Below are 40,596 nucleotides of genomic sequence, written 5' to 3'. Positions count from 1 at the left end.
CCTGGAGACCGGAAACGACAGCTTCCGCTTCAAAGCCAGTTCAGCCGCCGCAGCGCGCCAAAAGAAGGAGAACAATCACGCCTTGACCTCTGAATGACCCAAAAACCATAATCAAAGGTGGGTCAGTTCTCGATGGAAAACCTGGGTCACTTCTGGGTGGAAATTAACAGTCGTAGTAGCGTAGCGCGCAAATACAGGAGAACGGCGGTGACCCCATCTAGGACCAAGCCTGAAAGCAGCGCCTTGGTCCTTGTCAGGTGATTCGGTTCATCGCGCGGCGGTCAGGAGCCAGCTCCGCACATCCGCTGTCGGTTCAGGGTGGCGCGGCTTGCGCGGCGAAACCAGGTAGAAGTCCGAACCGACGCGCAATTCCGTCGCGAAGGGGCGCGCGAGGCGGCCTGCATCAATATCGTCCTGCACGAAGAACAGGCTCGCTAACGCCAGACCCTGACCGGCGACAGCCGCGTCAACGGCGAGCGATGTCTGGTTGAAGCGAATGTTCTTGGCTGAGGCGGTCACGCCACCCGGATAGGCTCGTTCGAGGAACTGTGGCCAGAAATTATGTGCGTCGTGTAGGAGCGCATAGCGCGTGAGATTGTCGTCCTCGTCGGGCGGACCGAGCTTTTCGAGGAGAAGCGGGCTGGCAACTGCGACGATCACCTGCTCGAACAGGAGTTCGGTGTTGAGGCCCGCCCCGAAGGGTGGCCGCCCATAGCGCACGGCGATGTCGACCGCATCCGTCTGGAAGCTGGAAAGCCGATCCGTGGCAAGGATACGAAGGTCTATATCCGGGTGTGTGGCGGTAAAATCTGGCAGGCGCGGGATCAGCCAGCGTGATGCGAAGGTCGGCGTGACGCTGATGGTCAGGTGCCTGGGTTCCGGCTTCAGCATTTCGGTCGCCTCGGCGATCAACTCGAACGCCCGGCGGATATTGGCAACGTAGCTGCGGCCCGCCTCCGTCAAGGCCAGCGTGCGTGGCTGGCGCTCAAACAGCTTCAGCCCGAGTTCGGCTTCCAGCCCGCGAATCTGCTGCGCGACCGCCCCTTGCGTGACGCCCAGCTCCTCGGCCGCGAGCCGGAAGTTGAGATGCCGCGTCACGACCTCGAATACGCGCAGGCCGTTGAGCGAGGGGAGTCGAGGGAAACCTTCCGGCATAGGATAGATTTTCTACAGAGTGATGGGAGTGGAACTGGTTCGTATCCCGTTTCAAAGGATGATACCAATCCATAGTGCCTCCGTATAGGCGGCTTCCACGATCAATTCTCTTTCAGAGGCCACGGATATGACAGTAGAAAAAATCGCAATCATCACGGCTGGCGGTAGTGGAATGGGCGCGGCTGCTGCGCGCCGGCTGGCGGCAGATGGGTTCAAGGTCGCGGTTCTCTCGTCCTCTGGCAAGGGTGAGGCACTGGCACAGGAACTCGGGGGCTTCGGCGTCACGGGCTCGAACCAGTCGAATGACGACTTGAAGCGCCTCGTCGACGGCACCCTTGAGCGTTGGGGACGTATCGACGTGCTGGTCAACAGCGCCGGCCACGGCCCGCGCAAGCAGATCCTCGAAATCACCGACGAGGACTGGCACGCAGGGTTCGACACCTATTTCCTGAACGTCGTGCGGCCGGCTCGGCTCGTCGCTCCGACCATGCAGAAGCATAAGGGCGGCGTCATTATCAACATCTCGACGGCCTGGGCCTTCGAGCCGAGTGCGATGTTCCCGACCTCGGCCGTTGCTCGTGCCGGGCTCGCATCTTTCACCAAGATCTTCGCCGATACCTATGCGGCCGACAACATCCGCATGAACAACGTGCTGCCCGGCTGGATCGACAGTCTCCCCGCGACCGAGGAGCGCCGCGACGGCGTGCCTTTGAAGCGTTACGGCACCTCCGAGGAAATCGCGGCGACGGTTGCCTTCCTCGCTTCCGATGGCGCGGCCTATATCACTGGCCAGAATATCCGGGTCGACGGCGGCGTCACCCGCGCCGTGTAAGCCCATGAAGAAAACCGCCTGGCTTGCCTTCTGCTTCCTCGGATTCATCTGGGGAAGCAATTTCATCTTCGTCAAATGGGCAGCGGAATACATCACGCCGGCTCAGATCACGCTGCTGCGCGTGGTCTTCGGCTTCCTCCCTGTTTTTCTGTTCGCGCTGTCTCGGGGCGAACTGCGATGGAGCCATGCCCGTCATGTGCATCATTTCGCGGTCATGGCGCTGGTGGCGACCGCGCTTTACTATTTCGCCTTCGCCAAGGGCACGGCCTTGCTGCCGTCGAGCATCGCCGGAATGCTGAGCGGGGCGATCCCGCTCTTCACCTTCGTCTGCGCTTTCCTTTTCCTGCGCGAGGAACGCATCACGGCGACAAAGGCGGTCGGCGTCGCCCTCGGCTTTCTCGGCGTGTTGCTGATCGCGCAGCCGTGGTCGGTCGGTGGCGACATCGAGATGGCAGGGGTCGCCTGGATGATCGCGGGCACCTTCAGCGTCGGTTGCTCCTTCGTCTATGCCAGAAAATTCGTCAGCCCGCTGAAGCTGCCAGCCGCCGCCTTGACGACCTACCAGATCGGCATCGCAATGCTTCTGCTGTTCATGGTGATCCCGGTCGAGGGGATTGGCGCGGTCTTCGCCGACGACCGGGCCTGGATCGGCCTTGTCATCGGTCTTGGCCTCTGCGGAACCGGCCTTGCCTATGTCGCCTATTATCACATCGTCGAAAACCTCGGTGCGCTGGCGGCTTCGAGCGTTACCTACATTCCTCCGGTCGTGGCCCTGGTGATCGGCGTCGTGTTCGTCGGCGAGGCGATCCAGCTGATCGGCTACCTGGCGATGTGCCTCATCCTCGCGGGGGTCGCTCTGCTTCAGTTCGGGTCGCGGAAGGTGGCACCGGAGGTCGAGCCAGATGCCGGTGTCGGCCTTGCTCCTGCCGGAAAAGCACCATGAAGCAGGCATTGCTCCATGATGTCTGGCTGGTGCTGGCCGATGCGGTCAAACAGCGAACGCCCTTTACGCTGATGCAACTCGCGACCGTCGGCGAGGACGGTGCGCCGAAGATCCGAACCATCGTGCTGCGCAGCTTCAACGAGGCATCTACGAGTCTGTCCTTCATCACCGACCTGCGTTCGCCCAAGGTTCGGGAGATCACGGCCAATCCGTGCGTATCGCTTGCCGGCTTCGACAATGAGAGGGTCGTTCAACTGCGCATCGACGGTCGGGCGGAGATCATCGAAGACGAGACGAGGCGGCGGGACTTCTGGAACGCGCTGCGCCCGCATACACATATCCTCTTTCGGTCGGCACTGCCGCCGGGGACAGTGCTGGCCTCGCCGAATGAAATGGAAACCGACGATAGCGATCCGGCGACCGCCTATGCGCGGTTCTGCCTGGTCGAGATCGTCATAAGCCATGTGGAACGATTGGATCTTTCCTCGGAGCCGCACAGGCGATGCAGCTTTAGGCAAGGGCTCCACGGCTGGGAAGGACGCTGGATCGTGCCCTAAGAACGGTTTTGCGATAGTTGTAGCGTTCGCCTCCGTCGCGCCATCGCCGCGAAAAAGCAGTTTACGGGATCGGCATTAATGCAAGCACTCCGCCTGACGATCTATTCGTCCGCTGCCGCTACATCCTCGGTAATCTCCTGCCGCAGCTTCGGTCCCTGTGCGAGGCGTCGGCCGAGCGCAGTGATGAACGCCTCGTATCGCTCGGCCGATTTGGCCTTTGCCGCCTTTGCCGCCGGCTCGGGCAAGGCTGGCGTCGTCATCAGCCAGAAACGAATGAATACCGCCAGGCTCTCGACGGCGATGCCGACATCACGCTCTACCCGCGTCATGCGGCGGTCGATCTGGTCGAGTCGCTTGGCGACGATCGCCTCGCGGCGCTCAGCATCATCCGGCGACACGAAGGATGCGATGGCAGCCTCGGCGATCATGGATTGCGACCGATCCCGGCGTGCGGCGAAGTCGGCCAGCGCCGCAGTGAGGTCTGGATCGAGATAGATCGTGACCTTTGATTTCTTCTTGCGTTGCATCATGGTCCTATAGGTCCATGCCGTCGTTCGGGTCCATGGCAACCTGCCGGGCAATCCCCTGGACCTGCCGGATCATCCGCCGGTTCTGGACAGCCTCCTCGTCGACATCATCGGGCGGGGCGAACTCAAACTCGTTCTCGATGGGCTTTTTCTTCTCCACCGGCTTCACCCGGCTGAGTTCTGGCTGCAAGCGGCGTTCGGATTCGGTCGTATCCTCGTCATCCGTCGTGGGGTTGTCCTCATCCACGGCGGCTTCCGGCCGCGCCGGGAGCGGAAGCGTGGTCCAGTCGTCGGGCCGGGCTCCCTCAGGGCGCTGCAATTCAGGTGGTGACAGAACACGCTCGCGAAACCGGGCGTCCTCGTAGTAGCGCGCCTTCGTCGCCCGGATCGGGGGGATGCCCGCCACCATGACGATCTCCTCATGCGGGGGAAGCTGCATGATCTCGCCCGGCGTCAGCAACTGGCGGGCGGTTTCCGAGCGCGAAACCATGAGGTGCCCGAGCCAGGGCGACAGCCGGTGCCCGGCGTAGTTCTTCATCGCCTTCATCTCGGTAGCAGTGCCGAGCGCGTCCGAGACTCGCTTGGCGGTGCGTTCGTCATTCGTCGCAAAGCTCACCCGCACATGGCAGTTGTCGAGGATAGAGTTGTTCGGGCCATAGGCTTTCTCGATCTGGTTCAGCGACTGCGCGATCAGGAAGCTCTTGAGACCATAGCCCGCCATGAAGGCCAGGGCCGTCTCGAAGAAGTCGAGCCTGCCCAACGCCGGAAACTCGTCGAGCATCAAGAGCAGCCGATGCCGCCCCGTGTTCGCCTGCAGATCCTCGGTCAGGCGGCGGCCGACCTGATTCAGCAGCAGTCGCATCAAGGGCTTGGTGCGGTTGATGTCGGAGGGCGGCACGACGAGGTAGAGCGTGGTCGGCTGATCGCCTCCCACAATGTCGCTGATGCGCCAGTCTGAGCGGCGCGTGACCTCGGCCACGACCGGATCTCGATAGAGGCCGAGAAACGACATCGCCGTCGACAACACGCCGGACCGCTCGTTCTCGGATTTGTTGCGCAGCTCCCGCGCGGCGCTGGCGATGACGGGGTGCGGTCCTGCGTCACCGAGATGCGCGGTTTCCATCATGGCGCGCAGGGTGGAATCCACCGGGCGCTTCGGATCGGAGAGGAATCGTGCCACGCCGGCGAGGGTCTTGTCGGGCTCCGCATAGAGGACATGAAGGATGGCGCCGACGAGGAGCGAATGGCTGGTTTTTTCCCAGTGATTCCTTTTGTCCAACGAGCCTTCGGGGTCGACGAGGATGTCGGCAATGTTCTGGACGTCGCGCACCTCCCACTCGCCGCGGCGCACCTCGAGCAGCGGATTGTAGGCCGAGGACTTTGGGTTGGTTGGGTCGAAGAGCAGCACGCGGCCATGGCGTGCCCGGAAACCCGAGGTAAGCTGCCAGTTCTCGCCCTTGATGTCGTGGACGATGGCCGAGCCGGGCCAGGTCAACAGCGTCGGCACCACCAGGCCGACGCCCTTGCCCGAACGTGTCGGGGCAAAGCACAGCACATGCTCCGGTCCATCATGGCGCAGATACTCGCGATCATACCGGCCAAGGACGACACCATCGGGATCGAGCAGGCCGGCCGCCTTCACCTCGGGTTTCTCCGCCCATCGCGCCGAGCCATAGGTGGCGACGTTCTTCGCCTCGCGCGCGCGCCAGACTGACATGCCGATGGCGACCGCGATGGCGATGAAGCCGCCCGAGGCCGCGATGATCCCGCCCTTGGCGAAGATCGGCGGCGCATAGGCTTCATAGAAATACCACCACCAGAAGAGTGCGGGCGGATAGTAGATCGGGGTGCCGAACAGCTCGAACCAGGGCGGCCCGAGTTGCGCCTGATAGGCAAGGCTCCAGGCGACATATTGGGTGGCGCCCCAGGTGGTGGCGAGGATGATGAGGAAGACGACGCTGATCTGTCCCCAGAGGATCTTGGTGGCGGACATGGGGTTGGTTCCTTTCCGATTGAGGTCAGAGGCCGAGGCCGCGCTTGCGCCCGAAGTCCCAATCGACACCGCCGTCGTCGCGGGCGATGCCGGAGACGTGACGGCCGATCTGCTTCTCAATGGAGGGCGACCAGGGCACGAGCTGGAAGCCGAGGCCATCGTCGATCATGGCGAAGCGGCCTGAGGCGAGCGCGAAGCGCTGGCGATAGGAGCCGGCGACATATTCGCCGCTGGCGGCGCGCTCGAAGGACATGCCGGTCTCGGCCGCGAGCTTCTCGCCGAGACTGTCGAGTTCGCGCCTGCGCAGCGTGTTCAATAGCCGGCGAGCGAAGACGACGCGCCCGCCTTGCCGCTCCGCGAGATCCTCGCCGATCAGATGCTCCGCCCGCTCGTCCAGTGCCTGACGGACCTCGGCGCCGAAGCCGCTATCCGAGAGAGGAACCGGCTCGCGGGCGATGGCCTGGCGGTCGAGCCAGGTCGCGCCCGAGGCCCCCACCTGCGCACCGAGATCAAGATCGGAGCGGACAGCGAGCGCGACGCGGCGCGCACCTTGCGCATCTTCATAGGCGCGCAACTCGACGATTGAGCCGGGCGGGCTGTCACCGGCGGCATCGAGATGAGGGAGCTTGATGTGGTGGGTGCGTCCGTCGACGCCATCGACGACGGCATAGGCCGTGCCCTTCAACTCGTCGTCAAGGCCGCGCTCGACCAGGCGGCCGATGACGGGAACGTCGAGGCTTTCGCCGGCGAGGACATAGCTGGCCGAGCCGCGTTCGATGCCGCGCGCGATCAGGGCACGGTGCATGCGCTTGATGATGTCGCCGCGCTCGCCGAGTTCGCGCAAGACCGTCTCGGCCTCGGGCTTGATGAACCATTGCGAATGGCCGATCTGCCCGGCGACGCCGAGGATTTCGAGGGTGCGCAGCCGCCCGACCTTCAGCGTATGGAACTCGTCCTGCGGTCGGCTGGCGAGCGGGGCAAGATCGACGATGCCGGATTTTCCCGCATCACGGACAAGCTGCCGGTCGAGCTGGGTCCAGCGTTCCGCCTCGATCTGGGCCTCTAGCGCACGGTGAATGTCGAGATCGGTGCGCGGCCCCAGCTCCTGGGTGATGAGATCGCGCGCCCGGTCCCGCATCCCCTCCTTGATGTAGTCGCGGGAGATCACGAGGTCCTGCCCATCGTCGCGAACACCGCGCACGATCAGATGGACATGCGGATGCGCGGTGTTCCAGTGATCGACCGCCACCCAGTCGAGGCGCGTCCCGAGATCCTTTTCCATCTGGCCGACAAGATCGCGCGTGAATGATCGGAGGTCGGAAATATCCGGCGCGTCGTCGGGCGAGACGATGAACCGGAAATGATGCCGGTCATCGCCGCACCGCTCCGCGAAGGCGCGACCATCGGCATCCTCCGTTCCCGGCCCGAACAGCCGTGCCTTCTCGCCATCTCGGGTCACGCCGTCACGGCGGAGATAATCGAGATGCGTTCCGAGCGGCGCGGACCATGCCATGTTGCGCACCACGCGCGCCTTGACGACGGCGCCGCGTGTGCGGGTGGTGATGAGACGATTGGCCTGGACGCTGGCGCGCTGGCCGCGCCCGAAGCGGGAGCGATTGCCGGAAGTCACGCGGCCGGATCGAGAGACGCCACCGCCGGCCTTCTTCGCGGCGGCGAGCGCCTGCGCGATGAAGGGCCGGGTCTGCTGAGCGCGGGTCGAGCGGATGCGCCCCGGCCTTATGCGGAACTCGTGTTCATCGGACATGACACAGCCCCGCACGGTGCAAGACAGTAAGGAAATTCAGGAGGATGGGCGCGAGGCGCACGGTGCGCGAATGCGCGGCACGGTGCGGAACGCGCCGAAAACATGAACAAAAACAACCGACCGACCGAGCCGCACCGTGCGCGCTTTTATCCTGCCATCTTCCGGTCGTGGTGCCTGCCGCCACCCCCCGCGCCCTCCATGACACGCCAGCGGTCGACAGGATGCGAAACCGCACGGAGCCGCTCATGGCTGGTCCTCACCGGCACTGCGAGCGACGAACAGCCCCTCCGGCTGCAAGGCCGTGAGCGTTTCCGGTGCTGCCGGGACGAATGAAGGGGCGTCGCGAGGCGTGGGGTCGGGTGAAGCCGGATCGGAAGCGGTAGCGCCGATTTCTCCCGCCACGAAGATCGCCGCCTCGCGCCAATCGAGCGGTGGAACAACCGACGAGCTGCCCCCCGACGGTCGCTCGCCGAGCAGGATCGGTGTCAGCGCGGCGACGTAGGCGCGTGTCTCGGCCGGAAGCGGACGAGCCGTCGCGCGGTATTCGTCGTAACGGCCGGGACCGGCATTGTAGGCCGCGAGCATCGCGGCCACATTGCCGTAGCGATCCCACATCTCGCGGAGATAGGCCGTGCCCGCGAGGATGTTGTCGCGCGGCTCGAAGGGGTCGCGGCCGAGAGCATGGCGGATGCGCAGATCCGCCCAGGTGTCGGGCATGACCTGCATCAGTCCCATCGCACCGGCGGACGAAATTGCGCGCACGTCGCCCGCGCTCTCAGTGCGCATCACGGCGATGATCCATGTCGTCGGGATGCCGAAGCGTTGCGAGGCTTCCGCAATGTGGGCGTCGTGCGGATGCGCGGCAACCACATGACCGGGCATCGCAGCTTGGGCTAGGACGGGCGGCGTGGTGATGGCTGAAACGAACAGGCCGGAAAGAAGAGAGAGGATGATGCGGCGGCGGACGCCGTATCTCCCGGAGGCGAGACGAATGCAGGAGATGAGCATGGTCATTCCTGCTCGTCGCGCTTCTTTTGGCGGGTCCAGTGCAAGCCCCAGTCGCGTCCGTCCTCGTCCGCCTGGAACAGGCGGGCGCGGATCGGCTGCTGGAAGACGGGATCGTCGAGCAGGACCGAAACGAACGGCCCGGCGCGTTCCCCGGAATGTTTCCAGCCCGCGCCGACTTCCGGTCCGTCCTCGTCGCCGAGGTGGATGCGGTAGGCGGGCGCATTCTCCGCCTCGGCGTTCTCTGCTGGAACGAAGGTCAACTCCGCGTCGAGCGTGAGGGTGCGGACATGCCCGGAATAGCCGGACGGGGTGCGGGTAAATTGGCCGATCTGTGCCATGGGAGGTTTCCTTTGCTATGCGGTGGAGAAGACGCGGGCCGTTCGCACGCCCCGCAGCGGACGCGCCGTCACCGCATCGGCGCGCGCCAGACAAAGCGGCCATCGCCGTCTTCGTCGGTGAAAAGCGGGATCGCGCGGCCGATCACCGCCGAGGCGGGGAACGGGCCGAAATAGCGGCCGTCGAGGCTGTCGCCGACGTCCGGGTTCATCAGGAAGACTTCGCCCTCGGCGATGACGCGGCAGCCCTGCCAGACCGGCAGGTCTCGGCCGAGGCTGTCGCGGTCGCGTGCTTCGCCGAGCGGAACACCATCGACGGCGATGGCGCGGCCGGCGCGGCAGACGCGCTGTCCGGGCAGGCCGATCACGCGCTTCAGAAGCGGCACGTCGCGCGCGACGTAGCCGCGGTCCACCATGTAGGACGCGAACGGCTCAGGTGGCATGACGGCGACCAGATCGGGCATCTCGATCCGATCAGCGGGCGCGACGGTGTAGAACCCGATCGGCACGCTGGCCGATGCGTTCCAGAGCAGCCTTGGCGCGGTCGGAACGAATCCGGCGATGGCGATCCCCAGCGTGGCCGCCGCCGTCACCATGACATAGCGAAAGCGCGTCATGGGGCGATCTCCCGGCGCCGGAGCCATGCCTGATGGCGCTCGGCGGTGTAAGGACGCGGCGCTTCGCCTGCGTTCATCCAGTGGGCGACATGCCGCCAGTGATCGGGATCGACCTGGGCGGGATCGACGCCAATGGCCTCGATCCCGTCGACATGGCGAAGGACGGCCTCAACCTTCGGCCAGCCTTCGATCTTCAGCAGGATTTCGCCGCCCGGACGGACGAAGGGCAGCGTCTGATAGGATTCGCCCGGCGCAACCGCGCGCAGGATGTCGAGGCGCGAAATGATCGTGCCGTGGTCGTTCGCCGCCCAGCGGACGAACGCGAACACCGAACCAGGACCGAAAGAAACGACGCGCCGGTTGCGGTCGAGGATCTGCGTTCCCGCCTCATGGCCGAACCTGATCCAGTATTCGGTCCTGCCCTCCACCCAGGTCAGTTCCACGCGGGTCAGATCGCCATCATGGGCATCGATACCGATCATGGGCGGTCTCCCGCTGTGTCGGGAAACTCGCGCGCAAGCAGGTCACGCAGCATGTCCGCGACGGTGGTGCCGCGCCCGAACGCGGCGATCTTGATCCGCCCGCGAAGCTCGGGCGTGATGTCGATCGTCAGCCGGGCGGAATGGGCGGCTGCGGCGCCATCGCGCGCTGGCCGTCCATCGCCAGCCTTGATCCAGCCATCGGGATCGGCTGGGCGCGTAGCGAAGCCGCGCTTGTCCGTGCCGGCCGTCATGACGGGGCTCCGTCATGGAACGGCAGCACGGTGGCGATGCGGGCGCGGGCGAGATCGGCCATGTCGGCGTCGATCTCGCAGCCGAGATAGCTCCGGCCGGAAAGCCGACAGGCTTCCCCGGCTGCGCCGGAACCGGCGAACCAGTCACCGACAAGTCCGCCTTCCGGGCAGCTCGTGCGGATCAGGATTTCCAGGAGCGCCGACGGTTTCTCGGTCGGATGGATGGCGCGGCCGTGGCAGTTGCGCAGGTAGATGACCGAGCGCATGAGGCGCGGTCCGCCGTCATGGCTAATGTAATGGCCGGCGTCGATCTGGCCGGTATGGGGTGGACGCTGCTTGCGCCGCACCGTGCGGGCCGTTGCGTCGGGCGTGGTCTGGACGTCGTTGTAGATGTCGCGCCAGGCGGTCTCTGCCGGATAGAACTGGACGGCCAGCTCATGCACCCGCTTGAAGCGATCATTGTGAAAGCCGGTGCCGTTCTGCTTCTCCCAGATCACCTCCTGCGCGATGCGCAGACCCGCATTGGCGAAGTGGTCGGCGGTCGCCATGAAGGAACGAAGTGAACCGAAAACCCAGAGCGAGCCGGTCGGCTTGAGGGCGGCGCGCGCCAGCGCGACCCAGCCCTCGACGCGCCGGTCCCAGGCGAGCGAGGTGTCGCCATAGGGCGGATCGGCGAGGATCATGTCGTAGGGAGCGTGCCAGGGCATTTCTTCGCGGCAGTCGCCGGTCAGGATGGTCATTGGCCGACCCTCCCGATGCCCAGCCGCGCAATCTCATCGGTGAGCGCTGCGACTTCACGCGCGGCAGGAGATTGGCGGTCGATCTCGCCTGCGAGACGACCTGACTGTGCAGCGTCGGCGAAGACGACGCGCTGCCCGACAGTGGTGGCAAGGACGGGCGGGTCGTGATCTGCAAGGCTTTCGGCCGTTTCGCGGGCGATGACGGTGCGCGCGCCGCAGCGGTTGAGCGCGAAGCGGGCGACGAGTTGGGGCCGATAGATGCGGGCCTCTGCGAGGAGGGCCAGCATTTCGGCCGAGGCCCAGCCATCGAGGGGCGACGGCTGCACCGGGATCAGCACCAGGTCGGCGGCGAGGAGCGCGGAGCGCATGAGGCTGGCGACACGCGGCGGTCCGTCGATGACGACGTGATCGACATCGCGGGCGATCTCCGGTGCCTCGCGGTGCAGTGTGTCCCGTGCGAGGCCGACGGTGCCGAACAGTCGAGGCAGGCCCTCGCGTGCGCGTTGCTGTGACCAGTCGAGCGCCGAACCCTGCGGGTCGGCATCGAGAAGTGTGACGCGCTTTCCGCCCTGCGCCAGTTCTCCGGCGAGATGCAGCGCCAGCGTGGTCTTGCCGACACCGCCCTTCTGGTTGAGGAGTGCGATGATCATTGGCCGCCTCCCGGCAAGTCGAGAGGAAGGCGGGGTGTGTCGGAACCTTCGGAAGCCTCGGTTCCGCCGGGCTGAGGGGCCGGCTGGGAAGCGCGTGGCGTGGCAGATGCGCCGTTCCTAGCGGCTCTGCTGAGGCTTCTGGCGGTGTCGCGGATGAGGTTTTCCACATCGCGCACGCGCTCTTCAAGGTTAGAGTCTTTGTTAGACTCTAAGTTAAGGGCGCGATTTTGCGAGTGGTCTTCGGGCGTTAAGCCCGATTTCGGTTCCCGATAGCACGAGCCTTGGGTTCCCGATAGCACGATAGTCCGGGTTCCCGATAGCACGAGGCCATTCACAGGTTTTCCACAGGCCGGTGTCGGCTCGAAGGCGAGCAGCATGCGCCCGCCGATCTCGGCTTCCAGAAAGAGCCGGTAGCCCGGCAAGGGCTGGCGTCGGATGATGTCGCGCAACTCAAAAGCGAAGCGTTTGAATGGCGACATGCTGCCGGACTTCTGATGGAGGTGGCGGAAGTCGAAGCGCCAACCCTCACGCTGGCGGCCGCCGTGCTTACGCACTAGGCGGTAGAGCCATCGGTCGAGTCCGCCGGTCAGGTCGAAATAGGTCCGGTCGATGGTCAGCACGAGCGCGTCGTCGAGGACGGCCTGATAGAACCAGTCCGGCACGATCATCTCGATACCATCGGGGCGGCCGTTGCGGTCGGTGCGCTCCTGCCATTCGTTGATCCAGGAGAAGCGATGCCGGCGGCCTTCAGCTGGTTGCCGGATCGAGGTGGAAATGGTGGTCGATTGCAGCCGGTCGAGTGCGGCCTTCAGGCGCTGGTAGTCGCGCAGCGACGTGCCGCGCCCGACATAGGTGAGGATTTCGTAAGGCGTGGCGGCCATCAGCCGGGACGTCCGAAGCCCGGTATCACGGGCTTCGACGATCTGGCTGGCGGCCCAGATCAGGATGTCCGCATCCCAGATCGTCGCCATGCCATGATCGGGGACCGCCTCGACCCGGATCGTCACATTGCCGGCGGCGAAGTCGATGGGCGCGACACGTTTTGACTTGCCGAGGGAGAAGAAGGGATAGGCCATGAGATCCTGCGCGTCTCGTGGCGCGAAGTCGCCGGGGAGCGCCCTGAACAGGTCGAGCTGCCCGCGCTCGGAAAGGGATCGACGTCGCGCCACCATGAAGGGAACTGGGTGCGATCAGCGGGCGGAGCGCCCGACCTGCGGGCCGGTCGGAAGGGCGTGGCGCTTGGCGGGCAGCACGGAGCCACGGGGATCGGAGGTGGAGGTTACCGCACCGCGCTCGGTCCAGGCTTCGAGATCGTCGATGGCATAGACAACCCGGCCGCCGAGCTTGCGATAGGCAGGGCCGGTCCCGTAGGTGCGGTGTTTTTCGAGCGTCCGGGCCGAAAGGCTGAGAAAATCCGCAGCCTCCTTGGTGCGCAGGAAGCGCGGCGGCAAAACGACGGGTTCATGTGGCATGATCGGGCCTCCGGGCTGTTGGGAACGGCCACTGCGAGTCAGCGGCGGGACAACGACCACGGTGGCGGAGGGAGGCCGGCGAGTTGCAGGGCGAAGTTGATGGGTATCGAAATCGCCCACCAGCCCAGGCGTCGAACTACGCTAGCGTTGGCGACGATGACGCAGGAGTTTTCGATAGCCGCCCGCGACCATGGAATGGGCGTCGCGCAGAAGCGCCTTGATCGTGTGGCGGGCCGAAGACGCCTGCCATTCATCGCGGTCGAGCGGCCCGATCTTCAGGATGACTTGCGCGATTTCCTGCTGTGTGGCGCCCGCCCTGTGTCCGTCAAAGGCGCGAAGCATCCGTCGCAGGCGTATGCGCTGCTGCCGGGTCAGCCGCGTATCGGGAGGAATGGCGCGGCCATGTAGGGCGGAGAGGAAGCGGCGGACGGCTTCGATCCGGTCGAAGCCGTCCAGGCCGAGCGGAACGATGGCGACGGCGATCCTGTCGTCGCCGGCCGTGCAGTCGAGGATCTGCAGATGCTGTCCGTTGCCAATATCGAGCCGGTAGTCCTCATCCGTAGGTTGCGAGCGAGGATGGGCGCGCCAGATCACGGTAGCTGCGAGACCGATTTGCTCGTCAAATTCCGATGGCGCGTTCGCCAGTATGACGACGCTCGTGTCCTCCTGCGGAAGCCATAATACCTTGGCGTCAGGTGGCGCAGCCAGCGGATCGACGGGGAAATCGGAGTCCCCACCGCTGCCGGATTCGTTCGGTCAGCGGTTCGGGATCTCCCTGGCCAGAGGCCGATGCCTCAAAATCAGCGTCATAGGCATCGTTGCGGCGGAGCCACTCCCAAGCCAGATCGGATGGCGTCAGCACATCCAGATGCTCGTAGTCTGCCGAAGAACGCCAGGTAGATGCGTTGGGTGTCATCGGAGCCTCCCACGTCACAGCTCAGGAAGTTGGAGAGACTCTACGATTCCCGTTCGGGTTGAATTGAGGAAGCTGGGTCGGGATCAACAGGTGATGCGTCCCGCGCATCGCTATGATGTTCGGTGCTGACTTTCGCGGACCAGTTCGCGATAGCCGCGCTCGGTCATCCAACGCGCTCGTGCGAGATGCGCGTCATGAACGCGGCGGCTACGCTCGGGATCACGCTCTGGATCGAGATTGAAGAGGATTCGAACCGCTTCGCGCCAGTCGGCGCCATCGCGCGCTGCGTCGAGCAGGCGCATATAGAGCTTCATGTGTTCTCGATCATATGGTGTCAGCGTTTGGCTGGACGGTGGTTCGTCAAGAAATGTCTGTGTCGCTTGTCCCATCAGTCGCTCACGATCGGATAACGTATTTGTTAACCATCTCCGGCGGGAGATAGCCATTCTTTTTATGGGCAACGGGTCAATGCGCAGGCCACGACGCTAACCCGGCGTCGGGCTCCGCTCGTGCAGGAGCAAGACGCCTTCGCCCTTATCCGTTGACAGGAAAACGATGCCGGCCGCTTCGAGAGCGCGGCGAACCTGATCGCGAGTCGTCTCGAACACCTCAAGCCCATTTTGGGATTCGAGGCGTTTGAGTGCGGTCAATGCGACCTGGGCCTTGTCAGCGAGCGTCTCCTGTGTCCAACCCAGCAACGCGCGTGCGGCCCGTGATTGGCGAGCGGTGATCATACATGATCACCTCCCACCGAGACCTGCACGCACTCCAGAACTACGACTATAATAGTCGCTCTGCCTTCAAATTCCACTCGAAATTCGGCTGGAATCGTCGTGATCAACCTCGCAGTGGCGGGATAGGCAGCCATCTGATTCGGTCGGACATACGACAGCGTATCGGCGCGGCCAGAATGGCCTGGCCCAGGGAGAGGAGGATGGGTTTGGGAAGGAGGGCGAGGGAACCGTCGCCTCCTTCCCATGGGAGGGTTCAAGGGAGGGGCTTCAGCCCTTCCCTTGGGGAGGATGTTTGAAGGAGGGGGCTTGCCCCTTCCTTCATGGGAGAGCGTTGAGAGGGGCGTGCCCCTTTCATCAGCCCTGCGGGCCGGTCGATCCGGCCGGCAGGGCTTTGACGACGAAGCAAAGACGAGAGGCGGCTTTCGCCGCCTCTCGTCGAAGGGTCAGTCGGTATCCGGTCCCCAGAGCGGATTGCTCTCCGGGTCCTCGATGTGCCCGTAGTCCGGTTCGAAACCGCGAACCACAGCCCCGATCTCGTGACCGCCGATGCTCGTGCGCCCCTGCGCAACGAGGATGCTCACCGCAGTCGGATCGGCCTCGATGGCCCAGATCGCGTCCTCCATATCGTCGTGGGGACCGAGGTTTTCGATGGGGATAACGTCGCCATCCTCGTCGTAGCCGCCGTGCAGATACATCGGCGCCTCGGCCAGACGCTTTGCGGCAAGCTCGGCATCGCGGATAAGCCCGAAAGCCTGCTTGCGATCGCGCCAGTATTCGGCGCTGCCCCCGTCGATACGGATGATCTTTTGTTCGGTCATGTCATGCTCCTTTCTCTCGCTGACGGGAGGGTCGGGCACCGTAGCCGCGAGGGGTCAGGGATCGCGCAGCGACCGCCAGCGGCGGCGAGCGGGGGAGCCGATTTTCTGACGATGCCCTTGGGTATCGGCTGAAAATTGGGGGGACCGTGAAGTCCTTGACGCCGGAGTGGCTGGTGCATGATCCGAAGTCAGAGAGAGAAGAGCCCGCGGCCCCGACTAGGGGCCGCGACAATATTCGGTGGAACCGAAGGGGAGGTTTGGAGGGGTTTCCCCTCCATGGGTGGGGGAGTTTGAGGGGGCGGGGCTTTGCCCTGCACCTTCATGGGGTGAGTTTGAGAGGGGCGGCTTGCCCCCCTTTCATAAGCCCTGCCGAGCGGTCGATCCGGTCGGTATGGCTATTACGACAGGGGAAAAGGTGGCGAGCGGCTTCCGCCGCCCGCCACCTCGCTATCGGTATCGGTATCGGAAGTTGCTGACCGGGCGCTCGTAGATCTCGGGGTCGAGTTGCCCCGCGCCATCGGGGCCAATGCTGGCATCGCAGAGATAGGTGGTGAAGCGGATACCTGTCTGGGCAGCGATCTGCCGGAGGATGGGACCAAGGCCGGACAGATGCTTGTCCTCGACGGTCATCCATTCCGGGATCGGGCCATTGCACCACATGGCCGCAACGGGGTGGTGGTATCCGCCGAAGTCCGGGTCACCATCGACGGCATCCAGCAGATGCCAAGGATAGAACCCCCGGCCGCCGGATTCGAGATCGCCCATGCAGTCGCCGAGGGTCTGTTCAAGGGACTCGCGCACCGTCGGATCGCTTTCGTTCCGTAGCCGCCGCTGGACCTTTGCGCCCTCGCGGCAAGTCTTGAGATGGCCGTTGAGGGCAAGAAGCAGCTTTTCATGGAGGGACTGCGAAAAGCGAGTGTCGCACCTGAAGTAGTTCTTGCGCACCCTGGTTCTGATGCGGCCAAGCTTTCTTGAGAGATTGAGGAAATCGAGATCAGACATTTGTTTCTCCTTTCGTTCTGACGGGAGGAGCCTGCACTGTTGCCGCGAGGGGTCAGGGATCGCGTAAGCCGACCGCCAGCGGCGGCGAGTGGTGGAGCCGATTTTCTGACGATGTTCTTGGGCGTCGGCTGAAAATTGGGGGACCGCGAAGTCCTTGACGCCGGAGTGGCTGGTGCATGATCCGAAGTCAGAGAGAGAGGAGCCCGCGGCCCCGACCAGGGGTCGCGACATTATTCAGCGCAACGCCAAAGGGGAGGTTTGGAGGGGTCTCCCCTCCATGGGTAGGGAGTTGGAGGGGGCGGGGCGTAGCCCTGCACCTTCATGGGGCGAGTTTGAGAGGGGCGGCTTGCCCCCTACTCATTCGGGGAGCATCGGACCAAAAAGTGGTTTCCTGTTTTTGGAAATGATCCGATTCTCCGGCAAGGAAATCGGAGCGCCGGGCGCGAAGGCGCATGGCGTTCCGGTGGGGAATCTTGCGCTGAGCCGGCGGGCGCGACCCACCGTAAACATGGAAGGCCCGGCGGCTTGCGCCGCCGGGCCTCTGGCTTCCCGCTCAGAACGGGATGTCATCGTCGTCGATGAACTTGCCGTCGTCGTTCTCGGTCTGCTTCGCCCGGCTCAGGAAATCGACGGTCTCGGCGATGATCTCGCAGCCGTAGCGGTCGTTGCCCTCCGCATCCTTCCACTTCGTGTAGTGGATGCGGCCGCGAACCAGAACCTTCATGCCCGTGTCGCAATACTGCTGGACCGTCTTGCCGAGGCCGTTGAAGCAGGTGATGCGGTGCCATTCCGTGTCCTGAACCCGATAGCCCTTCTCGTCACGGACCACGCGGCCTTCCGAGTATTTGGGGCGCGACGTGGCGAGGCTGAAGTGGGTGATCGAGGTGCCGCCCTGGGTGGTGCGGGTTTCGGGGGCCTGACCGATGTTGCCGGCGAGGATGACGATGTTCTGCATTGTAAGTCTCCGTTGCTCCTCGGAGGGACCATCCCTCCGACGAGACCCGGCCAAGGCCGTCGGGAGACTCCCGCAACTGCCGCCCTTGCGGCAGCTCGCCCCTAAGGCCCGGAGTGGGGCGGGCAGCCGCGCTCGCGCGGCAACACGGTCCGGAGCCGCCGGGGTTGCTGGTGGAAACCGAACGGACTTAGGGGATCAGTCAGTCGGAGGGATTGGTGCCTTCGAGAGCCAATCGGGGACGCGCAGCAGAACTGGCATCCCTGCCGGTAGCAGCAGCGTGCTGGCCCTTGGAACCCGTATCCATGCCACCGGGCATCCCGATCTAACCCACTTCCCCGTCATGTTCACGCCCCGCTGGAAGGCTGTGTGGCCCGTGACGAGAAGGGCTATCGGGTCTGGAGCGCGGAACCGGCATCGCATCACCTGCATCAATGGCACGAGGTCAGGTCCGGCAGTATTGCGGCAAGGGTTTGAAGGTGATTGCGGCTGTGTTCACGAAATGAAGTGGAAGGATGCGGCTGGCCATCGACTGCACGGCGTCAGCGGGATTCACGCCGATGACCGGCTTCCAGAGCCGGGCAAAGCAGGTCGAGAAAGACGGCAGCGTGACCGCGATGACATGATTTCCTATTCTGAGCAGGAAGCCCGGAGCCCGGTGGTCCAGCCGTCGGGTTTCCATGAGACTGCGGGATCGCGCGCGCCGGCTCAGCGCGAGAACACCGACTCGCCGAGCGCGTTCAGATTGATGATGGCCGAGACGCCGATGACCAGGCCGCCCACGCCGCCCAGAAGGTTGAGCGCGAGGGTCGAGTCTATGGCGTTCTTCGTGACGCCATAGACGAGCGCGTAGCCAGCTATGACGGCGGGCACCGCGAAGAGGGCAAGCGCGATGAGGCGAAGAACAGGGTTCTTGGCAAAGCCCAGGACCGCGATCACCAAGACGATGGACAGCAGGGCCGCACCGAGCGCAGCGAAACCGGACATCAGGACGCCGGCTCCCGCGCCCCACGCGTATTGCGCGGCAGTAATGGCCGACATGACGGGCAAAGCGTAGATCGCGAGATTGTAGGCGATCACGCAGGCCGTGATGGTCAAAGAGATGGCGAGCAGGATCAACGTCATGGAAACCTCCAGCGAACGGTTGAGGATCACGACAGGCTGCCGGGAGATGCGCTCCGCCTGCGACTATTCTGCTTCGCCGGTTCTACAAGGATGCTCCAATAGAGGCTCGACCTCGCTTCCTGTCAAGGTTTGGCGGCTGAAAGCCGCCGAACGGCGGCGCTTACGCGCCGCCGTCGAACTTCATGACCGGGATGCCGAGCTTGCGGGCCTTGTCGGCGAGATTCTCCTGAATCCCGGTGCCGGGGAAGACGAGGATGCCGACCGGCAGCACATCCAGCATCGCGTCGTTGCGCTTGAAGGGTGCGGCCTTGCCGTGCTTCGTCCAGTCGGGCCGGAAGGCGACCTGCGGCACCTTGCGGTGGTCTGCCCAGCGGGAGGCGATCAGTTCCGCGCCTTTCGGGGTGCCGCCGTGCAGCAAGACCATCTCCGGGTGCTTGGCATGGACCTGATCGAGCCGCCCCCAGATCAGCCGGTGATCGTTGAAACCGGCGCCGCCGGTCACGGCCACCTTGGGACCGGCAGGCAGCATCACCTCGGTCTCGGCGCGGCGTTTCGCGGCAAGGAAGTCGCGGCTGTCGATCATCGCGGCGGTCAGGTTGCGATGGTTGACCATCGAGCCGCTGCGCGGCCGCCAGGCGCTGCCGGTGTGGTGTTCGAAAGCCTCGGCGGCGAGATCGCGGAAGAGTTCCATGCTGTTGCGCCGTTCGATGAGGGTCTGTCCCTCTGCCGTGAGGCGTTCGAGTTCGACCGACTTCACCTCGCTGCCGTCCTGTTCCCGCTGCATCCGGCGCTGCGCCTGCTCGTTGTCGTCGAGATCGCGTTCCACCCGGCTGGCGGCGCGGTGAAAGAGATTGACCGTCCCCCAGAGCAGCTCTTCGAGATCGGGCTCTAAGCGGGTGTCGCCGAGCGTCGCGACGAGGGCGTCGAAGATGTCGGTGACGGCACTGGCGACGGTATTGCCTTCGGGCAGCGGCCTGGGATCGGGTTCGTCCTGGAAAGGACGCCAGCCGTAGAGCTGGAGTTCGGTGAGGGCGTGATCGGTCTGGGAGGAGGTGTGGACCGGCTCGTCGCCTGCGGAATAGGTTTCGTTCGTCATCGGGAGCGTCCTTTGTCTGGAGACCGCGCCCATCGCGGCCTTCGCAGGCGTCGACGCGCACGGGCGGGACGGGTTGGCAGCCCTCGCCCACTCCGCGAGGGCCTCGATGGCCGGGTTCGGACTATTTTGACTTTCGCGATGCAAAGGCGGGGCTCGTCCCCGCCGGCGGAAAATAGTCCGAAAGCGGCCATTGCCTGCCCGGCCCGTTTGTGCGCCGATCGCCCTCTCAGAAGGCCGTGGGTGCGGGCCTCTCCGACGAAGGATGCGCCTGCCGATGGCCAGCGAACGAAACCGGCAGGCGACGAGTTGGGCCGCGCCTCCGAGAACGATTACATCCTCACCGCTCCATGAAACGGCGGATGTCCTCGGGATGAAGCTGATCCTTCAGGGCCGCCCTGAGGGCATCGGCGCCACGGCGTCGCAGATCATCGTTGAAGTCGCCCTCGACCGGCGTGAGCGTGACCGCCTCGATCCCGAAGCTCGCTGCTCTGGAGGCGAGGCTGTCTCTTGCGCCGTCCCCGGCCGGGTCGCGATCGCGCAGGACATAGAGCCGGCGCAGGGACGGCGGGAACAGGATGGCAGCGAGGTGAGCGGCTGAAAGCGCCGCCAGCATCGGCATGTGGGGCAGAACCTGACGGGGCGACAGCACGGTCTCGATGCCCTCGCCGGCTACGAGAACCTCAGCGGCAGTGTCGAAGCGGACTGCGTGGCCGAGAAGGTCGCCCATCGCCCGCCGCGGTGTTTCGACAGGTGCCTTGCCGGAACCGTCCGGGGCGAGCCAGGTGCGATGCGCGCCGGTCTGGTGGCCGGAGAGATCGGTGACGGCGGCGACGAGTGCCGGCCTGATCTCGGTGGGCGAATGCTCATCGGGCCTGTAATAGCACCGGGGATGGTAGCGCAGCGCGGCGGTGCCCGAGAGGCGGGTGATCGCCCGCCCGCGCAGGTAGATCTCCGCAAGCGTGCCGCCGATCGGCTGCGCCATGGCGAAGAGGCGGCGAGACGCTTCAGGCGAACCGGACGCCACGCTGGACGTGCTGCCGGTCGGCGTCTTCGTCTTCTCCGGTTCGGGATGCGGGAGAGCGAGGAAACGGCGCGCTTCCTCGGCCACGTCCTTGAAGTCGACGAGGCCAAGCGATTGCCGGATGATGTCGAGCAGATCGCCATGCTCCCCAGTGGCCATGTCGGTCCACTTCCCCGCCGCGCCCTTGCCGGATTCAGGCCCGGTGAGGCGGACAAACATGGATCGCCCAGGCGTGTTTTGCACATCGCCGACCAGCCAGTATCGTCCGGCGCGCTGGCCGGACGACAGATAATGGCGGCAGACCGCCTCGGCCTCCCGACCGAGACGGATCGCCAGTTCCGAGACATCGTGACGGGGCATCATGCTGCCTCCCGCTCGCCGATGCGCTCGACCGGCCAGCGGTCGAGAACCTTGCCGAGAACGGCAGGGCCAGTCCCATCGACCGGAACGAACATGCGCAGCTTCCATGAGATGATTTCGTGGAAGAGGCCATAGGCCGAGAGGCGCTGACGCATCATGTCGGTAAAGCCGGAGAGTTCGATCCGGTTCGCGCCCATGACGCGGACCCGCCGAAGCTGAAGGCCCTCGGCGAGATCGAGGATCGTCCGACCTTCCATCAGCGCCGCAAAGGCATCATCCGGCGTGACCGATGCGGTTCCGGTCTTGGTCGCGTTCGCGGCCCAGGCTGGAGAGACCTTCCGGCCGATGATGCGCTCGCCGGCGTCAGACTGGAGCCGATAGACGCGGGTGGAGTCATTGGGCAACCGCTTCCAGATCGGCAGCAACAAGCCCGTGACCATATGCAGGGTGCTGTCGGCAAACTCCGGCACTTCTGCAACCTCGGCCTCCCAAGCCGATGCGAAGACGTCCCGGTCGGCCTCGACCCAATGGGTTTCGCCCATCATTCTGACCGGGACGTTATGGGCCTCCATCGGCCGGATCAGGCGGACGCGGCGCTCGATCTCGCCATCATCCAGCATGACGCTCGTGCTGGGGATCTGCACCGCCGCGCGACCCGAGCGCTCGTTGATCAGCAGCTTCGCACGCGGATCATCGAGTTCGGCCAAGGCGGCGTCGAGCGTCACCGGCCGGTTGCGCTTGCGTTCGGTGATAGTCAGCAGGCTGGTCTCGGCCCCGGTGCGCGGATGGGTGTAGATCACCTGCCGGTCCGCCACCACGAAGCTTTCGGCGCGCAGCGTCTCCAGTCCGGCATCATAGGTGCCCGAGGCGATGGCGCCCTCAATCCGCGCGGTCAGAAGCTGCTCGAAGGCGGTGAACAGCACGCCCTGAAGCTCAATGGTCAGGGCGAGCAAACGGTTGAGAAACGTGGTGATCGCCGGCAAATCATCCTTGATGCCGTTCGAGTCCATCAGCTTCAGCCCCGTTGCGGCCTCGAACCGCTCCAAGCTGCATCCCTCGACCTTGCCCCGCACCAGCAGGAGATAGAGCTGGCGCAGCGCGTCGCGGGCGTAGTGGCTCTCCAGATTGTCTTCCGGGCGGAACAGGCCCTGACCGCCGGTCTGGCGCTGGCCGCGCGTGATCGCACCCAAGGTGTCGAGGCGGCGGGCGATGGTCGAGAGAAATCGCTTCTCGGCTTTCACATTGGTCGAGATCGGCCGGAACAGCGGCGGTTGCGCCTGATTGGTGCGGTGCGTGCGGCCAAGCCCTTGGATGGCGGCATCGGCCTTCCAGCCCGCTTCGAGGAGATAGTGGACGCGCAGCCGGGTGTTCTTCGCCGAGAGTTCGGCGTGGTAGCTGCGCCCGGTGCCGCCGGCGTCGCTGAACACCAGCACACGCTTGCCATCATCCATGAACGCCTGGGTCTCGGCGAGATTGGCCGAACCGGCGCGATTCTCCACGACCAGCCGGTCGATGGTCACGCTGCGCTTGCGAACGATCCGGCGCGAGCGGCCAGTGACCTCGGCCACGGTGTCAGTGCCGAAATGCTGGATGATCTGGTCGAGCGCGCCGGGGACCGGCGGCAGGCTGGCGAGGCTTGCGATCATCTCGTCGCGCCGCGCCACGGCCTCCCGGCTTTCGACTGGCTGGCCGTCGCGATAGACCGGGCGAGACGACAGGTTGCCCTCCGAATCCGTGAACGGCTCGTAGAGCTGGACCGGGAAGGAATGGGCGAGGTAGTCGAGGACATATTCGCGCGGCGACAGGTCCATTTTCAGGTCGCCCCATTCCTCGGTGGGGATCTCGGCGAGCCTCCGTTCCATCAGCGCCTCGCCGGTCGAAACGATCTGGATGACGGAGGAATGGCCCGCCTCCAGATCGCTGGTGATCGAGCGGATCAGCGTCGGGGTTTTCATCGACGTGAGCAGGTGCCCGAAAAAGCGCTGCTTGGCGCTCTCGAAGGCCGAGCGGGCGGCGGATTTGGCCTGCCGGTTCAGCGTGCCGGAGCCGCCGTCGCCGCCGGTGATGTTGGCGGCCTGCATCGCGGCATCCAGGTTGTTGTGGATGATGGCGAAGGCATCGGCGTAGCTGTCGTAGATGCGGATCTGCTCCGGGGTCAGCTCATGGTCGAGCAGCTCGTATTCCACGCCTTTGAATGACAGCGAACGGGCGGTGTAGAGGCCGAGGGCGCGCAGGTCGCGGGCCAGCACCTCCATTGCCGCGACGCCACCGGCCTCGATCGCCTCGACGAATTCCGCCCTGGTCGAGAACGGGAAATCCTCGCCGCCCCAGAGGCCCAGGCGCTGCGCATAGGCGAGGTTGTGGACGGTGGTGGCGCCGGTGGCCGAGACATAGACGACGCGGGCCTGCGGCAGGGCATGCTGGAGGCGCAGCCCGGCGCGACCCTGCTGGCTGGCGGCGACATCACCGCGTTCTCCCTTGCCGCCGGCGGCGTTGGCCATGGCATGCGCCTCGTCGAAGATGATGACCCCATCGAAGTCGGAGCCCAACCATTCGACGATCTGTTTGACGCGCGAAACCCTTTCGCCGCGGTCGTCGGAGCGCAGCGTGGCATAGGTTAAAAATAGGACGCCTTCGCCCAGAGTGATCGGCTTGCCTTGTAGGAAGCGCGACAGCGGCGTGACCAGCAGCCGCTCCATGCCGAGGGCGCTCCAGTCCCTTTGTGCGTCCTCCAGCAGCTTGTCCGACTTCGATATCCAGACCGCCTTACGCCGCCCTTGCATCCAGTTGTCGAGGATGATGGCAGCGGATTCCCGGCCCTTGCCGACACCAGTGCCGTCGCCGACCATGAACCCTTGGCGGAAACGGATGGCACCCTCGGCCTCCTCCGGCGCGGCGGACAGGCTGTCGAGCGTGTCATCGACCGTCCAGGCCCCGGCGAGGAAGCCCGTATGGGCCTCGCCGGCATAGATCACGGTTTCCAGTTGCGCCTCGGACAGCTTGCCGAGAATGTCGGCTGGCAGCATCGGCCGGTAGCTCGGCTTCGGCGGCGCGATGCTCGCCATCGACGCCGATTGCACGAGCTGGGTCGGATGCGCCTGCGCGCCGGCGATGCGGATGGTCTGGAGACCGTATTCCTCATAGATCGCATCGGAGAGGCGGCCGTCTTCGGCCGGTGCCCAATCGACGGTCTCATAGGCGAGCGGCACCCCCTCCGGCTCGGCCAGCGGCGCGGCGGGCGCAGCCCTCGCCGTTCGGTTGACATAGCCGCGCACGGTGCGGGGGACGGCAGGCCGCGCGATCGGCACGGCAACGCCGGGATCGACCGGCAGCCGCGCGGGCAACTGATCCGCCAGCCAGCCCATCAGCGTCGCCACGTCCGGCGCGACTCCGATTGCTGTCGGAAACACCGCAGGGTCGTCGGCGGGCAGCTTGTCGATGACGGTCAGCCGGGTTGGGATCGTGGTGCCATGCTTGGCATAGACCGACCCATCGACTGCGGCGGAAAAGGTGACGCGGCCGCGCTCCTGCAGCCGGGTCCAGGAGGCGGTCCATGCCGGATTGTCGGCGGCGAAGCTCGCCCCGGTGATGGTCACAAGCCGCCCGCCGGGCGCAAGGCGCGCCAGCGCCGAGGCGACATGGCGGAAGGCGGCATCGGCCATGCGGCCCTCGACATTCACCATGACCGAGAACGGCGGGTTCATCAGCACGACGGTCGGGACCAGGCCGGGATCGAGGTGATCGTCGATCTGGGCGGCGTCGAAGCGGGTCACGGAGAGGGCCGGAAAGAGAGAGGAAAGCAGGCCGGCGCGCATCTCGGCGAGTTCGTTGAGGAGCAGCGTGCCGCCGGCGATCTCGGCCAGAATGGCGAGGAGCCCGGTGCCGGCCGAGGGCTCCAGCACCCGGTCGGCAGGAGTGATCGCCGCCGCCGTCACCGCCGCAAAGCCAAGCGGGATCGGGGTGGAGAACTGCTGGAAGGTCTGGGCTTCCTCCGACCGGCGTGTATGCGTCGGCAGGAGCCCGGCGATCTTGCCGAGCTGCGGCAGGATAGCCGCCGATGACCCGGCTCTGCGGAAAAGCGCAGCGCCGTATTTGCGCAGGAAGAGGACGGTCGCCGCCTCGCAGGCATCATAGGCGGTCTTCCAGTTCCAGGCGCCGGTGGCATCGGAAGCGCCGAAGGCCGCTTCCATGGCGCCGCGCAGGGTTGCGGCATCGACACGCTGACCGCGTTCGAGATGCGGCAGCAGGAAACCGGCAGCGGTGAAGGTGGAAGCAGCCGTCTCGGCGTCATGGTCGAGTGGAAGCGGCGCGGCGGCGGAGGCCGCCGCGGAAGCAGAGATCATGTTCATCGGAGATTCCTTGGGAGAGCGGAATAGGACCGAGCCGCACGGCGCTCTCTCTCGACCGCACCGGCTCAAATCCCTTCCGGTCGCTCTCTCCCTCTCAAGCCGTGGCGTAAGCAGGCATGAAACAAGCGCCCGGCCGAGAGGCGGAGCGCTTGTCGGGGTCAGCCAAAACGGCGTCCGGCTTTGGTGAAGGTATATTCGTTGGCGGTGATGGTCTCATCCACCGCCTCACCCGAGGAGAGGTAGTCGTATTCGCGCTCAAGCTGGCGGTAGAGCCAACGGGCCAGATCGCGCAGCGCCTCAATCACGATCTCCTCGGCATCGGCGGTCATGTCCTGATATGTCTGGCTGTCGCGTTCGACGGAAATCGCCATGCAATACTCATGGTAGTAGCGACCACGATGGCTGGCCTCGGCGCGAAGCTGGTAGAAATTGCGTCGCTGGATTGCCTGAAGGGCATCGGCGATACCGTGCAGGGCCGTATCCTGCGGTGCATGGGATCGAATCTCGGCCGAGGCGTTCTTCCCATAGGAGTAGAACCCTTCCCAACAAGCGCCATCGCCTTGTGACCAGAAGCCTGAGAAGAAGATGCGCGGCTCCCGCCGCGAGCCGCCGCCATACAGGCGCACGGTGCGGGTCTTGAAGCGGATGCCGAGGATTTCCGCGATCCGCTGGAAATCCTCATAGACCGCATCATACCAGTCGTAGTCGAACCCGCCTTCGCGATACCAGGCGCGGGCCTTGTCCTTCGCCGTGTCGGAAAGCTCGTCGAGCCGATAGACCGTGGTTTCGATGATCTCAGGCATAGGGATCACCTCCGTCCAGGACGATCTCCAGCCAGCTGCCGCTATAGATCCAGTCCACGGTCTCGCCGGTGGCGAGATCGAGGGCATGCGCGCCACCACCGAAGGCGTTGACCCTGGCTTGCGAGCAGGCGGTCGCATACTGGAAGCCCCAGAGGCCCGACAGGCCGAACGCGGCCGCGCAGCGTTTTACGAACTGGATCACATGCTCGGGATCGCCGGTCTCATCGTCGCGCATCCAGAGCTGGGTGCCGCCATGCTCAGGCTGGATCGACAGAATGAATCCTTCCGAGGGAGGGTCTTCGGCAGCGTTTTCCTCTGAAAGTGCGTTGTAGAGGTCGAGCGCGCGGGCGGCGTTTTCCGGGGTGCCTACGTCGAGCAGGCAGGAGAAATGGGTGAAATAGTTAGCCATGTCGGACTCCTGAAACGAGAAAGCCCGGCGCGCGGCCGGGCGAAGATGTGGAAGAAGGTGTCAGGCGGCCTGGGGCAGATGGAGAAGCTCCGCCGCGGTCTCGCGCCAGTAGGGATCGACCAGTCGGGCCTCGAGCAGGCTGGCGCGATAACGATGATCGCGGGCTGCGCTGTGATCGACCCGACCGGAGGCGGCGAAGGCCAGCCCGCGCAAGCGGCTGGCTTCGGTGATGATGCGGCGGGCCTCCACGTCGGAGACGACGGGCTGCTGCCAGAGGACGATTCCTGCCCGGATCTCGCCACCGAGAACCAGGCCGAGATCGCCGTCCTGAATGACGACGATACGCGGGTGAAAGCGCAGCGTGTCGTCCGCGCTGACACGAATGTCGCCGCGCGCGACGCGCTGGCTGGCAAGGATCATGGCTTCTTCGGCGGATGCGGATTGACCGATGACGACCGTGCGGTCGAATTCATCGGCCTCGTCGAGGCCCTCGTAACCGGCCGTGCCCATGCAGGAGAGGCGCAACGGCAGCTTTTGGGCGTAGCGCAGCCGGGGCAACACCTCGCGCGTGATGACGTCGCCGACCAGGGTAAAACCGGGGTGGTGGGAAAGGGTCATGGGGTTTGCTCCACGACGGGCGGCGGAAGCCTCTCTTCCACCTGCAACCCGTCACGGCCAACCGACCCACCCTCTCACTCTCCTGTTGTCGGGGTGGATCAGCACCACGGTTCGCGGCGTCCCGCCCAGGTTCGGGCCAGTCCCTCGCTGACGAGAATGTCTCCGACGTCTCGTCCCTCGACGCGGATCGCCGCCAGGGTCCGGCCATAGCGGTCGGTTCCCTGGTGCAGGATTTCGATCCGCTGGCCTTTCAGAAGCTCGGCCAGCCTGATCTTCGATTGCAGCGCGAGGTCGGTTTCATACGCGCATTGCCCCTCGATCTCGGGGGCGTCGATGTTGAAGATCCGGACGGCCTCAGATTGCCGCGTCGTGCCCAAGCGAATGGAATCGCCGTCCCAGACGCGGATTTCGGCCGGTTCGCATGACGCCGTGCAGAGCAGAATGGAAACGACAATATGGCTGAGCATGGCGAATGGCTTTCATCTTGATGGAGCGAAATCGGCGTGATCGCCGACGGTTCTTTCCGATGCGGGTCGAGATCGCAATGCCGTCCGGCACGCAAGCGGCAATCGGCGGCGATTGTCGGGAGAAGGCCCGACTGCGCTTGGGCACCGGGCCTTGGGAGTGAGGCGCTTTCGCGCCTCAGCTCCACGGATCGAGTTCCAGCTTCACCATCTCCTCGTCGCCGTCGAACTCGTCGGCCGGCATGGCGGAGTGGGTTCCATCTCCGGCCTGAAACACGACGATGGAAACCATCAGCGTGGTGGCGAGGCTGGCGGCGAAGGCGGTGGCATCTGCATAGGACATGGGTTCCGGCTCCTGTCTTGGGAGGCGGGGGACCATCCCCCGCGCGACAGGCGCCCGAAGTGTCCGACCGGATCTGCAATCACCCTCGCGCGTTCGGCTCGTCCGAATCCGCGAGGGCGGCACGCTCGCGTAAGCCGACCCCTCGTGGGTTGATTGACAAAGAGACGGTCGGACCAAGGTTCGCGAATGGAAGCGGGGGTGGTGCTTCGCCTCTGACAGGATGCCGGGAATCCCGTCATAGATGCCCCGCCGCGCCAGCCTCGTTGCCGGGCTGATCTTCAGGATGTGTTTCAGGCTGGAGATGGAATCCGCTGTCCCGCTGCGAGAAGCTGACGGCGCAATGGTGACGCTGGACCTCGATCCGTCGCTGGCTGCGCGGCGATACCCCGATGGCCCGGTCTGCGCCAGGCACAGGCGTAAGGGCTGCTCAGTCCCATAGCCCATCGGCGATCTCGCGGGCGATAATTGCCCGAGCCTCCATCATCACGTCGTCGCCGGACGTGTCGATATGACCGTAGAACCGTGTCCGGGCGCCGTGCGCGCTCCAGTCCGCATAGCGGCAATATTCGCACCTATCGAGCCGGAAGGCGCGCATGTCCTCGGCCCAATGAGGCTTCGGCTCCACGAAGACGGTGACGCCGCCGCGCGTTTCCTCCCACGGAAGCGATCGCTCCATGGGAGGGTTGCGGCGGTCGTCAGCGAAGATTTCATCAACCGTCATGATCATGCGCCACCACCATCGGCGCTTGGAACGGGGCTGTCCGGATCGGTGGAATCAGGAGGATCGCGTTTGATTTCACACGCCTTCGTCCAAAAGAACTCGTCGCGCTCCAACATGCGCTCGAAATACACGTCGCCGATCTGGTCGTCGGGCGGCAGATCGTCATCGAAGGCGTCAGTCCACCATTCTTTGGCGATCTCTGTGCGCCAGTGCATCGCCTCTTCGCTGTCGAGAAAAGCGCGCACATCGGTTCCATAGCGATGTTCATAAAGGGCGACATGAACAGTCTGAGGAATGGGCTGGCCGGGGTTGGGATGGTTGTCGGATGGCATGATCCTGTCTCCTGAAAAAAAAGGCCCGGCCGGGGCCGAGCCTATATGGGGTGGGGAGTAAGCGGGGCGACCGAGACCGCCCCGCTGGTGCGCGTCACTCGGCGGCGACCAAGGCCACCGGATCGTCGGCGGCATCGGCCGCGTTCTCATCGTCACCGGCGAGGAAATCGGGCAACGCCATGCCATTCTCGTCCTGATCGGCTGAGCCATCCACGGCCTGCGCGTCCACGGTGGGGCGCAGCGGCTCCGGCAGCCAGCCGGTATCGGCCAGAAGCCGCTCGGCCTCCTTCGCCATGTCGCCCTTCTTGAGATGCGCGATGAGATCGGCCGCGCGATCGCCGGCGCCTTCACGCACCGCTTCGAGGATGCGAGTCTTGGTCACGCGGCCGAGGTAGTTCTCGACCGTGGGTTTCCAGCCGGCTTCGACAAGATCGAGGCCGGTGGCCTGCGCCAGCCGTTCGGCCTCGGCCATGCGGCGGTCGAGACCGTGCTGCGAGATGCCATTCCCCGAATAGGGGTTCGGCCGCTCATAGAGCGCGTTGACGCCGAAGCTGACGCAATGGGCGAGCAGCGCCAGGCGGCTGGCATCGTCGAGGCCGTCGATCCAGCCCCAGAGCCTGTCGTCATCACCGGAGGGAATGTCGCCCCGCCAGGCGTCCGCGCGTTCGTCGATCATCTTCGCGGCGGCACTGTCCGCGAGCCCGGTCGCATCGGCCGGGAGATAGATGTGACGCACGGCGGCATAAAGGCTCGTTCCCGAGGTGGACGTGCGCTCGAAGGTATCGAGAACCAGCTTGTGCAGCAGGGCCGTCATGGCGACGTGCGGATTCTCGGCGAGCGCATTGCGCAGCGCCAGCGTCCGCCATGCGGTCAGGTCCGTCACCAGCCGCTCGGGCAGCGGTTTGACAGCATCGTCCTCTTCCTCGTCGGCGTCCGGGACCGGCTCGCCGCCGACAGTGATGACGGCGCGCTGCACGGCATCAGGGTCGGACGGGTCCGCGCCCTCTCCGGCATCCTCGCCATCGACCGTCTCGGGTTGCTCATCCTCGCGGCGGACGTAGCCGCTGCTGACGATCAACTCGCCCTCGCGGCCGATACTGACGAAAACACCGGCACGGGCGATGTCTTCCGGCGCGAAGGTGACGGGCCGGTTCTCGAAGGCTTCCAGCTCGGCCTCGATCTCCCCGAGACGCTGATCGGCCTCATCGGGGAGGTCGTCGGCTTCGGCATACTTGGCTTCGAGTTCGTCATACTCGTCGCGCAGCGCCTCGCGCGTGGCGCGCTCCTCTTCGGTCAGTTCCTGGGTCACACCGGCCAGCTTGCGCAGGCCGTTGGTGTGGCCGTAGGGCAGCTCGACCGCCGCGTCGATCCACTTCCAGCCTTGACCGGCGATCTCGTCGGCAATGGCGCGCAGCTTCTCGTCGACCAGGCGGTCGAGGAGCGTGACGTCCTGCAACCAGCCGCCGTTTTCCTCGGAGAAGAGGTCGCGCAGCACCGGGCCGCCCGCTGTCTCATAGGCTTCGACGCCGATAAAGCGGGCGCGCTTATCGGCGGCCGGAACCGTGGTCTCGGTCAGCATATTGCGGATCTGCCAGGGCTCCTTCTGCCACGACGTGCTGATGCGCTCCCAGACCTGATGCTGGCGCTCGTGGTCGGGGTTGACGGTGAAGGCTTCCAGCATCGCCAGCGTCATCTCGTTGCGCGCATAGGCATCGTGTAGTGTCGGCGCGACGGTGGCGAGGCGCAGACGCTGCATGATGTAGCGCGGCGTGGTCCGCCAGGCGTCGGCGATCTCCTCCTTCGACATGCCCATGTCGAACATCCGCTTGAACGCCTTGAACTGGTCGAGCGGATGCAGGGCGAGGCGCAGCAGGTTCTCGGCCAGCGAGTCGTCGACGGCCGAGGTCTTGGCGTCGGCCTTCTTGACGATGCAAGGCACAAGCCCTTCGGCCGGGAAGCGACCGGCTTCCACAAGGCGCGCGATGGACCTGTAGCGGCGGCCGCCTGCGGGTGTCTCGAAATCGCCGGTCTCATTGCCGTCCTCGTCGAATACGGCGCGGACATTGAGACCTTGCACGAGATCTTCCCGCCGGTCGATGTCATGGGTCAGGTCGTCCAGGCCGGCCTCCACGTCGATCTCGCGGACGTTGCTATCCGACAGTCGGATGCGGTTGAACGGAATATCGCGCGCCCGCGAGAACTCGATCATCTGAAGGGCGGGCTTCTTTTTCTTGGCAGCTCGGGCCATGGTGGTCATCTCCGCGACGGGCGGTCGTGAGCCTCTCTCTCGACCTCCAACCCGTCACGAAGCGAAGCGCCGCCCTCTTACTCTAAGAGGGCAGCGCTGTCGCAAGGACACGGGCTATTCAGCTTTGGAACAGCTCGTCAGTCGGCCTCGGCAACATTCGCGTTCGGGTATTCCCGCCGGTCGAAGACCGTGGCGGGGCCATGATCAGCGTGTTGAAGGGCGCCCTCTATGAAGAAGTGCTGCGGATCGAACCCTTGGTAGAAGGCATCGACCGCGGCATCCTCATCCTCTGCTTCGACCTCCTGGACGAAGCAGACCCACATCGCCCGCCGCTGGCGGACGAAGTAGCGGTTCATGGCGGGGACGCACTCGAATACCTCGTTGATGTCGCCGTCCGTCGCGGCGGCTTCAAACTGCTCGACGGCATGATTCCGGTCCGCGGCCTTGCACAGCCAGAACTCGTTCTCGGCGCCATGGCAGATGAGGAAGGTTTTCAGGGGCGTGGGTGACTGAATAGCAGGCATCTGCGTTCTCCGTGGCGGGCCGCCGGGAGCCTCTCTCCCGGCACCCAACCCGCCACGACCCAAAGCGCCGCCCTCTGTCTCCAGAAGGGCGGCGCTGCGAGCCGGAAAATCGCAAAGCCGGAAATCCGGCTATGTGCATCGGCGAGTTTCAGCAGTCACACCCCGCACATGCCCTCGCATTCGTTCGGCCAGAGGTCGAGCTGGCCATGATCGGCGGCTGTCGAAAGATCGGCCAGATCGAGCGGGACGGCGGAACGGTGAAGATAGACCTCGCCGCGAATGCCCCGGAAGCCCGTGCGGATGGCGGCATCGACCGACACGGCATCGGTCCACCCTTCGGGATCGTGGTCACGCATATGCCGCCAATAGGCATTGGAATGGAACGGGCAGCCGATGCAGGCGCTCTTGGGCGGGAGAGGATAGCCATGCCGCTCCAGCCAGCGCAGGCAGTCCTGGCGGGTCATGCCCCGTTCGATCAGGGGCCAGCGGTTGACCTGCCAGTCCTCAAACGAGGGCTTCATGCGCAACGCCTCGTCGAGAGAAATCCCGATCCATTGCTCGGCGACTGGCGATCCGGGCGAGCGGCGCCCCGCAATGCCAAGGAGTTCGCGCACCTTCCGCCGGATTGGGGTGATCTTGTAGTCCTTGGTGCATTGGCGGCGGATCATGCCAATGCTGATCCGCTCACCTGCCAGGACGCGGGAACCGACAATGACGGGTTCGCCGTTCTCGTCTTCATCATAGACGGGTAGTTCAGTCCCAGCGGGCGCGACCGTGCGTGTGAAGGCGGGGATCGAGGCCCACCGCTCGCCGCGTGCGCCGGTGAGCAGATCGGCGCGGATATCCCCGGCCGAGACGATATGGATGGGGAATGGCAGGACATTCGGCGATCCCAGCCAGGCAAGATGCTCATAGACCGCGTTCGGCTCCCAGCCGGTGTCCGCGAAGATCGCGCAATCCGGCATCGGGCCGATCTCGCCATGGGCAGCCATGAGGGCGAGCGTGGTCGACTGGACGCCGGCGCCGAGGCTGAGGACACGCAGGCGGATCTCGGCCGCCTGCGCAGGATCGGGGATCGAGCCGGGAAAGGCGAGCGCGTTCATCATGCTGCCTCCCGCTCATCGTCGGCCGCACCGAGCCCGTCCGCATCTGGCAGGAAGGACAAAATCCAGTCGGCCGCTTTGCTCGCCTGCGAGGCAGCGCGGACGACGGCCCGGTTGTCCTCGCGCAGCACTTCGAGCCAGGAGGCGATGTAATCCGCATGGCGGACGGTCGGCACAATGCCGAGGGAGGCACAGCAGAAGGCGGCCGAGATTTCCGCCACCAGCTCCTCGAAAGCGTATTTCCTGGTGCCGAAGGAACCGGAAAAATCGCGGTTCAGCCGGGACGCATGGCCTGTCGCATGACCCAGCTCATGCAGGGCCGTCCGGTGCCAGTTGATCGGCTCGAAATAGGCTTGCGGCGGCGGAACGACCACATGGTCGAGGGCCGGGACGTAGTAGGCGCGGTCGCCGCCGATGCGGAAGTCGATGCCGGTCGCCTTGATGAGCGCCTCGACCCTCGGCTCGACCAGTCCGGATGGCGGAGGCGGCATGGCCACGGCAATGTCCTCGGGCAGGCCCTCGCACTGCGCGGTGTTGAACACCGTGAACCGCTTCAGGAACGGGATCTTCCCCGGTTCCTCGCCGGTCTCTCGCGCCCGCCGCTTCTCGTCCTCGGGCGTGAAGCGATCGGCATAGACGACGGTTGTGCCGCACTCGCCCTTGCGGACATTGCCGCCGAGCGAAAGCGCCTGGCGGAAGGTGAGCCAGCCCTGTCCGGGGAAGCCGTGCTGGACGACGGCGCCCCACAGGATGAGGATATTGATGCCGCTATAGGCGCGGCCGGTGCTGGCGTTCTGCGGCAGGCCGAGCGGGGCCTGGGCCGTGGCCTTGCCCCAGGGCTGGACCCAAGGAAAGCGCCCGGCCTCAAGCTCGGCGATGATCTTGTCGGTGATCTCGTCGTAAAGGTTCGCCCGATCCGCGCCGGAACGGGGGGTATGGTCGTATCTGGACATCGCGGTTCTCCGCGACGGGCGCCGGAGACCTCTTCTCCAGCCCTCAACCCGTCACGGCAAACCCCGTCTGCACTCTCACTCTAAAGCGGCGCTGCCGCCGATCACGGCGGCGCGGTGCCGTGCCCAACCGCAAGTTCGTCCGTGGTCGGCGGTTCGAACATCTTCGACCAAGCGAGAAGATCGTTCGGATCGACAGCCGCATCGGCAGGCGCATCGCGGTTGCGGGCGATGATCCGACGCTGCAACTCCTCGACGGGGACGTCGAGATAGTGAAGCCGGGTCTCGCAGCCGAGCGACTGCGCAACCGCCCGGTAGGAATCGCGCTCCTCTCTTGACCAGAAGCCGTTCTCCAGAATGACGTCGTTTCCGGCGGCCAGAAGGCGTTGGGCCAGACGCCATTGCAACTGCTCGACACGCGCGCGGCCGCCCTCGTCGTAGAGCTGGAATCCGAGCGTGGACATCCATTCATCGGGAGAGAGGCGAAGCCCCTTTCCCTGATTCTCAAGCTGCCGTGCCAATGTGGTCTTGCCCGAGCCGGGAAGCCCACAGATGAGATGAAGTATAGGCGTTGGGACACTGTATCGCGAGGCGAGCGCGTCCACCACATCACTGAGTCCGGCTGAGACCTACCCAGGGGGCGTTGCGGGGTCTCCCCGCAGAAGGGGGTGTGCCGGCAACGCAGTGCCGGCCAGGGGGAAGGCTTTCCCCCGCAAGAACCGACAACCGCAAAAGCGTAGAAGTGCAAGTAAGCAATACCTGACTTCACCTGCCGCTATAGCCAAACGAGCAACCTGCTTTCGACGTTCGACCATCTTGGTATATCCCCTACAGGGGGATAGGATATGACGATGACCAAGCCATCCCAAACTCACCAATCCCACCCGGAGATCGTCAAGCGGCTGAAGCGCGCCGATGGTCATCTTCGCGGCGTCATCGAGATGATCGAGGGCGGGCGGCCGTGCCTCGACATCGCCCAGCAGCTCCATGCCGTCGAGAAGGCTATCGCCCAGGCCAAGAAGACACTGATTCAGGATCACCTCGACCATTGCCTCGAAGAAGTGGTCGGGCCGCTCGGGCGTGATCGGCGGCAGTCGATCGACGAGTTCAAGGAAATAGCGAAGTATCTGTGATGTTGGCGATCCTCGAAAACCGGACCTATCGCCACCTCTTTCTGGCACAGGTCATCGCACTGGTGGGAACCGGCCTTGCGACGGTGGCGCTGGGCCTGCTGGCTTTCGAACTGGCGGGGGCGGAGGCCGGCGCGGTGCTGGGGACCGCGCTCGCCATCAAGATGATCGCCTATGTCGGTGTCGCGCCGGTCGCATCGGCATTCGCCGAGCGTGTGCCGCGGCGCGCCATGCTGGTGGCGCTCGATCTCGTCCGCGCCGCCGTTGCCGTTTTCCTGCCTTTCGTCACCGAGATTTGGCAGGTCTATGTTCTGATCTTCGTGCTGCAATCGGCCTCGGCCGCCTTCACGCCGACCTTCCAGGCGACGATCCCCGACATCCTGCCGGACGAGAAGGAATACACGCGCGCGCTGTCGCTCTCCCGGCTGGCCTACGATCTGGAAAGCGTCGTCAGTCCGATGCTGGCGGCGGCACTTCTCGCCTTCATCTCGTTCCATAGCCTATTCGCCGGCACGGTGATCGGCTTCCTCGTCTCGGCGGCTCTGGTGATCTCGGTCGTCCTGCCGAGTCCGAAACCGTCGAAACCTCGTGGTATCTACGACCGCACGACGCGCGGCATCCGCATCTATCTGGCGACGCCGCGCCTGCGCGGGCTGCTGGCGATCAACCTCGCAGTCGCCTCGGCGGGCGCGCTGGTGATCGTGAATACGGTCGTTTACGTGCAGGCTGTCTATGGCCTCGACAACCAGGCGATGGCCCTGGCCCTCGCGGCGTTCGGTGGCGGCTCGATGGTCGCGGCGCTTGCGCTGCCGAAGCTGCTGGACTCGATTCCAGATCGAACGGCGATGCTCGGTGGCGCATCGCTGCTGGCGGTGGGAACACTGGCGGCGGCGGCGCTGCCGGGCTACGGCTGGCTGTTGCCGCTGTGGTTCCTGCTCGGTGTCGGCTATTCCACGGCACAGACGCCATCCGGCCGGCTGCTCCGGCGCTCGGCCAATCCCGAAGACCGGCCGGCGCTGTTCGCCGCGCAGTTCGCGCTTTCCCATGCCTGCTGGCTGATCGCCTATCCGCTTGCCGGGTGGGCCGGCGCGACGCTCGGCCTGCCGATGACGGCGATCATTCTGGCCGCGCTGGCCGCTGTCGCGATCGGCATCGGCTTCGCCGTCTGGCCTGCCGACGATCCAGAGGTGCTTGAACACGGTCATGCCGATCTGTCGGCCGACCATCCGCATCTCGCAGAAGCTGGGCATGGTCGACGCCATGCCCATGCCTATGTGATCGACGACATGCACGCGGCTTGGCCGCGTGAGCGCTGATCGCGCTCCCGTCAGGTTCTCTGGTCCGGCTCCGAGGGGAGCGCATATCGGATAACACGCAGATGGTCATCGTCCTCCAGCGTGACTTCAAGCACCTGGTTCACAAGGTCTGGATCGGCGTCAAGTTCGAGCAGGGCTTGCTCGAACAACTCCAACTGGAGGGCTCGCGTCATACCCTCGGGGCCATTGAGGCAGACCAGGCCGGCATGCAGATCGACACGGGCATATTGCCCTTTCTCGCCGGGGCGCGAGGCTGCGCCCCGGAAATCGACGGAATTGCGGGTCACGAAGGTCCAGTCGTCCTCGATGATGAGGGGTAACCGTCCGGTCTAACCGCTCTGCCGCGGTGTGAGAGTGCGGGATAGTGTCCACCATTGATAGTGGACACTGTGGTGATGACGTGGCGCGTCGGACGAAGCGGCTTTGGACGGATGAGGAGAAGCGGTCGATCTGCTTCCAGACGGCGGCGCCGGGGGTATCGGTCGCCCAGGTGGCGCGGCGCTACGCGGTGAATGCGAACTTGATCTTCAAGTGGCTGCGCGATCGCCGTTACGCGCCGGACCCCGCCTCGGCTCTTCCCCCGTCAGAGGAGGCGCGCTTTCTGCCTGTGGAGATTGTCGCGGAGACCAGGTCTGCCCGGGCAACACCTGCCGCCCACAACCACATCGAGATCGAATTGGCGGGCGGGCACCGGATGCGCATCAGCGGGAGCTATGATCCCGAGGCTCTGGCGCGGCTGATCCGGGGCGTGACGGCGTGATCCCGGTTCCGGCGAACACGCGGGTCTGGCTGGCGGCGGGCGCCACCGACATGCGCAAGGGGTTCACGGCACTGGCGGCGCAGGCCGAGGCGGTGCTGAAGCAGGACCCGTTCGCCGGGCATCTGTTCGTCTTCCGTGGCCGTCGGGGCGATCTGGTGAAGGTGATCTGGTGGGATGGCCAAGGCGCGTGCATGTTCATGAAGCGGCTGGAGAAGGGTCGGTTCGTCTGGCCCTCGGCCAAGGAGGGCAAGGTGGCTTTGTCGCCTGCGCAACTGTCGATGCTGCTGGAAGGCATCGACTGGCGGGCACCGGAACGGACGTGGCGGCCTCTGGCGGCGGGATAGTCCACGGCGCCTGCAATCAGTGATTCCCACAAGTAATACAGTGGGATAAACTTTCCGCATGCTCACCCAGGCCCTGACATTGCCGGAAGACCCCGAGGAGCTGCGCAGCTTCACCGCGCGGCTTCTGGCCGAGGTGAAGGCCCAGGCGATCCTGATCGAGAAGCTCCGGCATCAGCTGGCCGGGCACCGGGCGCACCGGTTTGGTGCGTCGTCCGAGACGGCGGAACAGTTGCAGCTGGCCCTTGAGACCAGCGAGATCGCCGCCGCCGCGATGACCGCGCGGATGAAGCTGCCGGACATCGAGGAGAAGGACAAACCCAAGCGTCGTCCGATCCCGGACCACATCCCGCGAATGGAGGTGGAGCTGACACCGAGCACAGATGCCTGTGCCGATTGCGGCGGGCGCCTGCGCCGGATCGGGGAAGATGTGACGGAAGAGCTGGAATACGTTCCCGGGCGGTTCATCGTGAACCGGCTTGTCCGCCCTCGGCTGACCTGCTCGTGCTGTGAACGCTTCGTGCAGTCCCCACTGCCCTCGCGCCCGATCGAGCGCGGTCGCCCGGGGCCGGGCCTCCTCGCCCATGTCTTGGTGAGCAAGTATGCCGACCACCTTCCGCTCTACCGCCAGAGCCAGATCTTCGAGCGCGAAGGTCTCGACCTGGACCGGTCCACCCTGGCCGACTGGGTGGGCAAGAGCACGGCCCTGTTGGAGCCGCTGGCCGACGCCATCGGGCGCCATGTCTTCTCAGCCGAGGCGATCTTCGCCGACGACACGCCGATCAGCATGCTGGCGCCCGGCACCGGCAAGACCCAGACCGCCCGGCTCTGGACCTATGCGCGCGACGAACGCCCTTGGGGCGGGCAGGCCCCACCGGCGGCATGGTATCGCTTCTCCGGTGACCGCAAGGGCCAGCATCCCAAGGACCACCTCGCCCGCTTCCGCGGCTGGATGCACGCCGACGGTTATGCCGGGTTCGAGGATCTCTACCGCTCCGGCACCATCCGCGAGGTCGCCTGCATGGCCCATGTCCGGCGAAAGTTCGTCGATATCCATCGGTCGCAGGGCTCCCCGATCGCCGGAGAGGCCATCGGCCGGATCGCACAGCTCTACGCCGTCGAGAAAGAAGCCCGAGGGTCGCCGCCAGACCGCCGCACGGAACTCCGCAAAGCTCACGCCGCCCCGGTCTTCGACGATCTGCAGCGATGGCTGGCCATGAGACTGACGGAAATCTCGGGCAAATCCCCGCTCGCGGCCGCCATCCGCTATGCCCTGACCCGAATGGACCGCCTGCGCCCCTACCTCGACCACGGCATCCTGGAGTTGGACAACAACACCGCCGAACGCGGCATGCGCGCCATCGCCCTCGGGCGGAAGAACTACCTCTTCGTCGGCTCCGAGGCGGGCGGCAACGCCGCTGCCATCGCCTACACCCTGATCGAAACGGCCAAGCTCAACGCCGTCGATCCCCACGCCTGGCTCGCTGACACTCTCGCCCGCATTCCCGACTACAAGATCACCAAGGTCGATGACCTGATGCCGTGGCGCTGGAACGGATAGCGGTCACGCCGGACGGTTACGATGAGGGGGATGAGATCCCAGTCCTTCGCGCCCGAGCGGCCCAGCCAGACGACATGGGACGATTCCCCATGCCCCCTCTGGTGAGCCAGCTCGGTCAGCTTCGGGCTGAGGCATTCGTCGATCAGGAACTTCATCCGGCTCGCCTGCGCGGCACGCGATGATCCGAGAGGATGCGCGCACCTTCGGGCAGTCTGGCGATGAGCGGCTTCGGCCGTCCGCGAAGGGGGTTGGCCTCCGCATAGAGCGCGGCCAATTCCAGCCTGTCCTCGGTCAGAGACGGATAATCCTCAAGGATCTCCTTGGCGGGGACGCCCGCCGCCAATGCGGCCGCGACGTCGTGAACCGGAACGCGCGTGCCGCTGATGACCGGGGTGCCGCCCATGATGTCATCGGAGATGGTGACCACCTCGCGCGCGGCGTCCAGCCGTTCCAGCCGTGCGACGGAACGCTCGAAGAAGGGCAGAAGGTCGATGGTCAGGAAGTCGTGGCGAACGGTCCAGTCGGCTTTCAGCATGGCCTCGGTGGCTGCGCGGTTCCAGCGCCGCAACCGTGGCTCGGCGGAGCGGATGGCGAACAGGCGTTCCTCCGAGGTCAGCCGTTTGGCGCTCTCGAAATAGAAGGCGATCAGGGTGCAGGCGGCCCCTAGCACGAAACGTCCGTTTTCGACCGAGACCAGCGTTTCGGGCAGGATGCGCTCGTCGATGACGCGATTGACATCGCGCAGGCTGACGCGGGCGACCACGGCCGCCTCCGTGGCCTTCAGCATTTCAGTCGCGGGCATGGACGCCTCCAACCAATAAATCTTCCGATGTGTCGGAATATATATTGGAGGCGCCCCAATTTCAAGGCTGACCCACGATCCGCCAGCCGTTTCCGCCATCCTCAAGCCGCCAGAGGCTGCGCCACGTCGGCGGTTCTGTCGTCGTTGCCTGCTGCCTTCTGAAGGAAGCGCGCGAGCGACGTCTTCCGGGAGTCCCGATCCAGCGCGTAGGCGGTCTGCTTGAACTCGATGCCATCGAGCAGGCCCTGAATGTAGCCAGCAATCGTGTCGGCCGCCATGATGAGGGCCGTGTCGACGGTGTGGATGTAATTGCTCGTGACAGACCCCTTGGCGTGACCGACGAGAGCGGCGATGGTGATCTCCGTGAACCCGAGATCATTCGCTATGCTCGCGAAGCTATGGCGAAGAACGTGGGGAGTGACATCGGCAAGCGGGGAGTCCGTGAAGATCTTCTTCCAGTGATTGGGGAAG

48 protein-coding genes (1 of these 48 running past the window's edge) are annotated in these 40,596 nt (G+C 65.1%); 8 read left to right on the top strand and 40 right to left on the bottom strand.

Translation table 11 applies throughout. The annotated features are described in order from the left end of the window. Positions 1–267 precede the first annotated feature (267 nt). Complete coding sequence (gene gcvA, locus CHB77_RS15100; RefSeq protein WP_080620504.1) at positions 268–1,155, bottom strand: transcriptional regulator GcvA; 888 nt, start codon at positions 1,153–1,155, stop codon at positions 268–270. A 127-nt stretch (positions 1,156–1,282) separates the two neighbouring features. On the opposite strand from gcvA, the gene CHB77_RS15095 reads away from it, so the two are divergent. Genes CHB77_RS15095 through CHB77_RS15085 form a run of 3 tightly spaced genes read left to right on the top strand, consistent with a single transcriptional unit; the run spans position 1,283 to position 3,487 of the window. Further along, complete coding sequence (locus CHB77_RS15095) at positions 1,283–1,987, top strand: SDR family oxidoreductase (RefSeq protein ID WP_089389006.1); 705 nt, start codon at positions 1,283–1,285, stop codon at positions 1,985–1,987. 4 nt (positions 1,988–1,991) lie between these two features. Further along, positions 1,992–2,930 carry a DMT family transporter gene (locus CHB77_RS15090; protein ID WP_080620502.1) on the top strand — a complete coding sequence of 313 codons (939 nt, stop codon included), beginning with the start codon at positions 1,992–1,994 and terminating at the stop codon, positions 2,928–2,930. Then, on the top strand, positions 2,927–3,487 hold the full coding sequence (locus CHB77_RS15085) for a pyridoxamine 5'-phosphate oxidase family protein (protein WP_080620501.1): 561 nt from the start codon (positions 2,927–2,929) through the stop codon (positions 3,485–3,487). Before CHB77_RS15090 ends, CHB77_RS15085 begins: the two co-directional genes overlap by 4 nt. A 101-nt stretch (positions 3,488–3,588) precedes the next feature. On the opposite strand, the gene CHB77_RS15080 is transcribed toward CHB77_RS15085, so the two are convergent. The 35 genes from CHB77_RS15080 to CHB77_RS14905 all read right to left on the bottom strand — a co-directional run bounded on the left by CHB77_RS15080 (position 3,589) and on the right by CHB77_RS14905 (position 34,820). After that, a complete protein-coding gene (locus tag CHB77_RS15080; protein ID WP_080620500.1) occupies positions 3,589–4,017 on the bottom strand; it encodes a ribbon-helix-helix protein, CopG family in 429 nt (142 codons plus the stop codon). Positions 4,018–4,021: 4 nt separating this feature from the next. Then, the gene (locus CHB77_RS15075; protein ID WP_089389005.1) at positions 4,022–6,007 is read right to left on the bottom strand and encodes a conjugal transfer protein TraG; all 1,986 of its coding nucleotides are present in this window, start codon (positions 6,005–6,007) and stop codon (positions 4,022–4,024) included. Positions 6,008–6,032: 25 nt separating this feature from the next. Continuing rightward, positions 6,033–7,772, bottom strand: coding sequence for a relaxase/mobilization nuclease domain-containing protein (locus CHB77_RS15070; protein WP_080620499.1), 1,740 nt, complete (start codon positions 7,770–7,772; stop codon positions 6,033–6,035). 243 nt (positions 7,773–8,015) lie between these two features. Beyond that, positions 8,016–8,780 carry a lytic transglycosylase domain-containing protein gene (locus tag CHB77_RS15065; protein ID WP_080622748.1) on the bottom strand — a complete coding sequence of 255 codons (765 nt, stop codon included), beginning with the start codon at positions 8,778–8,780 and terminating at the stop codon, positions 8,016–8,018. A 2-nt stretch (positions 8,781–8,782) separates the two neighbouring features. After that, on the bottom strand, positions 8,783–9,118 hold the full coding sequence (locus tag CHB77_RS15060; RefSeq protein ID WP_080620498.1) for a DUF736 domain-containing protein: 336 nt from the start codon (positions 9,116–9,118) through the stop codon (positions 8,783–8,785). A 68-nt stretch (positions 9,119–9,186) separates the two neighbouring features. Next, a complete protein-coding gene (locus CHB77_RS15055) occupies positions 9,187–9,732 on the bottom strand; it encodes a S26 family signal peptidase (RefSeq protein WP_080620497.1) in 546 nt (181 codons plus the stop codon). Continuing rightward, positions 9,729–10,175, bottom strand: coding sequence for a DUF2840 domain-containing protein (locus CHB77_RS15050; protein WP_425320185.1), 447 nt, complete (start codon positions 10,173–10,175; stop codon positions 9,729–9,731). Before CHB77_RS15050 ends, CHB77_RS15055 begins: the two co-directional genes overlap by 4 nt. A gap of 35 nt (positions 10,176–10,210) precedes the next feature. Continuing rightward, a complete protein-coding gene (locus CHB77_RS15045; RefSeq protein ID WP_080620495.1) occupies positions 10,211–10,465 on the bottom strand; it encodes a ribbon-helix-helix protein in 255 nt (84 codons plus the stop codon). Next, positions 10,462–11,205 carry a DNA-methyltransferase gene (locus CHB77_RS15040; protein ID WP_080620494.1) on the bottom strand — a complete coding sequence of 248 codons (744 nt, stop codon included), beginning with the start codon at positions 11,203–11,205 and terminating at the stop codon, positions 10,462–10,464. The genes CHB77_RS15045 and CHB77_RS15040 overlap by 4 nt, the downstream gene beginning before the upstream one ends. After that, positions 11,202–11,855: a ParA family partition ATPase gene (parA, locus tag CHB77_RS15035; RefSeq protein ID WP_080620493.1), complete on the bottom strand. Its 654-nt coding sequence runs from the start codon at positions 11,853–11,855 to the stop codon at positions 11,202–11,204. Before parA ends, CHB77_RS15040 begins: the two co-directional genes overlap by 4 nt. Next, a complete protein-coding gene (locus CHB77_RS15030; RefSeq protein ID WP_230382923.1) occupies positions 11,852–12,931 on the bottom strand; it encodes a replication initiator protein A in 1,080 nt (359 codons plus the stop codon). The genes parA and CHB77_RS15030 overlap by 4 nt, the downstream gene beginning before the upstream one ends. A 114-nt stretch (positions 12,932–13,045) precedes the next feature. Continuing rightward, on the bottom strand, positions 13,046–13,327 hold the full coding sequence (locus tag CHB77_RS15025; protein WP_080620491.1) for a helix-turn-helix transcriptional regulator: 282 nt from the start codon (positions 13,325–13,327) through the stop codon (positions 13,046–13,048). 141 nt (positions 13,328–13,468) lie between these two features. After that, positions 13,469–13,921, bottom strand: a complete 453-nt coding sequence (locus CHB77_RS15020) for a DUF2285 domain-containing protein (protein WP_226341155.1) — start codon at positions 13,919–13,921, stop codon at positions 13,469–13,471. Positions 13,922–14,018: 97 nt separating this feature from the next. Then, the gene (locus CHB77_RS18695; protein ID WP_080620489.1) at positions 14,019–14,243 is read right to left on the bottom strand and encodes a transcriptional regulator domain-containing protein; all 225 of its coding nucleotides are present in this window, start codon (positions 14,241–14,243) and stop codon (positions 14,019–14,021) included. Between the two features lie 110 nt (positions 14,244–14,353). Continuing rightward, positions 14,354–14,632, bottom strand: coding sequence for a DNA -binding domain-containing protein (locus tag CHB77_RS15010; protein WP_080620488.1), 279 nt, complete (start codon positions 14,630–14,632; stop codon positions 14,354–14,356). Positions 14,633–14,728: 96 nt separating this feature from the next. Further along, positions 14,729–14,977 carry a helix-turn-helix domain-containing protein gene (locus CHB77_RS15005; RefSeq protein ID WP_080620487.1) on the bottom strand — a complete coding sequence of 83 codons (249 nt, stop codon included), beginning with the start codon at positions 14,975–14,977 and terminating at the stop codon, positions 14,729–14,731. Between the two features lie 443 nt (positions 14,978–15,420). After that, on the bottom strand, positions 15,421–15,795 hold the full coding sequence (locus CHB77_RS15000) for a hypothetical protein (RefSeq protein WP_080620486.1): 375 nt from the start codon (positions 15,793–15,795) through the stop codon (positions 15,421–15,423). A gap of 447 nt (positions 15,796–16,242) precedes the next feature. Next, positions 16,243–16,797: a hypothetical protein gene (locus CHB77_RS14995; RefSeq protein ID WP_080620485.1), complete on the bottom strand. Its 555-nt coding sequence runs from the start codon at positions 16,795–16,797 to the stop codon at positions 16,243–16,245. A 553-nt stretch (positions 16,798–17,350) separates the two neighbouring features. Beyond that, positions 17,351–17,752, bottom strand: coding sequence for a single-stranded DNA-binding protein (locus CHB77_RS14990; RefSeq protein WP_080620484.1), 402 nt, complete (start codon positions 17,750–17,752; stop codon positions 17,351–17,353). Positions 17,753–18,457: 705 nt separating this feature from the next. After that, positions 18,458–18,874, bottom strand: coding sequence for a hypothetical protein (locus CHB77_RS14985; protein ID WP_080622747.1), 417 nt, complete (start codon positions 18,872–18,874; stop codon positions 18,458–18,460). A 160-nt stretch (positions 18,875–19,034) separates the two neighbouring features. Then, positions 19,035–19,970: a DUF2493 domain-containing protein gene (locus CHB77_RS14980; RefSeq protein ID WP_080620483.1), complete on the bottom strand. Its 936-nt coding sequence runs from the start codon at positions 19,968–19,970 to the stop codon at positions 19,035–19,037. Between the two features lie 337 nt (positions 19,971–20,307). Beyond that, positions 20,308–21,351, bottom strand: coding sequence for a DUF7146 domain-containing protein (locus CHB77_RS14975; protein WP_080620482.1), 1,044 nt, complete (start codon positions 21,349–21,351; stop codon positions 20,308–20,310). Beyond that, positions 21,351–25,700 carry a strawberry notch family protein gene (locus CHB77_RS14970; RefSeq protein ID WP_080620481.1) on the bottom strand — a complete coding sequence of 1,450 codons (4,350 nt, stop codon included), beginning with the start codon at positions 25,698–25,700 and terminating at the stop codon, positions 21,351–21,353. Before CHB77_RS14970 ends, CHB77_RS14975 begins: the two co-directional genes overlap by 1 nt. Positions 25,701–25,858: 158 nt before the next feature. Further along, on the bottom strand, positions 25,859–26,503 hold the full coding sequence (locus CHB77_RS14965) for an antitoxin of toxin-antitoxin stability system (protein ID WP_080620480.1): 645 nt from the start codon (positions 26,501–26,503) through the stop codon (positions 25,859–25,861). Further along, positions 26,496–26,912 (bottom strand): hypothetical protein, encoded by a 417-nt coding sequence (locus tag CHB77_RS14960; RefSeq protein WP_080620479.1) that lies wholly within the window; start codon positions 26,910–26,912, stop codon positions 26,496–26,498. Before CHB77_RS14960 ends, CHB77_RS14965 begins: the two co-directional genes overlap by 8 nt. Before the next feature lie 60 nt (positions 26,913–26,972). Further along, positions 26,973–27,530: a hypothetical protein gene (locus CHB77_RS14955; protein WP_080620478.1), complete on the bottom strand. Its 558-nt coding sequence runs from the start codon at positions 27,528–27,530 to the stop codon at positions 26,973–26,975. Positions 27,531–27,628: 98 nt separating this feature from the next. Then, positions 27,629–27,997 (bottom strand): thermonuclease family protein, encoded by a 369-nt coding sequence (locus tag CHB77_RS14950; protein WP_080620477.1) that lies wholly within the window; start codon positions 27,995–27,997, stop codon positions 27,629–27,631. A 175-nt stretch (positions 27,998–28,172) separates the two neighbouring features. Continuing rightward, positions 28,173–28,337 carry a hypothetical protein gene (locus CHB77_RS14945; RefSeq protein ID WP_164871400.1) on the bottom strand — a complete coding sequence of 55 codons (165 nt, stop codon included), beginning with the start codon at positions 28,335–28,337 and terminating at the stop codon, positions 28,173–28,175. 427 nt (positions 28,338–28,764) lie between these two features. Beyond that, positions 28,765–29,064 (bottom strand): hypothetical protein, encoded by a 300-nt coding sequence (locus CHB77_RS14935; RefSeq protein WP_080620475.1) that lies wholly within the window; start codon positions 29,062–29,064, stop codon positions 28,765–28,767. Continuing rightward, entirely contained in the window at positions 29,061–29,390 is a 330-nt protein-coding gene (locus tag CHB77_RS14930; protein ID WP_080620474.1) for a hypothetical protein, read from the bottom strand. Before CHB77_RS14930 ends, CHB77_RS14935 begins: the two co-directional genes overlap by 4 nt. Positions 29,391–29,484: 94 nt before the next feature. Beyond that, positions 29,485–31,638: a ParB/RepB/Spo0J family partition protein gene (locus tag CHB77_RS14925; protein ID WP_080622746.1), complete on the bottom strand. Its 2,154-nt coding sequence runs from the start codon at positions 31,636–31,638 to the stop codon at positions 29,485–29,487. Positions 31,639–31,775: 137 nt separating this feature from the next. Next, the gene (locus CHB77_RS14920) at positions 31,776–32,162 is read right to left on the bottom strand and encodes a hypothetical protein (RefSeq protein ID WP_080620473.1); all 387 of its coding nucleotides are present in this window, start codon (positions 32,160–32,162) and stop codon (positions 31,776–31,778) included. Positions 32,163–32,317: 155 nt separating this feature from the next. Continuing rightward, positions 32,318–33,268: a hypothetical protein gene (locus tag CHB77_RS14915; RefSeq protein WP_230382924.1), complete on the bottom strand. Its 951-nt coding sequence runs from the start codon at positions 33,266–33,268 to the stop codon at positions 32,318–32,320. Further along, the gene (locus CHB77_RS14910) at positions 33,265–34,218 is read right to left on the bottom strand and encodes an ArdC family protein (RefSeq protein WP_080620472.1); all 954 of its coding nucleotides are present in this window, start codon (positions 34,216–34,218) and stop codon (positions 33,265–33,267) included. Before CHB77_RS14910 ends, CHB77_RS14915 begins: the two co-directional genes overlap by 4 nt. 101 nt (positions 34,219–34,319) lie before the next feature. Then, a complete protein-coding gene (locus tag CHB77_RS14905) occupies positions 34,320–34,820 on the bottom strand; it encodes a P-loop nucleotide/nucleoside kinase family protein (RefSeq protein ID WP_089389013.1) in 501 nt (166 codons plus the stop codon). Positions 34,821–35,066: 246 nt separating this feature from the next. Between CHB77_RS14905 and CHB77_RS14900 the strand changes: the two genes are divergently transcribed. Both CHB77_RS14900 and CHB77_RS14895 read left to right on the top strand, forming a co-directional pair. Beyond that, positions 35,067–35,348 carry a metal-sensing transcriptional repressor gene (locus CHB77_RS14900; protein WP_080622743.1) on the top strand — a complete coding sequence of 94 codons (282 nt, stop codon included), beginning with the start codon at positions 35,067–35,069 and terminating at the stop codon, positions 35,346–35,348. Next, positions 35,348–36,661 (top strand): MFS transporter, encoded by a 1,314-nt coding sequence (locus CHB77_RS14895; RefSeq protein WP_080620471.1) that lies wholly within the window; start codon positions 35,348–35,350, stop codon positions 36,659–36,661. The genes CHB77_RS14900 and CHB77_RS14895 overlap by 1 nt, the downstream gene beginning before the upstream one ends. An 11-nt stretch (positions 36,662–36,672) precedes the next feature. Here CHB77_RS14895 and CHB77_RS14890 read toward each other — a convergent pair whose 3' ends face one another. Next, on the bottom strand, positions 36,673–36,948 hold the full coding sequence (locus CHB77_RS14890) for a hypothetical protein (protein WP_205963182.1): 276 nt from the start codon (positions 36,946–36,948) through the stop codon (positions 36,673–36,675). A 77-nt stretch (positions 36,949–37,025) separates the two neighbouring features. On the opposite strand from CHB77_RS14890, the gene tnpA reads away from it, so the two are divergent. Genes tnpA through tnpC form a run of 3 tightly spaced genes read left to right on the top strand, consistent with a single transcriptional unit; the run spans position 37,026 to position 39,323 of the window. Then, a complete protein-coding gene (tnpA, locus tag CHB77_RS14885; RefSeq protein ID WP_080620470.1) occupies positions 37,026–37,421 on the top strand; it encodes an IS66-like element accessory protein TnpA in 396 nt (131 codons plus the stop codon). Continuing rightward, positions 37,418–37,765, top strand: a complete 348-nt coding sequence (tnpB, locus tag CHB77_RS14880; RefSeq protein WP_035746778.1) for an IS66 family insertion sequence element accessory protein TnpB — start codon at positions 37,418–37,420, stop codon at positions 37,763–37,765. The genes tnpA and tnpB overlap by 4 nt, the downstream gene beginning before the upstream one ends. 58 nt (positions 37,766–37,823) lie before the next feature. Next, positions 37,824–39,323 (top strand): IS66 family transposase, encoded by a 1,500-nt coding sequence (gene tnpC, locus CHB77_RS14875; protein ID WP_035746780.1) that lies wholly within the window; start codon positions 37,824–37,826, stop codon positions 39,321–39,323. Here tnpC and CHB77_RS14870 read toward each other — a convergent pair. From CHB77_RS14870 to CHB77_RS14860, 3 genes are all read right to left on the bottom strand, one after another. Continuing rightward, on the bottom strand, positions 39,272–39,478 hold the full coding sequence (locus CHB77_RS14870; protein ID WP_089389002.1) for a DUF5615 family PIN-like protein: 207 nt from the start codon (positions 39,476–39,478) through the stop codon (positions 39,272–39,274). The genes tnpC and CHB77_RS14870 overlap by 52 nt on opposite strands. Then, on the bottom strand, positions 39,475–40,125 hold the full coding sequence (locus CHB77_RS14865) for a DUF433 domain-containing protein (protein ID WP_080620467.1): 651 nt from the start codon (positions 40,123–40,125) through the stop codon (positions 39,475–39,477). The genes CHB77_RS14870 and CHB77_RS14865 overlap by 4 nt, the downstream gene beginning before the upstream one ends. Positions 40,126–40,226: 101 nt before the next feature. Beyond that, positions 40,227–40,596: the 3' end of a tyrosine-type recombinase/integrase gene (locus CHB77_RS14860; protein ID WP_080620466.1), read on the bottom strand. It continues 989 nt past the right edge of the window; 370 of the gene's 1,359 nt are visible here — the last part of the coding sequence; the start codon falls outside the window, past its right edge; its stop codon occupies positions 40,227–40,229.

This window comes from Paracoccus sediminis, from assembly GCF_900188295.1.
In the GTDB taxonomy this organism is placed as follows: Bacteria; Pseudomonadota; Alphaproteobacteria; order Rhodobacterales; family Rhodobacteraceae; genus Paracoccus; species Paracoccus sediminis.
Note: the sequence above shows the minus strand (reverse complement) of the source record. Positions and strands in the feature narration are given on the sequence as shown.

What these genes read in the sequence shown, in the direction of transcription:
- gcvA (WP_080620504.1), bottom strand. Translation starts at nt 1,155, where the DNA reads ATGCCGGAAGGTTTCCCTCGACTCCCCTCGCTCAACGGCCTGCGCGTA.
- CHB77_RS15095 (WP_089389006.1), top strand. Translation starts at nt 1,283, where the DNA reads ATGACAGTAGAAAAAATCGCAATCATCACGGCTGGCGGTAGTGGAATG.
- CHB77_RS15090 (WP_080620502.1), top strand. Translation starts at nt 1,992, where the DNA reads ATGAAGAAAACCGCCTGGCTTGCCTTCTGCTTCCTCGGATTCATCTGG.
- CHB77_RS15085 (WP_080620501.1), top strand. Translation starts at nt 2,927, where the DNA reads ATGAAGCAGGCATTGCTCCATGATGTCTGGCTGGTGCTGGCCGATGCG.
- CHB77_RS15080 (WP_080620500.1), bottom strand. Translation starts at nt 4,017, where the DNA reads ATGATGCAACGCAAGAAGAAATCAAAGGTCACGATCTATCTCGATCCA.
- CHB77_RS15075 (WP_089389005.1), bottom strand. Translation starts at nt 6,007, where the DNA reads ATGTCCGCCACCAAGATCCTCTGGGGACAGATCAGCGTCGTCTTCCTC.
- CHB77_RS15070 (WP_080620499.1), bottom strand. Translation starts at nt 7,772, where the DNA reads ATGTCCGATGAACACGAGTTCCGCATAAGGCCGGGGCGCATCCGCTCG.
- CHB77_RS15065 (WP_080622748.1), bottom strand. Translation starts at nt 8,780, where the DNA reads ATGCTCATCTCCTGCATTCGTCTCGCCTCCGGGAGATACGGCGTCCGC.
- CHB77_RS15060 (WP_080620498.1), bottom strand. Translation starts at nt 9,118, where the DNA reads ATGGCACAGATCGGCCAATTTACCCGCACCCCGTCCGGCTATTCCGGG.
- CHB77_RS15055 (WP_080620497.1), bottom strand. Translation starts at nt 9,732, where the DNA reads ATGACGCGCTTTCGCTATGTCATGGTGACGGCGGCGGCCACGCTGGGG.
- CHB77_RS15045 (WP_080620495.1), bottom strand. Translation starts at nt 10,465, where the DNA reads ATGACGGCCGGCACGGACAAGCGCGGCTTCGCTACGCGCCCAGCCGAT.
- CHB77_RS15040 (WP_080620494.1), bottom strand. Translation starts at nt 11,205, where the DNA reads ATGACCATCCTGACCGGCGACTGCCGCGAAGAAATGCCCTGGCACGCT.
- parA (WP_080620493.1), bottom strand. Translation starts at nt 11,855, where the DNA reads ATGATCATCGCACTCCTCAACCAGAAGGGCGGTGTCGGCAAGACCACG.
- CHB77_RS15030 (WP_230382923.1), bottom strand. Translation starts at nt 12,931, where the DNA reads ATGGCCTATCCCTTCTTCTCCCTCGGCAAGTCAAAACGTGTCGCGCCC.
- CHB77_RS15025 (WP_080620491.1), bottom strand. Translation starts at nt 13,327, where the DNA reads ATGCCACATGAACCCGTCGTTTTGCCGCCGCGCTTCCTGCGCACCAAG.
- CHB77_RS18695 (WP_080620489.1), bottom strand. Translation starts at nt 14,243, where the DNA reads ATGACACCCAACGCATCTACCTGGCGTTCTTCGGCAGACTACGAGCAT.
- CHB77_RS15010 (WP_080620488.1), bottom strand. Translation starts at nt 14,632, where the DNA reads ATGGGACAAGCGACACAGACATTTCTTGACGAACCACCGTCCAGCCAA.
- CHB77_RS15005 (WP_080620487.1), bottom strand. Translation starts at nt 14,977, where the DNA reads ATGATCACCGCTCGCCAATCACGGGCCGCACGCGCGTTGCTGGGTTGG.
- CHB77_RS15000 (WP_080620486.1), bottom strand. Translation starts at nt 15,795, where the DNA reads ATGACCGAACAAAAGATCATCCGTATCGACGGGGGCAGCGCCGAATAC.
- CHB77_RS14995 (WP_080620485.1), bottom strand. Translation starts at nt 16,797, where the DNA reads ATGTCTGATCTCGATTTCCTCAATCTCTCAAGAAAGCTTGGCCGCATC.
- CHB77_RS14990 (WP_080620484.1), bottom strand. Translation starts at nt 17,752, where the DNA reads ATGCAGAACATCGTCATCCTCGCCGGCAACATCGGTCAGGCCCCCGAA.
- CHB77_RS14985 (WP_080622747.1), bottom strand. Translation starts at nt 18,874, where the DNA reads ATGACGTTGATCCTGCTCGCCATCTCTTTGACCATCACGGCCTGCGTG.
- CHB77_RS14980 (WP_080620483.1), bottom strand. Translation starts at nt 19,970, where the DNA reads ATGACGAACGAAACCTATTCCGCAGGCGACGAGCCGGTCCACACCTCC.
- CHB77_RS14975 (WP_080620482.1), bottom strand. Translation starts at nt 21,351, where the DNA reads ATGCCCCGTCACGATGTCTCGGAACTGGCGATCCGTCTCGGTCGGGAG.
- CHB77_RS14970 (WP_080620481.1), bottom strand. Translation starts at nt 25,700, where the DNA reads ATGAACATGATCTCTGCTTCCGCGGCGGCCTCCGCCGCCGCGCCGCTT.
- CHB77_RS14965 (WP_080620480.1), bottom strand. Translation starts at nt 26,503, where the DNA reads ATGCCTGAGATCATCGAAACCACGGTCTATCGGCTCGACGAGCTTTCC.
- CHB77_RS14960 (WP_080620479.1), bottom strand. Translation starts at nt 26,912, where the DNA reads ATGGCTAACTATTTCACCCATTTCTCCTGCCTGCTCGACGTAGGCACC.
- CHB77_RS14955 (WP_080620478.1), bottom strand. Translation starts at nt 27,530, where the DNA reads ATGACCCTTTCCCACCACCCCGGTTTTACCCTGGTCGGCGACGTCATC.
- CHB77_RS14950 (WP_080620477.1), bottom strand. Translation starts at nt 27,997, where the DNA reads ATGCTCAGCCATATTGTCGTTTCCATTCTGCTCTGCACGGCGTCATGC.
- CHB77_RS14945 (WP_164871400.1), bottom strand. Translation starts at nt 28,337, where the DNA reads ATGTCCTATGCAGATGCCACCGCCTTCGCCGCCAGCCTCGCCACCACG.
- CHB77_RS14935 (WP_080620475.1), bottom strand. Translation starts at nt 29,064, where the DNA reads ATGATCATGACGGTTGATGAAATCTTCGCTGACGACCGCCGCAACCCT.
- CHB77_RS14930 (WP_080620474.1), bottom strand. Translation starts at nt 29,390, where the DNA reads ATGCCATCCGACAACCATCCCAACCCCGGCCAGCCCATTCCTCAGACT.
- CHB77_RS14925 (WP_080622746.1), bottom strand. Translation starts at nt 31,638, where the DNA reads ATGGCCCGAGCTGCCAAGAAAAAGAAGCCCGCCCTTCAGATGATCGAG.
- CHB77_RS14920 (WP_080620473.1), bottom strand. Translation starts at nt 32,162, where the DNA reads ATGCCTGCTATTCAGTCACCCACGCCCCTGAAAACCTTCCTCATCTGC.
- CHB77_RS14915 (WP_230382924.1), bottom strand. Translation starts at nt 33,268, where the DNA reads ATGATGAACGCGCTCGCCTTTCCCGGCTCGATCCCCGATCCTGCGCAG.
- CHB77_RS14910 (WP_080620472.1), bottom strand. Translation starts at nt 34,218, where the DNA reads ATGTCCAGATACGACCATACCCCCCGTTCCGGCGCGGATCGGGCGAAC.
- CHB77_RS14900 (WP_080622743.1), top strand. Translation starts at nt 35,067, where the DNA reads ATGACCAAGCCATCCCAAACTCACCAATCCCACCCGGAGATCGTCAAG.
- CHB77_RS14895 (WP_080620471.1), top strand. Translation starts at nt 35,348, where the DNA reads ATGTTGGCGATCCTCGAAAACCGGACCTATCGCCACCTCTTTCTGGCA.
- tnpC (WP_035746780.1), top strand. Translation starts at nt 37,824, where the DNA reads ATGCTCACCCAGGCCCTGACATTGCCGGAAGACCCCGAGGAGCTGCGC.
- CHB77_RS14870 (WP_089389002.1), bottom strand. Translation starts at nt 39,478, where the DNA reads ATGAAGTTCCTGATCGACGAATGCCTCAGCCCGAAGCTGACCGAGCTG.
- CHB77_RS14865 (WP_080620467.1), bottom strand. Translation starts at nt 40,125, where the DNA reads ATGCCCGCGACTGAAATGCTGAAGGCCACGGAGGCGGCCGTGGTCGCC.